The sequence below is a fragment of the Domibacillus iocasae genome, assembly GCF_001750285.1.
GTDB lineage: Bacteria > Bacillota > Bacilli > Bacillales > Domibacillaceae > Domibacillus > Domibacillus iocasae.
Genome location: NZ_MAMP01000006.1, coordinates 115,343 through 171,384, shown reverse-complemented (window position 1 = coordinate 171,384; position 56,042 = coordinate 115,343). Strand labels below are relative to the sequence as shown.

Sequence of the window (56,042 nt, the reverse complement as noted above, 5' to 3'; positions counted from 1 at the left end):
ATTAACAGCTTGCTCAACGCCTTTACCAAGGTAGCGGCCTTTATCGCCATCACGAAGTTCTACTGCTTCGTATTCACCTGTTGAAGCACCTGATGGAACAAGTGCGCGTCCGAATGCGCCGGACTCTGTGTATACTTCTACTTCAATTGTTGGATTTCCACGTGAATCAAGTACTTCGCGTGCATAAATGTCTGTAATTACTGGCATAGTTTTGTCTCTCCCTTAATTTTCGATTAATGTTTTTCCAGTCATTTCAACTGGCTGTTCTACGTTTAATAGATCAAGCATCGTCGGTGCCAAGTCGCCCAAAATACCGCCCTCACGCAGTGTTACGCCCTCTTTTGTGACTATCACTGGTACTGGGTTTGTCGTATGAGCTGTCATTGGATTTCCTTCAATCGTCGTGACTTCATCAGCATTGCCGTGATCGGCTGTAATGATCGCTGTTCCGCCTTTTGACAAAATTAAGTCTACCACCCGTCCGAGGCATTCATCAACTGTTTCAATCGCTTTAATGGTCGGTTCAAGCATTCCAGAATGGCCTACCATGTCCGGATTAGCAAAATTCAGGATGATTGCATCCTGCTTGTCGCCTTCAATTTCCGCAAGTAACGCGTCCGTTACTTCATATGCGCTCATTTCCGGCTGCAAATCATACGTTGCTACTTTCGGCGAGTTAACCAAAATGCGTTTCTCACCTGGGAACTCTCCTTCACGTCCGCCGCTCATAAAGAACGTAACATGTGGATATTTCTCTGTTTCCGCAATACGGAGCTGGCGAAGGTTGTTGTTGGCCAAAACTTCTCCGACAGTATTTGATAAATCTGTTTTGTTATACGCGATAACACCTTTCACTACTTCTGAATATGGTGTCATGCATACGAAGAATAAGTTTTTCGGACGGAATTCTCCGCGGTCAAATCCCATAAAGTCTTCGTTTGTAAAAACATTTGCCAACTGAATGGCCCGATCCGGACGGAAGTTAAAGAAGATAACCGCGTCGTTATCCTTTACTTTTGCAACAGGAAGACCTTGTTTATTCGTAATAACGGTTGGAACAAAAAACTCATCATGTACATCGGCTGCATAGGATGCTTCCAGTGCTTCTAACGGATCATGAAACTTCGGTGCATCGTTTTGCGCAATTGCGCTGTATGCTTTTTCAACACGGTCCCAGCGGTTGTCGCGGTCCATCGCATAGTAGCGTCCGGAAATTGTCGCAAACTGCCCAACACCAAGCTCATCCATTTTTGCCTGTACGTCTTCAATATATCCTTTTGCTGTTTTCGGTCCCACATCGCGGCCGTCTAAAAAGGCATGAACATATACCTTTTCGAGGCCTTGATGCTTCGCAAACTCAAGCAATGCTTTTAAATGCTCAATATGGCTATGTACGCCCCCATCTGACAGCAGGCCGAACAAGTGTAAAGCTGTTCCATTTGCTTTTGCGTGAGCAGCGGCTTTTAAAAACTGCTCATTTTCGAAAAACTCACCTTCACGAATGGCAATGTTAATGCGTGTTAAACTTTGATATACAATGCGGCCAGCGCCAATGTTCATGTGGCCAACTTCCGAGTTGCCCATTTGTCCGTCCGGCAAACCAACGGCTTCCCCGCTTGCTGTCAGCTGTGCATGAGGGAACTGATTCCAGTAACGGTCAAAATTCGGCTTATTTGCCTGTGCAACCGCATTTCCGCTCGTTTCTGCCCGGCAGGCGAACCCGTCGAGAATAATGAGCGCAACCGGTCCTTTAGCCATTGTTGACAGCCTCCAAAAGTGCAAGGTACGATGCCGCATCCAAGCTTGCGCCGCCGACAAGTGCGCCGTCGATATCTGGCTGTGCCATGTATTCTGCAATATTTTCTGGTTTTACACTGCCGCCGTATTGAATACGGATAGAATCAGCTGTTTTGTCTGAGTAAAGACCGCGAACTGTTTCACGAATTTCTGCACATACTTCGTTTGCATCGTTTGATGAAGATGATTTACCTGTGCCGATTGCCCAGATTGGCTCATAAGCGATAACAGCATTGCTTACCTGCTCTTCTGACAAGCCTTCAAGTGCTGCTTTAATTTGGCCGGCAACAAATGCATTTGTCTCACCCGCTTCACGCTGCTCCAATGTTTCACCACAGCAAATGATCGGTGTCATGCCATGATTAAAAATAGCTTTAGCTTTTTTATTAACCGCCTCGTCTGTTTCATTAAATAATTCCCGGCGTTCTGAATGACCGATAATCACATATTGTACACCAAGATCGGACAATGCTTTCGGGCTTGTTTCGCCTGTGAATGCACCGTTGTCTTCAAAGTGAGCGTTTTGAGCGCTGATTTTCAATTCTGTTCCTTTTGCCGCTTCAACAAGCTGACCAAGAAACAAAGCCGGTGCGCCAATTACGCTGTCCACTTTTTCAGAAGATGGTACTTTTCCTTTTACATTGTTTGCAAATTCAAGTGCTTCGCCAAGCGTTTTATTCATTTTCCAGTTACCTGCAATAATTGGTTTACGCATGAATAAATCTCCCTCCAACTTTCAAAATTACTTGTCGTCTAATGCTGTTACGCCTGGAAGTTCTTTTCCTTCCATAAATTCAAGGCTTGCGCCGCCGCCAGTCGAAATGTGGCTCATTTTGTCAGCAAGGTTGAATTTCTCAACTGCTGCCGCTGAATCGCCGCCACCGATTACGGAGTATGCCTCTGAATCAGCCAGTGCCTGTGCGACACCTTTTGTTCCTGTGGCAAACTTATCAAGTTCAAACACACCCATTGGGCCGTTCCAGATGACAAGCTTTGAATTTTTAATTGTTTCTGCGTACAACTCGATTGTTTTTGGTCCAATATCAAGAGCTTCCCAATCAGCCGGAATTTCGTTGATTGGCACAATTTTTGTATTCGCATGCTCACCGAAGTCATCAGCCACTGTGACATCTACAGGCATTAAGAATTTAACGCCTTTGTCTTCGGCTTTTTTCATGAATTGCTTAGCAAGATCAATTTTATCTTCTTCAAGAAGTGATTTACCGACTTCATGGCCTAAAGCTTTTACAAACGTATAAGCAAGTCCGCCGCCAATGATCAAGTTATCTACTTTATCAAGAAGATGGTCGATTACACCGATTTTATCTTTTACTTTCGCACCGCCGATAATGGCTGTGAAAGGACGTTCCGGATCAGAAAGTGCTTTACCGAGTACATCCAATTCTTTTTGCACTAAAAATCCGGATGCCGATGGAAGGAACTTCGCAATCCCTTCTGTTGATGCGTGCGCACGGTGAGCTGCGCCAAATGCATCATTGACATATACATCAGCAAGTGCCGCGAATTCTTTCGCAAGCTCTTCGTCGTTTTTCTCTTCGCCTGGGTAAAAACGAACGTTTTCAAGAAGAAGAACGCCGCCTTCGTTTAATTCAGCAATTGCGCTTTTAACACTTTCGCCATAGGCTTCATCTGTTTTTACAACCGGCTGGCCAAGCAGTTTTTCTAAACGCTTGCCGGCAGCTGTTAGACGCATATCTTCATTTACTTCACCTTTCGGACGGCCAAGGTGACTCGCTAAAATAACTTTCGCGCCTTGCTCAGATAAATATTGAATCGTTGGAAGCGCTGCGCGGATACGTGTGTCATCCGTTACTTCGCCATCTTTCATCGGTACGTTGAAATCAACGCGGCAAAAAACGCGTTTCCCTTTCAGGTCCAGATCTTTAATTGTTTTCTTGTTCATGTAAAAGACCTCCATATCGTTGTGGACAGACAAAAAAAAGGGAGCGGGGATTGAATCCCGCTCCCCGTTTCACCTTTTCATTATAGATGGTGAACTGTTGATTTCCAAGCTATAGCCTGAAAAACAGCGTTTTTTTAATTAAAGACCTTTTGCTGCGATGTATTGAACAAGGTCAACAACGCGGTTTGAGTAGCCGTTCTCATTATCGTACCAAGAAAGAACTTTTACCATGTTGCCTTCCATTACCATTGTCGAAAGAGCATCGATTGTTGAAGATGCTGTTGTGCCGTTGTAGTCAGTTGATACAAGCGGAAGCTCAGTGTAAGCAAGAATGCCTTTCATATTGCCTTCTGATGCTGCTTTGAATGATGCATTTACTTGCTCAGCTGTTACATTTTCTTTAAGTTCAACAACAAGGTCAACAACAGATACGTTTGGTGTTGGAACACGCATTGCCATACCGTTCAATTTGCCTTTTAGTTCAGGAAGCACAAGAGAAACGGCTTTCGCTGCACCAGTTGAAGTTGGGATGATGTTTTCTGCTGCTGCACGTGCACGACGGTAGTCAGAGTGCGGCAAGTCAAGAATTTGCTGGTCATTTGTGTAAGAGTGAACAGTTGTCATCATACCACGTACGATGCCATACTCGTCGTTCAATACTTTTGCAAATGGAGCCAGGCAGTTTGTTGTACAAGATGCATTTGAAATAACCTGGTGGTTAGCTGCATCGTATTTATCTTCGTTAACACCCATAACAATTGTGATATCTTCATCAGATGCCGGTGCAGAGATGATGACTTTTTTCGCGCCGCCTTCAAGGTGTTTCGCAGCATCTGCACGTTTTGTGAAACGGCCAGTAGATTCAACAACTACTTCAGCTCCGTTAGCTCCCCAAGGAATTTGCGCTGGATCGCGTTCAGCTGTTACTTTTACGCGTTCGCCGTTTACAACGATTGTATCGCCGTCAACTGTTACGTCTGCTTCAAGTGTACCGTGAACAGTATCGTATTTCAAAAGGTGTGCAAGCATGTTTGCATCTGTAAGGTCGTTGATAGCTACTACATCAACTTCCGGGTTTTTCATTGCTGCGCGAAATACGTTACGTCCAATACGTCCAAAACCATTAATACCAATTTTTACTGTCATGAGTGTTTCCTCCTTGAAATTGTTTATCAAACCGTCAGTCCATTTTGAACTGTCGGATGTTCGCGTTGTTATTGTGCTTCAAGCAATACCCGTGCGGCTGCCTCATCTGTCACAAGAATATCCAGCTTCGGTGACCCGTTTAAATAAGAACGAATCGCTTCCCCTTTTGATGCGCCGCCTGCTGCCGCAATGACGACTTTTGCATGCTGCAAATCTTCCAGTTTCAAGCCGATTGTTGATAATTTTTGAATCACTTTGCCTTCCTTGTTGAAATAGTAGCCAAATGCTTCTGCTACCGCTTCACTTTGTTCCAGCAATGAAATTTCCGCCTCCGGTGTTTTTCGGCGCTTCGCCATCGAGATCGCATTCCCGACACCATGAAGTACGATGTCTGCTGATTGGATCATATTAACAGCTTCTTTGATAGCCGGCTCTTGAAGAAGGGATTCGCGCACGTCCGGGCTAATTCGCTCCGGTGCGTACAAAACACGGTGTGACCCGTTTGTATTTTGTGCCATTAGTGCGGCGACGGTATTTGCTTCATTGCGGACATCATCGCCAATTCCGCCTCGGGCAGGCACAAATAATACGTGTTTTCCTTCTGCAAAATCTGGTTTCATCGTCTGTGCTGCTTCCGCCATTGTTGAGCCGCCTGTCACAGCGATGATAGTCTTTCCGCTGAGATGACTCTTTATGCGGCTTGCACACGCTTCACCGATTGCTTTTTTCACGAATGCCGATTCATCACAATTGCCAGGAATAATAACGGCTTCCGATAAGTTGTAGCGGGATTTTAGCTCTTCCGCCATTGAATCAATGCCTTTTAGTTCCAGCATTAACTCTTCCAGCTCTCTCACCACATCCATACCCGTTTCCGTTAATTTCATGCCTGACGCGCTAAAATCGAGCAATCCGCGCTCTTTTAAAAACTCTGCTTCGCTTCTGACAACACGCTCTGTCATGCCAAGTGACTGGGCAAGTGTACGTCTCCCAGCTGTCCCGGCAATTCGGACCGCTTGCAAAAGACGATAGCGTTTTTGCATAATGTCAAGCAGGTCCGGTACGAGCTGCTGTTGAATATTTAAAATTGTTTTCATATCCCGCGCTCCTCTTCGGTCTTTTGGGTTATATTTCGTCCCAAGCAAAACTTTAAATGTCCCACTCGGCCAAAAAAAATTTTGCCCTGCTTACAAATTCATTGTAGCAGGGCATTATTTAAAAATCAACGAAAAGAGACCGTTATTTTTTTAAATTATTTGTTAATTTTCTGACGCAGTTTTGTTAAGGCCGATACATAATCGATCTTTCCATATGCGATAATGTCCTTTCCTGCTTTCAGGACTGGTATTATTAATCCGTATTCTTCCGTCCATTCGTCTTTTTCTTCAATATTTCTCTCGTGTACTTTTAAGCCAAGTTCTTCTGCGATCAGTTGTACGATGATTTTTGCTTCTTCACATAAATGGCATCCTGGCCGTGTGTAAAAATCGATTTTCATGTTGACTCCTTTTATTCATACCGCTTTCGCTTTGATGAAGACGGGATATTTAGCTGTTCTCTGTATTTCGCGACCGTTCTTCTTGAAATAGCCATCCCTTCTTCAAGAAGCGCAGAGCAAATTGCCTGATCGGATAGCGGCTTTCTTTTATCTTCCGCTGAAACGAGCGTCTGAATACGAATTTTTGCTTGATTCGAGGAAGTTACTTCGCCTGTTTCCAATGAAGCCGTCATGCCCGATGGGAAAAAGGATTTTAATTCATACGTGCCGAATGGTGTCTGCATATACTTTCCGCGTACGGTCCGGCTTACGGTTGATTCATGGATAGATAATTCATCTGCGATTTCTTTCATCGTCAGCGGCTGCAGCGAGCCTGGTCCATGAAAGAAAAACCTGCGCTGCTTTTCAACGATTTTTAAACCAACACGCTGAATCGTTTGCTGACGCTGTTCAAGACTTCTCATGAGCCATTGATAATCTTTTTCTTTTTCTTTCACGAAACGCTTTACTTCTTTATCTGCATACGAAGCCATCTCATTAAAGTACTCTTTTTCGAATACCACTTTCGGCAGCTCGTCATCAAGCAAGTGTACTTCGATGAAATCCCCTGCCACTGTCACTGACACGTCAGGGCGCACATAGCAGGAGGAACCATCCTGAAAAGAAGCGCCAGGCTTCGGGTTCAACGTTTTTATAAAGTCAGCGGCCTGCTGAATCTCTTTTAGCTCAACGCCCAGCTGTTTTGCGAGCGGCTTCCACGTTTTATTGGCAAATTCGGTGAAGTGGCGACGAAGAATGACTTCTGCTAAAAAAGGGGCATCCAAACGCCGTTCTGCTTGTAAAAGTAAACATTCCTGCAAGTTTCGCGCGCCGATGCCTGCCGGCTCCATCCACTTAATCATGTTCATGACGGATCGGACTTCCGCTTCGCTTTTACGAACCAGTTCAGCCGCTTCCTCGCTATCAATCGTCATATAGCCATTCTCATCCATGTTATTCAATAAAAAGTCAAGGATGCGTTTTTTTGCATCGGGCAGTTTTTTTAATTGAAATTGCGCCTGTACGTAGTCGGTAATTGTATAAGATGAATCGGCAATGTGTTCAACCCAATTTTTATCATCAGACGAGCTTGATGCTGACTGAGCGCGTTCTTTTTTATAAAGCGCTTTCAAATCAGGTGTTTCTAACTGGATAAACGGGTTTTCGACAGCTTTTGTTTCCAAAAACGCGGCCAGCTCCTGCGCGGAATACTGAAGCAGTGTAATCGCCTGGGTCAATTCCTGTGTCATGGCAAGCTTCATCGTTTGCTGCTGCCAGAGCCCCGGATTCATCTGCATGTTCATCGTATCTCCCCCTTGCTGTTATATTATACAGTCTGACACAAGAAAAGCGCAAGACGCCTCGTTATCAGCGACAAGCATAAGAAGAGCACTGACGGAGGCGCTTTTTGTCTCCAGAAGGGCATGACTTTTGGAGCCGCAGCGTCCTGCCGCAACGCCTTCGCGGCTCACATCCTGTGAGCCCTCGTGCTGGAGGGATAGCGTGTGGAGCTGGACAGCACGAAAAAAAGACCCGCCGCAGCAGGTCTTTTCATAGATTACTTTTCTTCTTTTTGAGTCGCTTCGCTCCGCGTTACAATATGATCAACAAGACCATATTCTTTCGCGCGTTCCGCTGTCATAAAGTTATCGCGGTCTGTGTCGCGTGCAATAACTTCAAGAGGCTGTCCAGTACGTTCTGACAAGATGCCGTTTAATTTTTCACGAAGGAACAAAATGCGTTTCGCAGCGATTTCAATTTCCGTCGCCTGTCCTTGCGCCCCGCCAAGCGGCTGGTGAATCATGACTTCACTATTTGGAAGTGCATAGCGTTTACCTTTTGTACCGGCTGCAAGCAGGAATGCCCCCATTGAAGCGGCCATACCGATGCAGATTGTCTGCACATCCGGCTTAATAAATTGCATTGTATCGTAAATCGCCATGCCGGCTGTAATACTGCCGCCCGGGCTATTAATATAAATGGAGATGTCTTTTTCCGGATTTTCCGCTTCAAGAAATAATAATTGGGCAACAATCGAGTTTGCCACATTATCATCAATGCCGCTTCCAAGCATAATGATACGGTCTTTCAACAAACGAGAATAAATGTCATACGCGCGCTCACCGCGGTTTGTTTGTTCAATAACTGTAGGAATTAAATTCATACTGTGGTTCCTCCTTATAATAGCTTTACTGTTTAACCATCATACAATTCATGGTCAATGAAGGTCAAACATTATGCTTTCTTCTTTGTACGTTTTCTTCTTTCCCCTGCAAAAATCCTGCTAAACAGGCTCCTTTTTATTTCTATGAATATTTTTTCAAATGTCTATTGCTTTTCTTTACCGCTTCCTCTATAATTTTAAATTGTACTGTAAAGCGCATGTCCTCGTGGTGCAACGGATAGCACGCAAGCCTCCGAAGCTTGAAATGCAGGTTCGATTCCTGCCGAGGACGTTACCATGATAAGGATAGACGGTCCCTACGTTATTTATACGTAGGGACTTTTTTGCGTGTTTTACGGTATTCCACTAACCCGCTACGCCTCCGCTAAAAACGGCGAGGAGGGCATCCGCAATGAAAAGACGCAGCAATACGGTCAATGAAAAGACCACCGCAGCGCTCCGTAAACCCAGCCGCACGACCACCAAGCAACCGTTAAATTACTGGGACGTTGCCGAATTGTTTTATAAACATTCGTTTTGTAGACGCCAGTGACCCCCCAGTGATCGCTGAAATCGGAAATTATCAGAACGTAAAAAGGACCCCCCGATATTTTCAGGCGGCCGTCCATTCCGAGCATCCAGCCGGTGAAATGTACAATAATGCACAACGAATCACAACGGATTTATTACGTAATGTTCCCGCTGCAATCGACTTTCTGCTATATAGTGCGCCATGGCAGCGCTACGTTACATCGTCATTGTGACGCAGTGTGCATCCGAAAAGTTTCAGAGGGGTGCGCGCCAGGACGTCGGTGCAGGCAAAATGTACAATAATGTGCAACGGTGATTTCCGGTTTCTTCTATAAGGTACAGCGGATTTCAGTCGTTGCAGTCATTACACATTCGAAAAGTTTCGGGCGTGCCTCCGTCTGGACCCGCGTGCCGGCAAAAACTAAAGCAGAGTAAAGCAAAGTAAAGCGGCAAAATTGCGTTTCTTCTATAAGATGCGGACAAAATTGCGCATTTTACTCTGCGGTGCATAGCGCGCTATAATCCCAACTTTTCGCAACTCTCTTGCGCCAGTTTCTTCTATAAGATAAACGGAAAACAGTACAGTTGGGATTGCGGATCTTTTTATGCGCTCGGCCAGTCGTCCTGATCTTTATCCGGATCCCAGCCGTATTCCTCACGCAGTACCTTCTCAAAGGCGTGCTTAACAAACATGGTTTTGAAACCTTGTCCTCTAGCCTTTGACAATTTATTTATGGCGTCATTCATATTGTTTGACGTGTAAATTGCACGAGCTTTAAAATCTCTATTAAAATTTCCTGCTGATGCAGCTCGCTCTCCACTTGCGAATCTTTCTTCGAGTGTCATCGGTTTTTGCTTCTTTTTCTTTTTATCTTTCTTTCCCACGACTGACCGCTCCTTCTCACGTTTAATATTCTTAAAATACCATGGAGAATGGTCTGTATGCAAACAGAAAAAATACGGCTTGAACCCTTGATATGACTGCGTTTGTCTTGTGTTTGGTTTCGTAGAATGTGCGCTTATTTTTGCGTCGAGTTTGCGCCACAACGCCCGTATTTACGGAATCGTGTCGAAATTTTTAGAATAATAGTTTATATTTCCGCAAGGGCGGGTAACGATTAACATGCGACATTGTGGCTCCTTACCACTCGTTACATACGTTAATCACCTATCTTTCTCTCTTTTTTGCTGCGGTATTCCTCCGCGGCCTTTTTTGCGTCTGAAATCCGATGAATATATCGGCCAAGCCGTACATATATTGATTTAACTTCTCCTGACAACTACCAACTTTTAAGCGTCGCTATCACGTAGCTGCGCTCTTTTATGTTTTCAATACGGATATCAAATTCAAGTGGCTGCTGGCAGGCCGCTTTTTTAAAAATATGGTTTATATTCCCATGTGAGCGGGTAACATTTAATATGCGGCAAATTGACCACTCGTACATCTCGGTTATTACTTCGGAACTTTTCAGACGTGGTTTAAGTTTGTCCGCAGGGAGCTCAGTTGGTCAATCGTTTTACACTAGAGCTTTGGCTGCGGATCCCCGCGGCCTTTTTTTAATATGGTTTAAATTTCTTCGTAACGGGCGATAATCTAGGTTAGGGTCTCTGCATTGACCCGGCACCATCATAAGTAGTTTGTACCGCGGTGAGTCCCCGCGGTCTTTTTTATGCGTTTTATCTTTCTCCGTAGCGGGTAATGTTTAATATGTAACGTTGATGCCCCCTAGCATTCGTTACATCCTTTACTCACATGGTTCCTTTATTGCTACGGTGCCCCCGTGGCTTTTTTTATGCGCCTTCCTGGCCCGGATTCTATCCTTATTTCTCACGCAAGTGAAGAATTTAATTTATAAGAAAAAACTACATCCAGTGAAGAATGTAGTTTTAAAAAGGAGACTATTCATTCTTGTTGATAAAAATTAAACTCTTTCTTCGCTAATTCGAACGCTTCTTCTGCATTTTTAACGCGGAGTCTCCTCCAGCGAGCTGCAATTTTATAAACGTTCTGATAATCTTGATTGTCCATTTTGTGTTTAACGCAGTATAAAAGAACGTTTATTGCTTCGCCAGGTAAACGGTATATTTGCAATTTCCCTACAGCCCGTAAGTCAACTCCTAATACTTTCCCACCGCATAAATCCGCTAGTAGTTGAGGTGCGCTTACCTCTTTCAAGTATTCTAAAAGTTTGCGTTCATCATCTGTCATTCGACTACATAACTCCTTTAAAAGTCTTTGGAGTTCTTCGCGGTCAGCGACTGTCACATCGGCAGATTTTTTTCTAGCCGAACAAGCCGGTGCTGTTCCGCAAATGTAAATTGCAGCCTTTGACATTAGCTAATTAAAAAATAATATGCACGTTTTATAGTCTCCTGCTATATTTTTTTGTGCTTCGGTCATTTCATCCGTCAAAGCGGCTTGTAAAATCTACGTACCGGCTTGTTCGACGTCTTTCTGACCAAAAGCTCTCTGCTAAATAAATAACCGTTAACTCCTACTGTTAAACACAATAAAGCAACATAATACCTCTACGCTTCCATGCCACCGTTTGAATCGAATACAAGTCAATCAGTCAAGGACCCCCTCGAGCTTTCCATCGTAGCAAGCAGCAACCAAACTCTCTATAGCTTCTTGGACGCCACTCAGATGCCTATAACGCTTCTATCCAGCCTGTTCAATCAAATACCCCTACTTACTTAGTCAGCGATATAGAACGCGCTTTATAGACGCTAAATAACCGGCTAATGAGCGCTTGCCATAAATTGATATACGTTGATTTCCACTGTGATTACGCTTATGCCGGTGCTTAAAGAACGATATAAAGTAAATTGACAAACACACTCTGCATCGGTTACTATGAAACGGAAAAGAGGCGTTCGGGACGAATACCGCGAAACGCCTTCATATAAAACAACGTGGAGGCCTGCGGAATGTAGGCGAATCCTTATCGTTACGTCTCGGTGGTGCAACGGATAGCACGCAAGCCTCCGAAGCTTGAAATGCAGGTTCGATTCCTGCCGAGGACGTTACCACAAAGAGATATGTTTGTTTTAAAAATCCCTGATCCCTTTATTAATAAGGTTTCGGGGATTTTTCGTTTTACATGAATGCGATTGAAGGACGTTGATAATTCCCCCAACTCCCCCAAAGCTCCCCTACCCGGTAAAAAACCATGTTTCTTCTATATATACAACTGTAAAATAATTTGATTTATCGTTGTTTTACTAAAAAATAAGTTCCACGTTATGGTTTATGTAAAGGAGCTGGTTTTATGATGCGGCAAGCGTGATCCTGTTTTTTTCCCATTCTTCTCTAATTTTTCCCCAATTCTTCATGTCACATCACCGCCACCTCCAAGGTTGTTTTTAAGCACAGAAAAAAGCAACTCGTCAGACGGTTGCTTCTTTCACTTCATATTTTAAAGGTGCAATAACATCTTTAATATTAGGAGGCTCTTCGCCTTGTCTGTAATACTGTGCTAATGGCTGAGATTCTCCAGTAACAAACAACTTCTCTTGTTCTCCAGATAAAGCTGCTGTATCTGGGTTAATTCCTAGCATTTCTAAAAGGTTTTCTGTGCCTTCTTCTTTCAAATAAATCTCTTTAAATAAATGTTTTGGATTGCGTATATCTACAAAGTCTGCGACTTCAAAACCCTTTTCTAATAAATCTTTTACTATATCCTTCTCCACTAATCCATCTCCTTTCCTTTCCAAAGTCTACTGGTTATTCAGAAACAATTTATTTGGTAAACCCAATTAATACGCCGGAGCCACTTAAGGTGATGTCGTTTCCATTTGAGCCGACATTGTAGTCCGAAACAATAGCAGCACCCTTGAATTCTTCGTCTCCCCTGCATTTTAATTCAATGTCTAAATAACTAACACTGCTAAGAATCGATTCTTCTAATGTAGTATCATTTCCAACACCAATTAACTCAACTTCCCAGGACCGTCTTGACCCATCACTCGTAACAATTAATTCCCCTTTTTCGAATTGAATGTTTTCGCCTTTACCTGCAATTAATACTTCTTTTAAATCATAGCGCATTTCTGGTTGTTCCATTATCGCTCACTCCTTTTTTCTTCACTTCGACAAAAAGGATTCATTTTCCTCTACTTTCACATACCCTGTCTTGTGTTATCATATTCAAGTGACTTCAAAGGAAAGAGTGAGCAACATGGAGACAAAACAAGAATTTGATTTAAGCATCGTATACAACATCCGTGATATTCAGACATAAAAAGCGGCCTTTGTGATAACTGCGACAACGCTCAATTTAAAAGCTCTATAAAGAATATGATATTCCTTCGTAAGTGCCGTAACTATGGCATGGAGAAAATAATTTAATCCCGCCGGCTGGCAGGGTTTTTGTTTTGAGCAAAGAAAAAAGCACCGCTGTGGGTGCTTATAGAGAACGAAATTAAATTCATGTCATACTTATAACTTCTAATTTGTCTTTACTTACATTCAATTGCTTGCTTAACGCTTCTTCAACCAGGGTTCCTACACCATCATCTACATCTGGATTTATTTCTACCTGTTCATATTTATGACGGCCTTCTGGCATCCCATTAGAGTCCAAAAGGTAATAACCCACTTTAATTTTTATAATAACCCCTCCTTTTCCCTTATATTTAGACAAAAGAAGATAATTTCCTGCTTATTGCACCATATTGTCGATGTCAGCAAGATGGTTTTCATGCTATCCTATTCAAGTGACTTCAAAGGAGTGTGCGGCATGGAGAAAATTGATTTAAGCGTGACATACAACATTTTAGAATACCCGGACATCAAAAGCGGCCGTTGCGATAATTGCGATAACGCTCAATTTAAGAGCTCCATCAAAAATGCTATTTTCTTACGCGAATGCCGACATTGCGGCATGAAGAAGATTGTTTAATCCTGCCACAACACGGCAGGGGTTATTTTTTTACTTTCTCATATACACGGCATCTGTACGACAAAAAACAGTTGAAAAAACAAGTAAGTAATTTTATCAAAGAATCATCTTGAGATCAGTTCCTCTATTTGATCAAAAGGAGCTGCTTGCTGTAAAAATCGATGAATTGCCTGGTTGAACTCCTTAAAATGACGCGGCGGAACTTCATGAGAAGCACCCTTTATGTAATTCACTTTGACATGAGCTGCTGCCCTCTGAAAAGGTTCGCGGTAATGGTGCATCGTTTTTTCATTTGAACCATACACGAGGAGAATAGGCATTTTTAATTGGTGTAGCCGTTCTGTGGATGAATAGGAAAGTCCTGCCTCACAAAATTCATAGACGCGCTGCCGATTGGCTTTGCAGGCGTATTGGTAAAATTCTTTCTCATCCTCTTTCGTGACTTTGTGCGTTTTTGCCTGCACTTTTGCGATAAGCGGAATTTGATTGAGTTTAGAGAACGTCATCCCGAGTTTAATAGTGCTTTTCAAGAAAAAGCTATTCACTTCAGGGTACCCTCCCGATAAAATTAAAGCTTCTGTCCTCTCTGGGTACTGTAAAGCAAATTCCTGTGCAATCGTGCCTCCATTTGAGAAAGCGCAAATCACAGCTTTTTGGATCCCCATTCCGTCAAGCAGCTTTTTTAAATCGTCTGCTAACAGAGGAATTGATACAGGCACATCTCCGTGGGTGCTCTGTCCATGACCCCGAAGATCGTAAAATATGGTTTGATAATTATCTGCCAGTGTTTCCTGATGTTTAAAAACCTTATGTCCCATAACCGGTGGGTGGATAAAGACAACGGGCCTTCCTTCCCCCTTGACTTTATAATAAAGCGAAACAGAATCATCTATTTTCATATGCGGCACGTCAACAGCTCCATTCATTTCTAGGTAAGGTAAAAATTCTTAGTGAACCCTTTATTTAGATACCCCCGTTTCATATTTTAAAGCACTCTCCATATGAAAATATTTTTTTCTATGTTTATTGGGCCGTCTTGTTACTTATAGGCATAAATAAAATTTTGTGAAAGAATAAACTAAAGCCTTTCTCAAGAAACAAGAAAAAGGCTGCCATTTTTCCGATCTTTAATTTTTCGTTCCGCTCTTTCCAAATACGTCTGAACAGATGAATTGGTAATACCGAGTAATTCCGCCGTATACTCGAATGTGACTCCTTCCGCTTTAATCAACGTAAATACATCTTTTTCCCTCGTTGTTAAATCCCCAAGCACATCATCCAGCAGCCACTTTTCATCAGCTGTGATTTTCCGTTCTTCTTCCATCACTTTATTTGGCACAACAGTTTCAATCAATTTCGGATCTAATGTATAAGCCCCTGTCCGATCTGCCCCACGCCTTGCATCAGGATTCCGACCGGACACCATCCACTAAATGGCAAACTCCACTTCGCTGATCATGCTGTTTATGAGCGTCTTATCCTGGAGATCCCGCTCCAACAATTCTGGTTTGGCTTCAATGGCTGCCTTCATTTCCTTCAGCGCTCGTAATGATTGTTTGTATTCGTAAATGAGTGTCCGCATGCCCAGTCCTCCTTTATTTGTAGGCGCTGCCACGACCGCGGCGTAATGTTTTCATGTCTGAGTTCATCAAATAGCGCATATCCCGCTCAGTGAACGATTCTGACTGTTTGACCGGCTGTTTCTTCTTCGTCTTTTGCTTCCTCTTCGGTTTAGCAGGTAACGGGTTCGCTTTCTTCCACTGTTGCAGTTGCTCTTCCATCGTTTTCATCCTCATCGCTCCTCGGTTGCAAAAATAGGGGTCAAATTGTAGATTGGTTGCAACGACAGGCGCTGCTGAAACAACAAAAAAGGACACCAAACAGCACACGAATTATCGTGTCTGTTCAGTGTCCTTCAGATGGCTGAGAGAACTAATTATTTATTGCCTTTTCATTAAGGACTTCTTTTACTTCGAAATAACCAATAAACTCTCTCGAATCAATAACACCAATATTTTGAATAATTGGTTTTAAAACAAACGTTTGGTGATAACAAGTTGAATATGGATCAAAATATTTAAATTTTATCCTTAGTTTAGGTGTCAAATGATTCGCGACGATTTGATCTCTTAATAAGTTTATTAATATTATAAAAAGCTTAGGCACATATATTTGAGTACCTGGTTCATCAGAAGAATGAAAACTTTTTAAATAACCCAATTCCTCAACATAAAATGTAGCTTTAAATGTTGGAGATTTAAACACTCCTTTTATTTCTTTATTGAAAGTGACCTTATATACATGATAGGGAGAATCCGATTTAGCAAACCCTACCTTTCCAGATACACGTTGTTCTAAGCTATCTTTGTTTTTTTCAATAAAGTCCTTTATTTCCTCTATATTTTCAATACCGATTGAAAATTCAATATTCCTTGCTGGAATGTTACCTAGATTCTCTACTTTCATTGCATAATTAGATGCGTAGCTAGGTTTATACCCCTCATCAGCCTCTTTGGTCCAGTCACTTAAAAAACCATCTTCTAGATTAACATTAAAAGAAGTCTTTTTTATATCTAAAGACGGTCTTAATGACTTTTCCTGATATTCTCGACTTAATTCTGCTTGTTCTGCCGCTAATTTATTAGTATCCATTGCAGCTTTCACAGTAAAGTAAGTAAATATCGCAGCTGTTGTAGCAGAAATTGCCGCAAGACTATCTGCTATTACTCCTATGGTATCTTTATTCCATTTATATTCTTCTCTGTACATATAAAAAATTAAAAGAAATATGCAAGCCAAAAAAAACCATGACATCCAAAGATAAGTATTATTTCTCTTTCTCAAAATTCCTCCCCCCTCTTCCCGTCTCATTCGCTTCACTTTGCCTTGATGCGTGACGATTTTATATTCCCCATGCGGCGGCAGCTCCCGTAACTTTGCTTTTCCATCACAGATAACCACCACACAAGCATTCGGTAAGTCTATTATATCTAATTCCAATTTCATAGTGATAGGATTTATTTCCATTTCTCTCATAGTCGAGAAGCCCCCAGTCTGTTAAAATAGTAGTGTCGATACTTTTTAAAGGGCCGGGGAGCTTCCTCGGTTTTTTATTTTGTCACAGAAAATTTACAAATTCCGAAAAAATTACAAATTCCGAGGTAAAATCCTTAATTTTTACATATTTATGTTTTATACTCTTTTGAAACCCTTTACAGACTAAGGAGGATCACATGGAGCAAAGCCAATTAATTTCTACTAATCTAGATTCACAAATTAACGATCTTCGATTTCTAATGATTTCTGCTGGGCAGCAACATGGCCTTAGCAGCCCTGAAACCTTACGATACAGCGAAGAATTGGATGAGCTTATTTTCCAATTTCAAGCCCAAAATAGATAATTGAAATTTTAGCTGGTGAATTCTTCGATTTTTTTGTATAAATTTTTATCAAGCCGTACATACTAGTGCTGTCAGTTTAAAAACCCATCTTCTTCGACTCAAAACCCTTTCTTCAGTCAGGTCCCCGCCTGGCTGTTTTTTTAATTATTACCATAAAATACCGGTTAGTATATTTTACATCTTTAGGTATAATTAATGTTATCAACTGTAATTACACCCCTGTTTTTGCAGGTTGACCACTCGGGAGCATTTGCTTCCGAGCTTTTAATTAGACCCCATCGCTTCTTCGCCGCTTCCAGCCTTTCCGGTGTTAAATCCTGATACTTCGCTAAAATGTGTTCATCCGACAATCCTTTTTCCATGAACCGCATATACTGCGCCTTGCTCAAATTTCCGTTCGAATTGACGGTACGCACCGGCCGATCTTTCTTCTTTTGATTTCTCAAATAAGGAAGTATCTTAGATTCGAATTTTTCCTTGCAATAGGTTTTGACTTCATCCGGCGTCCACAGCTGCTCAATTACTGCTCCACGGTATGCCATTTTTGCTTTCCTCCTATCAATTCTTCAAACCACTTTTCATCCTTTGTCAGTAGAGCCAAATCAATAAGAGATGATTTATCCTGAAGCTTGTCCCAAAAATCGCCGATCGGTTCCAGCTGCTCTTCCGTGAATACCCCGGGTGAAGGCTTTTTTAACAAGTATTTACCGTGCGCAATCCAAATCACTTTTGTTAATTCAACCCTATATCCGTAGAACCCGCTTTGTACCATATTGCTCACATAACCGATGGCTGTCATGCTGCCAATCTGAACTTTTCTCCACTCTCCTATTCTTAACAAAGCTTTCACCCCCCAGTTTTATATTTTCACTATTTCCGTTTTTTCTAGATTTATACATTATTCTCTTTTAAAATAGTTTCATTTGTTCGAAAAACACCGGTTCTTCTGGTTCATCGAAAATCTCTTGTTCAACTGCTGGTCTCTCGCATTAGTTCATTACCTGTAGTTTGCATACACTATATAACCTTTAATTATTCCTTTTTAGGAGGTGTATCATGAACCGACTTCCATTAAACGGCATGCAAAAAGATAATTCCTTATCCTCTACTGAATCTGCTGATGTAAATGCCGCTAAACTGGCTGTTCTTGCCGGAGCTCTAACTACTTTTGCCGATGCTATCAGTACTCTCGCCGCTTTGATATCATTGGATTCTTTAAACAACAGTAATTCACAAGATCAGCCTGATATAGGAACACTTCAAAAACAAATGGCCGCCATGCAGAAAGAGATCGCTTATCTAAAAAACGAAGCACGACTAAACAATAGTAAATATTAAGCAGCAGTCACCTTTCACCTGCTACCTCATTTTACAACCAGGTTTGTGCCTGGCTATTTTTTATGAAATATACAAGTTTTTTACTCAACAGTTTCGGTCAACTGCAGATCACCATTGCTCTAATTCTTCAATGACCACTTCTACTCGAGGCGATTCGCTGTAAAACTTGGAAACATTCAGATCCACTACCTGGCTATCATCCTTCCAGATCACCTTGTTCAGTGCATCTTTGATTCCCTTCACATAATTGTCTACGTCCGGTTTCGTGACCGGCCGCAGTGTTCCTGCTTCTACCTCAGCCAGTTTCTTTTTGCTGAATCTTTTCAGTATTGGCTTGTACACAATTACAGTCACTTGAAATGGTCCTTCTAAAAGTTTTTCTGGGCGGTGCTGTGCAGCTGCCATCTTGACGTATTGTTTAAATTTTTTCGATTTCACCGGATCGTTTTGGCGGCTCTGGCTGCCATTCTGGCGTTTCGTTTACTTCAGCTAACCCGAAAATGCTTCTTTTTATAACAGCCTTTGTGTGCACTTTTTCGTGTGAATCTGGATATATACACATAATCGGTACCAGCTGGAAAAGAAAGAATGTCGCTCCCACTGGTAGAATCTCTGAATCAAGGCATACTCCTTGCAGCATGTTACGCCCTCCTTATGACGCATATTGAATGAGATGTTAATATTTTACATGTTTAATAAACTTTTGACTGAGGTATATATACTTATATAATTAATCATTTGATTCTTTAGGTTCTTTGCACTTGGGACATGGAAAAGTTAATATTGGCAAATTCTTTCCTCCTTCACAATTTCGTTCTAATGTTGAGTATTAATTTTTTTTATTGTGGTAAAATAATTCGAAACGGTTAGGAGGCAGCTCTATTTGAGTCTATATTTAAACGATCATTATGTTGGTGACATCTCGGACAAAATATTGAGTCTGCGGGACCAGTTGATTAATGAAAAAGCTAATCTGGACAGTAATCAAGTCCATGCAAACATTGAAAAACATTTAAAAAGCTGGCGTAAAAATCTTGTTGAAATTTACGCTTATTCTATTTCAAGAGATATGGACGCCACATTCAGTATTTTGAGGGAATGGGGAAACGAAGCTGTCGATACTCTGGTGAATCTGAATCTGCCCTTGGATATTGCCCTTGACGAAGTACGGGATTATCGGAACCTAATCGGTCTTATCATTAAAGGTGAAGCCGTTAAATACGATTTATCCTTTGATCAATTTTATGAGATCCTTTCACGGTTTGATGCCGTTGTGGACCGGGCTGTTCACTGGCTTAGCATGTCTTACACAAGAAAATTCCTTACCCGTATCAATGCTGCAGAAGCAGTCGCGCTGGAATTATCAATACCTGTCATTAAAGTAGATGAGACTGTCGGCGTTCTTCCTTTAATCGGAGACATTGACACGAAAAGAGCACAGGAACTAATGGATAAAGCCATGACAAAAAGCAGTGAATTGTCTTTAGAATATATCGTTATAGATTTATCAGGCGTTCCAATCATCGATACCATGGTAGCAGATCGAATATTCAAAGTTATAAACGCTCTTTCTCTTTTAGGGATTAAAGCATTACTGACCGGGATCAGACCCGAGATTGCCCAAACCATGATTAACTTAGGCGTCAATGTCAACACTTCAGATATCCCTGTCTATTCCTCTTTGCAAAAAGCTTTGAAAAGTTTACGAGTGGAAAGCCTTTGATTTTCTGAATCAAAAGGTAATTTACAAGCACGAGTGAAGAATGGTCTTTCACTCGTATTTTTGTTTTAGGACGTACTGTTTATTAATTAACCCTTTTCTAGTAAACAATCTCTATTAATTCGCAGTACACTTTCATTTGACTTTAGATTCTGTATAATTGGTTTTATCTTAGAAAAAGGGATTTGGATAATGATGCAAATTTTTTGGACAATCTACTTAGGGATTTTAGGTGTTTCTTCCATTGGATTTCTTGTTGGGCGCAAGTATAAAACTATACCTGCTAAGCTTGATTTCGTAATTTCCATCATTACGTGGATTGGCTTATTTGGATATGTCACCGACAATCAAATTCTCACTCCACTTGTATGGAAATTTATATTTGTAGGTGCTTTGCTTTGGGATGTCATTTTCAGTTTTAACAGTAAATATTACAACGGTGATAAAATGCTTGATGATATGCCTCAACCTCTCAAAAGCATTTTTATTGTTGGTACCCTTATTGTTACAGTTGGTCCTTTGTATTATGGATTGTTCCACTATGCATTTAAATAAACTAAAGATTTCATTCAAAAGGAGACATTAACAGCGTCTCCTTTTTTTATCTGATTTATCAGTTAATTAAACAAATGCAACGACCTCTTCCTCTTCTTCATCAAAGGCCGCTATCCAAGGAACTGTTTTAAGTTTTTTTTCCGCAATTCTCACATTCCAATTCTTCATAGAAATAACTAGATTTTTTGTTATCTACAGCATCTCTTAAATCATAATCAGCGTAATCAAATTCCATAGGCTCTTTACACTTCGGACATGGAAAAGTTAATATTGGCAAATTCTTTCCTCCTCGCATTTTAGATGTACTGTTTAGTAGTTTCAAGATTGTGGTATATTCACTACAAAATACATTCATTGGATCCATTCAGACTTTTTTTAGTCACTTTCCTCTGGTGAGAAAGGAGGTCATGAAATGTCCTTTGAGAGTATAAAGATGATGTTAGAGTTTTTGCGGCACCATAGAAATACTGAAATCATTTATACTTTCAAAAATAACAACCATCCTGTAGCTCTAGTTAGTTTGAAAAACATTGGTATAATACAAATTGTATTTTCTCAGCTGCCACATGAAATCAGCTACTACCATGATGAAGCTGCAGCTGCAGCTGTTATCGATAAATTAATAAATTAAAAGCTTTTTATATTAACTCCTTTGAAATTTCAGAGGAGTTTTTTTAATTGCACAGTTTCGGTCAACTGCCGATCACCGTTTGCACTGATCCGCAAGACCAAGATGCATTTCCGCCCGGACCAGGTTGCCGTCTTTTTCGTGTTTTGCAGCCTGTGCCATGTGATATTCGTATTAAGACATCATCGTTTTCTCCTCCATATCCTTAAATCTCTTTTAAAACTTCATTTAATGTTCGTACAATACCCTATATTAATTTCCCCACCATACTTATTCCTTTTTAAACCGGACTTTTTTCTTTATTATTTACATACTTTCTTCTTTTCTTTTTGGTATGTTTTGTTATATACTCAAAAGAACATACATTCCCATAACTGTAAATTGGAAAAGAGGCAGTCATATGACCTATACGAAAACACACCTTGAAGATTTTGTTGAAGCGCTTTATAGAAATATGGAGATTGAACACCCCGAACAAATCGATATGGAGTTAATCGCGTATAGACTCGGCATTGTCATTGATTACGTGAATGCACCCAGTAAAAACGTGTACGCTGTCGGATTCGTTGTGATTTTGGTCAACAAACAACTTCCTCCCCCGCTCCAATGGCAAGACTTCGCACATGAGCTAGCCCATGTGCTGCGCCATGCAGGCAACCAGCACCTTCTGCCTTCTGGCCTGCGTATGATGCAGGAATGGCAGGCAGACCATTTTGCTGCCTACTTCTGTGTACCTGGCTTCATGCTCGAAAAAATTGTATTCCCCTCTTCCTTACAAGAAACTATTTTAATAGTTTCTGAAAAATTTAATGTCATGCCCTGGTTTGCAGCAGCAAGATTCAATCAGTGGTTTAACCGCTTCTTTTTTCAACTAAAAAAGAACATACAATCGGTATATTTTATTCGAATTTGTTGGTATTTGTCGAATGAAAAATATGGAATTTCAACTTTTTCTGTAGGAAGATAGAGATAATGTCTAATTCCCCTGATTTGATCTTATTGAAATTGAATTTTTACAAACGTAAATTTGTTGATTAATCGTTTCTTATCTCTAAACATTATCAGGAGCTGGCGAAGTTGTTGCAATTATAAAATGGAGTAACATAAGGAGTAATAGGTATGAACACCACATTCGAAACGTTTCAAGTCCTTTTATTACACATTCTTTTAGTTCTTACTTTTTTCTTTATATTTGTATATTTTATTCAATCCAAATGGAACCAGTTAATGAATGGATTTTTAAGTGTTCTTGTCTCTGGGTGTTCAATTATACTTTTTATGACTTTTCCAATTATCACACCAGGCCATGCAGTGGACTTTCGTCAGATTCCGTTTATTATTGGCGCTTTATATGGAGGTCGAAGAGATGCTTTTGTTCTGTTCAGCATTATTGTCACCTATCGACTATATTTAGGATACCCTGACTTTCAAGGTTTTTTTCTAGCATACTCTTCACTCTTAATTTTGCTGTGGTTTATGATCCCTTTCTTCCAAAAAGCAGTTACCATAAAGAAAAAAGTGTACTTTGTCCTGCTAATTTCATTCTTAGCGGTACTAATGATTGTATTTACCTTTTCTTTATCTTTCCCTGAACTAACTAATATTCGCTATCTTGCATCTGCGTTCATTTTTTTTCTTGTTCAATTTATTGTGCTCTCTTTTATTGTCATATTTATTGAAAATTCAAAGGTTGAAAAGGATTTGACTAAAGAAATCAAGAAACTTGAAAAGCTCAGAACCGTCAGTGATATTGCGGCCAGTATTTCTCATGAAGTAAGAAATCCACTTACTGTTATGAGAGGATTTATTCAATTATTGGATGATGATCATCTTACAAATGAGCAAAAAAAATTTTATATCTCTATCTCTCTCGAAGAATTGGACAGGGCTGAATCTATTATTACCGATTACCTCACCTTTGCAAAACCTTCATTAGAAAATATTAAGATATTAGATTTAAAAAAGGAACTAAAGTATGCTCTAAAAGTGGTTAAACCTTTTGCCGTTATGAGTGGTGTGGATATTGAGGTGCAGTACGATGCAGACGTCTACATCGCAGGTGAAGATCAGAAATTTCATCAATGCATTATAAACCTTATTAAAAACGCCATTGAAGCGATGCCTGAAGGAGGAAAATTAATCATTACGTTACAGAAGCTGGATAGCAAAGCGGTCATAAACGTGGTAGATACAGGTATCGGCATGACTAACGAACAAGTCGAGCGTTTAGGAACCCCTTACTATACAACAAAAGAAAAGGGCACCGGGCTCGGAACAATGGTGATCTTTAGCCTTGTGAAAGCTATGAGGGGTGAAATTAAAGTGGACAGCGAAGTGGGGAAAGGAACCCGTTTTACTATTCTCTTTCCAACAGTTGAACATTCCGACCCATTCTTCGAAGAAATTGTGAAATAATACTGCTTTTCCACGCTTTCTCTATGAATTATTAGTGACTGATATAGAGGTTGTAACACTTATTAAAATAATTTTTTCTCATTTAATCCCTCTCTTTTATGAGATGGGATTTTATTATATACAAAAAAGAACAAATGTTTCTATCGAGATAATAAAAGTTTTTTGAACAGGATTAGAGACAATTTCCAGAAAGAATTAAGTACAATTCATGCTATAGTTCCTGCGTTGAATATAAGCCGGATATTTATTATGTATCTGTCACTGCCTTGAAGATGTACATTCTTATCTTTAGGCTGAACTTACGGGAAGAAAGGAGAGCACTATGGCCAGTTTTGAAAAGCGTGGAAAGTACTGGCGCTATCAGATCCACCATCAACGGAACAGACAAAAACAGCGCTTGTCGAAAAGTGGGTTTAAGACAAAAAAAGAAGCCCAGATAGCCGCAATGGAAGTAGAGCAAAAGCTAAATAGAGGAATGATTGTATCTACAGAAGATCCACTGCTTATTGATTATTTGAGAAGTTGGATTGGCATTTATAAGGCTGGCAGCGTGCAGAAGGTAACAGAGGACCGGTACCGTAATTTTCTGGCTTCCGTGGAGAAGCTGCTTCCTTATATGACTGTACGTCGCCTGACCAGGCAGGAATATCAGGAGTTTTTAAATGAGTACGGAAAAAATCATGCGAAGGACACGGTGCGGAAATTCAACCGGTTTATACGGAGTGCATTGCAGGAAGCAATTTCGGAAGGTATTATTCATGTGGACCCGACAAAAGACGCCGTAATTAAAGCTGGTAATCCAAATAAGTCTAAGGATGAAAAGTTTTTAGATATGGATGGATTTAAGCTGCTGATCCGGACCATCAAGAAAAAAGAAAAGCTAGCAGTGTCGGATGTTTTTATATTGGTTATGGCGGCTACCGGTACCCGTTATGCCGAATGCACCGGGCTGACATGGGACTGTATTAAAACCTTTGAATCCTTTTTGTTATAAGATTCGAGGTTTTTTGCGTATAATGAATGCGATTAAAATTTCACTCATTTCCCTAATTCCCCGCCAGCTTTATTTTGATATGTCTTCATCCAATCTTTAATTAGACAAAATTACTCTCTTTGACTTTTTTACTTCTAAAAATGTCATTGTTCGGAAAAAATTGTTTGCATTTATACATGAATGCCATATAATTTACCTAAGATGTTCATAAAAAAAACAGGAGGATTGTCATGAACAACGCCCAAGGTGCTTTTGGCGATTTACTTTCGCGCATTAACAACCTTCGACATCTCATGATTACTGCCGCACAGCACCATGGTCTTTGCAGCCCGGAAACGTTACGGTACAGCGAAGAATTAGATAAGCTTATTTTCCAATTTCAACTTCAAGATAGATAAATTGTTTTTTCCGCTCGGCCTTACAATAAAACTGCTGAAGCTGCATCTTCTCCTCCTCTCAACAAGGCTGGCATGCGTTTTGTTCAACTTTTTAAGCGTACTGATCCCTCATTTTTTCTAGTATTCCTAACACACTCTATTGTTCTATTCATCATTATGTTTTGCAGATGCCAAACATGGAATAATCAACATTTCCCTACTATTAATCATATCTCCGGTTTCTATACTTTTTTCTTTTCCCTGTTTCGGTCAATTTGCAGGAAAGACTGCTTGCCATGACATTCTTTTTGTTTAAAAAAGCCAGATAAATAGCTGATCGCCAAACTTGCTGCTTTTCTGAAAAACAAGGGCGGAGGGCAGCGGAGACTCCCGCGGGACGAGCGGACAGGCTGAAACAAGCAAAGAGCGTAGCGATGCTTGGTTCAGCGTTCGCCCCTGTTGTTAGCGCAGCCGCCAGCACACCACCCATAACGTCGCTCTAAAAAAAGCTGTACCACAGGATCCCCTTTTTATTTTGTAATCGTTCAGCCAAGCAATAGCCTTCTATGTATAAAGAGATGAAAATGAAAAAATTAAGTTCAACTTATATATTCATCTTCAGTTTTAACGATGAAGATCCTTCTTAACAAAATGGAAATCAATTTTAAAGAACGTTAAAAAATAATAATGAAGCGCCCTGCCGAAGATGACAGGACGCTTCATTATTATAACCACTCTTCCCGTTCAACAAGCGCAGCCATAGTGTCAACCGCTTCTTCGCTGTCGCGGCCTTCTGCGCTGATCGTTACTTCTTCTCCATTGCTGAGCGCGATGCTCATGATGCCCATAATGCTTTTTGCGTTAATTTTTTTGCCATCTTTTTCAAGGAAAATTTCTGAGTTAAATCGAGTTGCTTCTTGTACAAATAGTGCGGCTGGTCTTGCCTGTAAGCCGGATTTTAATTGTACCTGTACTGTTTTTTCCGCCATTTCTGCCACGTCCTTTTCTCATTTTTCCGCCGCCGCCATTTCTCCAGCTCGAATTTTATCTGCAATTTCATCTATTTTACGCAGGCGATGATTGATGCCTGATTTACTGATCGCCGTGCCTGATACCATTTCCCCCAGCTCTTTTAACGTGACATCTTGATGCAGAACACGCAGCTCTGCAATTTCACGCAGCCGGTCCGGTAAAATTCCCAGGCCAACCGTCTGGTCAATAAACTTTATATTTTCGACCTGACGCAAAGCCGCCCCGATCGTTTTATTCAAATTTGCTGTTTCACAGTTCACAAGCCGGTTGACCGAGTTTCTCATGTCCCGGACAATGCGGACATCTTCAAACCGCATAAGTGCGCTATGTGCCCCTGCAATACTAAAGAAATCAGAAATTTTTTCCGCTTCTTTTAAATAGGTGATAAATCCTTTTTTCCGTTCAAGAGTTTTTGCATTTAATCCAAATGTATTCATTAATGCGCATAACGCTTCATTATGCTCCTGGTATAAGGAGAATATTTCTAAATGATACGAAGAGGTTTCCGGGTTATTGACGGAGCCGCCAGCCAAAAATGCCCCACGCAAGTATGCACGCCGGCAGCAGTCTTTTGCTGTAATCCTGTCGGAAATATGATGGATAAAGGAAAATCCATCTTCAATTATGCCAAGGTCATCAAGAATTTTCTGGGCATCCTCTTTTAATCTGACAATATATACATTGTTTTTTTTCAAACGCATTTTTTTACGCACAAGCAGTTCAACGGCCGCTTCATAATTGCGTTTAATTAATACGTAAATACGCCGGGCAATCGCCGCATTTTCCGTTTGAATATTCACGACAAGCTGCCGGTTTGAAAACGACAGTGAGCCGTTCATCCGAATGAGCGCAGACAATTCCGCTTTCGCACAGCATCCGCTCGTTTCAATCGTGGTCAGTTCTTTTTTTGTTTCTGATGCAAAAGACACCATTACCCACTCCTCTCATGATGTCCGCTTACCGTTTCGGGATGAGACGCACTAGTATTTCAGCTACTTTAGCGGTATCATGGCGGATCGTTGAATTTTCGAATGTGAGAATGTCATCGAAAATGGCATCTACCCCGAGCTCTTTCAGCTTATCCACATCATAAATAACCGGTTTCGCCATTTCTTCTTTGTACAATTCCTGTATATCAGCTGGAACAGGTTCCTTGTTTACTAATATTGTATCCATAAATGAGCACTTCATATGGTCATATATCGCCCGTACATGATCCGCTGCTGTAAAATCAAGCGTTTCCCCTGCCTGAGTCATTAAATTGCAAATATAGACCTTCTTTGCATTAGCTATCGTGACTTCTTTTCCAATTCCAGGGACGAGCAAATTCGGCAAAATACTCGTATACAAGCTGCCGGGACCGAGAATAATCATATCTGCTTCCCGAATCGAGCGAATCGTCTCTGGAAGCGGTTCAATTTCCTCTGGTGTTAAAAACACACGGCGAATCTTTTTTCCTGAATAAGGAATTTTCGACTCTCCAGAAACAACAGATCCATCCTCCATTTCAGCATGAAGGACAACGCTCTGATTTGCAGCTGGCAGCACTTTTCCCCGGACATTCAGTACCCGGCTCATTTCTTGAATCGCATGCCCAAAATCGCCGGTAATGGAGGATAGCGCTGCAATCATTAAATTGCCGAGCGCATGACCGGATAATTCATTATTCGTTGAAAAGCGATGCTGAAACAAGGACTCAACAAGCGGTTCTACGTCTGAAAGCGCAGCGAGTACATTGCGAATATCACCGGGCGGCGGGATATTCAATTCAGTACGAAGCCTTCCGGAACTGCCTCCATCATCCGCGACCGTGACAATGGCGGTGAGGTCAATTGGATGGCGTTTCAATCCGCGAAGCAGCACCGAAAGCCCGGTTCCGCCGCCAATAATGACAACTTTTGGCTGCTGTGATTGTAGCGGTGTCATGCCTTGGCTGCCTTTCGTTTATCAATATCACGGTGCGTCACGCGTGTCTTGTAATCATCTTTAAAGTAGTTCGCCAAATACTCGGATAAGGCGACAGAACGATGCTGGCCGCCCGTACAGCCAATCGCAATGACGAGCTGTGATTTACCTTCCATTTTGTAATGAGGCATCATAAATGTCAGTAAATCTGTTACTTTTTCTAAAAACTTTTGCGTATCGTTCCATTTCATTACATACTCGGAAACATCTGAATCAAGTCCCGTCCGTGGACGCATATGCTCGATATAATGAGGATTTGGCAAAAACCGGACATCAAACACAAGGTCTGCATCAATAGGCAGCCCATGCTTAAAACCAAATGACATCACGTTCACTGTAAACGAAGCCTGCTTATTTGGTGAAAATTCGCGCATAATATTTTCACGCAAATCTTTTGGCTTCATTTTTGACGTATTTAAAATCATATTGGCGCGTCCACGTAAATCATTTAAAAGTTCACGCTCCTGATGAATGCCGTCAAGCGGACGGTCATCGCGCGACAACGGATGCGTGCGCCGTGTTTCTTTATACCGGCGTACAAGAACTTCATCCTCCGCATCTAAAAAAAGGACACGGGGAGCCGTGTTAAGCGTTTCGGCCGCTTCATCCAGCGCTGTTTGCAAATGATCAAAAAATTCACGGCCGCGCATATCCATCACTATCGCTACTTTTTTCAATTTTTGACCAGAATCTTTCATGAGTGCCAAAAACGGCTGTAGCAGTGTCGGCGGCAAATTATCCATACAATAAAAGCCAAGATCTTCTAAGCTCTGAACAGCTACCGTTTTACCAGCTCCGGACATACCTGTGATAATCACAAGCTGCACATCATTCGCCATGATCATTCCCCCTTATCTCCATTCAGCTTGGGTCGAGTCGATATGAAATTAATTCAAATTCAGGTGTGTAGGTAAACGCCCCGTAGAGCAACCCTGTTCCATGCACCATATATTCAAGCAGATGACGGTCGCCTTCCGCCATCGGAAGTTCTTTTAATTCTTCAATCGGCTTCCAGTACAAATCGCCTTCCCGCGTTTCAGACAACGGACTGCCGTCTGCCTGATCAGCAAAAAAGGTAAACATCATCCATTCATCCATTACTTTTTCGCCGTCTTTAATAATAAATGTAAAAATGCCTTTTACGTTCGGATTTCGCAAGTACAGGCCTGTTTCTTCCCGATATTCCCGAATCACCGCATCCCGCACTGATTCACCCGGCTCCATTTTCCCGCCCGGTGCTACCCACCAGTTGCGGCGTGGCTTTTGCATTAAAAGCACCTGTCCATCCTTCATTAACACACAATTTGTGACACGCTGCACAATAACACCCCCGTCAAGCTGCCAACAGATATTTCCTTTATTATAAAGGTACAATGAAATATTCGCAACGCTGCCGGGTGTTTTTTTAGGAACAAAGGCTAAAACCGCGACGTCCTGTCGCAGCACCTTCATGACTTACACCGAAGAAGGATCAAAGACTAAGAACGCCACATCGTGTGGCAATGTCTTTGTATCCCACATCCTGTGGGCCTCAAAAAAAGCGCCCGGTGGTTAACACCGGACGCTTGTAAAAAAGCTGCAGGGGGCAGTTTGATTACACTCATACTATACCACCTGCATATTTCAAAATGATGACGAGAACGTAAAAAGTTGATTACGCTTTAACACCAAGTTCTTCTTTTAATTCCTCAATAAAATGCTGTGCCGCTTGAGCCGCAATGCTTCCATCGCCCGTTGCTGTGACGATTTGGCGAAGCATTTTTTCACGAACGTCACCGGCCGCATAAATACCCGGTATTTTCGTTTCCATTTTTTCATTCGTGACGATGTAGCCTTCGTCGTTTGTGATGCCAAGCTCTAAGAACGGTTTTGTTAACGGCACCATGCCAATATAAATAAATACACCATCAGCTGGGAATTCGCGCTCTTCGCCGTTTTCCGTTGAAATAAGAGTTACACTGCCAACTTTCCCGTCTTTATCTTTAATTTCTTTTACTGTATGACTCCAAATAAAGTCGACTTTTTCGTTTGCAAATGCACGGTCCTGCAAAATCTTTTGTGCACGAAGCTCATCACGGCGATGAACGATCGTTACTTTTTTCGCAAAACGAGTTAAATAAACGCCTTCTTCAACAGCAGAATCTCCACCGCCAACGACAACAAGATCTTTTTCCTTAAAGAATGCGCCATCACAAACTGCACAATACGATACACCGCGTCCGCCAAGTTCGTTTTCACCCGGTACGCCGATTTTTTTATACTGCGCACCTGTTGTGATAATAATCGCACGTGCTTTGTATTGCTTAGAGCCAGCGTTAATCGTTTTGTATTCCTTGCCGTCTGTAATCGATTTAATATCTCCATATGCATATTCTGCACCGAATTTTTTTGAATGGTCGAACATTTTTGTTGAAAGCTCAGGGCCTAAAATATGGTCATAGCCCGGATAATTTTCTACTTCTTCTGTGTTCGCCATCTGTCCACCTGGCACACCACGTTCAATCATTAAAGTTGAAAGGTTCGCCCGTGATGTATACACAGCCGCCGTCATGCCTGCGGGTCCGGCGCCGATAATGATCACATCATAAATTTTTTCTTCAGCCATCATAGTTAATTCTCCTTTACCGTCAAAATCAATACCCTTAATCGTATTTTAAAGTTAATACTTTTATCGTACTGAATTTCATTCATTCCGTCTATTATTCTGCTCAAAGAAGGTGCTCGCGAATAAATTTTGCATATTTTTGCACCGTCGAAACAGATACGTTATATTTTTCCCCGGCTTCTGTTTGACTAAACGGTTCATTGCGAAGTTTTCGCCATACATATTCTACCGCTGCCGCAAGACCCGCCGGCTTTGATAAATTGACTTTCTGGTATTGGAGCTCAAGGAAAATAGAGAACCACATAAGAAACAGTCCCGCTTCCTGCTGGCCAAGCGGACGAAAATGATGATACAAAACGAGCGCCGTTTCATGTGCAAGTCTTGTGTTCATTTCCACCAAAAGCGAGTTGTCCACCGGCATGCCAAGAATATCTGCCATATAAATTTTTTCATGCGGCTGCAATTGGTCAATGTCGCAAAAACCGGGATGGGTCATTACTTCTTTATGGTCACTGGCAAGTGATAGCAAAAAAATCCCAAATAACCGTTCTTCATCGCGCTCTCCATTTAAATAGCCGACGATGGCTTCTGAATTTCGCTCAATTTCGCTTTCGTCTTTTCCGGAACTCCACGGCTCGAGCCCTTCTTTTTCAGGGTTGTCACGGAGCACTTTTTTCCATGCGGATCGTGCTGTTTGCGGCCGCCCTGTGTAATGTGCCGCGTACGACAGCCAGTAATAAAAGCCTGCTTCTCCCTCAAACCCGCTTTTCTGCAGCTTTTTCAGCCAGTGGTACGCCTCTTCGTAACGTCCGATTAACGCAAAAGTCGCGCCAACTTTAAATTGCTGATCTGGAATAAGCGGCTGGATTTTTGCTAATTGATCCGCTAAATAAGCAAGCGGCTCCTGCTTTTTTTCATAAAAATAAAAGACAATTTTGTTGCAGATCGCATGCAGATTGCCAGGATTGCGTTCCAGCACATCTTCAAGTACGCCATGTGCTTTTTCCGACTGTCCGAGATAAAAATACGCCAGTGCCAAATTATTGTAAGCAGCCCAAAAATCAGGGTATTTTTTCACCGTTTCTTCCAAATGTATGACTGCTTTTGCAAAATTACCGCTTTCGAGCAAATAACGCGACTCTTCCTGCATTTCCATCATGTCGTCCTGTTCCGATAAATCCTCAAATGCTTCTTCACTGTCAAGTGTAATTAAATCAAGCAAGTCTTCCGCATCTTCCTTATATTCGCCCTGCTCGTCCAAATCCAAATACATTTGTGCATGGCGGAATGCTTCTTTAAACGACCCGATATGCGCATAATTATTTGCAAGAAAATAATGACACTCCGTCATATGCGGATCGAGCTCATCAAGCACAAAATGAAGCAATCCGTTCGACTGTTCATAATGCCCAAGCTCTGTTTCCACGATCGCCAGTTGACAGGCGATAATCGGTTCCAGCGGCTCTAAGTCCATTGCACGCGAAAAATACTTTTTCGCTTTTAAAAGCTCTCTTTTTTCGAGTGCCTTCATTCCTTTTATATAATAAAACTCTCCTGTCGGAAAAAACGAGACAACATTCTCTTTTTGTTTCCGGCGCATTGAGTCATTCCTCATGAAAATCCTCCGTACGTTCTATATGATTAACTTATGTAGTATAGCATACGTATTCAGAGAAAAATAGTTAGAAAAGCGCAAGGCGCAAGTCTTTCAGCGCTAAACAGAGGACAATTACTGGCGGAGGCGCTTTTTGCCTCGAGAAGAGCTTGGCTGGATAAATGGAACAAAAGCTAAGAACGTGGCATCGTGCCACAACGCTTTTGTGACCTACATCCTGCAGGCCCAAGAACGGGGCATCGTGCCACAACGCTTTTGTGACCTACATCCTGTAGGCCCAAGAACGCGGCATCGTGCCGCAACGCTTTTGTGACTCACATCCTGTGAGCCCTCAAGCTGATGGCGTCTGAAGCTAGACATAGCAAAAAGCCGGTCCACCGCTGGACCGGCTTTTCCTTTATTCTTTTCCTTTGCCTTCGTGGCGGCGTGCAAGAACAGACAGCACATCATCAAGCGCCAATTCTTGTTCACGCAATAATACAAGCAGATGATACAATAGATCGGCTGCTTCCCACTGCAATTCTTCTTTGTCGCGGTTTTTCGCGGCAATAATCACTTCTGCCGCTTCTTCACCGACTTTTTTCAAAATCTTATCGACGCCTTTTTCAAATAAGTACGTCGTATAAGCGCCTTCCGGACGGTTTTGCTCGCGATCGGCAATGACTTGCTCAAGCTGCTGCAAAATTGAGTACGGAAGTGACGCATTGTCTTCTCCGTAAAACGGTTCATCAAAGCAGCTTTTCGTACCACGGTGGCAGGCCGGGCCCGCTGGCTCTACTTTAACGACAATCGCATCTTTATCGCAGTCAAACTGCATCGAGGTCACTTTTTGTGTGTTTCCGCTTGTTGCGCCTTTATGCCAAAGCTCTTGACGGGACCGGCTGTAAAACCACGTTTCGCCTGTTTCCATCGTTTTTTGGAGAGAGTCCTTGTTCATATAAGCAAGCGTCAATACTTCATACGTTGTTGCATCCTGTACAATCGCAGGGACAAGCCCTTTTTCATCAAACTTCACTTCGTCAATCATCTGACGTTCACCTCTGCATTTCGCAAAAATTGTTTTACCTCTCCAACGCCGGTTTCTTTATAGTGAAAAATAGAAGCTGCCAGCGCCGCATCGGCTTTCGCTTCTGTAAACACATCCAAAAAATGTTCGGCACCCCCGGCTCCGCCTGAAGCAATGATCGGGACCGAAACCGCTTCGCCGACCGCCTTCGTCAGCGCGATATCAAACCCTTGTTTACTGCCGTCTTCATCCATGCTCGTCAGCAAAATTTCACCGGCACCACGTTCGACCGCTTCTTTCGCCCAATCAATGACTGTGCGGTCTGTTGGCGTGCGTCCACCATGTGTATAAACGCGCCACGTGCCGATCGAATCATCATATTTCGCATCAATCGCAATGACGATACACTGCGAGCCGAAAAATGCGGCTCCTTCATTAATCAAATCCGGATTGTTTACAGCCGCTGTATTCAATGATACTTTATCTGCGCCCGCACGTAAAATGCGTTTCATATCATCGAGCGCATTAATGCCTCCGCCGACCGTAAAAGGAATCGCAAGCTCTGATGCAACAGCCTGCACCACATCAACCATCGTTTTCCGTCCTTCCACCGAAGCGGAAATGTCAAGGAACACGAGCTCGTCCGCACCTTGCTCGTCATAAACACGCGCAAGCTCCACTGGATCTCCTGCGTCACGAAGCTCAACAAATTGAATTCCTTTAACGACACGTCCTTCTTTTACATCGAGACACGGGATAATGCGTTTCGTCATCATTCGGCCGCCACCTCCAGCGCTTCTTTTACAGTGAAACGGCCAGTGTAAATGGATTTCCCGCAGATGGCACCTGATAACCCATCATTTTTCCATTTTGCAAGATCACGCAAATCTTCTAACGAGCTAACGCCTCCTGATGCAATCACATTCTTGCCAGTTGCACGTGCCAGTTGGGCTGTTGCTTCTGTATTTGGACCCGACAGCATGCCATCATTTGCGATATCCGTAAAAATAAACGTCTCTGCTCCCGCTTCCGCAAATTCTTTTGCAAGATCCACTGCTTTCACAGATGACGTCTCGAGCCAGCCATGTGTCGCCACATACCCATCTTTGGCATCAAGTCCGATGGCGATTTTATCTCCATATGTACGAAGCCAATCTTTCACAAGTTCTGGTTCTTTCACAGCAAGGCTGCCGATAATGACACGATCCACACCATTGTCCAAATAATGCTTGACGTCTTCTTCTGACCGGATACCGCCGCCGATTTGTACTTTTGCATTCAGCTTTTGAGCTGCTTCAATGACAAATGTGTCATTTACGCGCTGGCCATCTTTGGCGCCATCAAGATCCACCATATGAATCCATTCTGCACCTTGTTCGACAAATGATTTCGCCATATCAAACGGCGAGTCGCCGTATACTGTTTCCTGATCATAATCGCCCTGCACAAGGCGGACACATTTGCCGCCACGCATATCGATTGCCGGATAAATGGTAAAGCTCATAACATGTCCTCCGATCGTTCCATTGCTTTTGCAAAATTTGTTAACAGCTGCATGCCGGTTGCACTGCTTTTCTCCGGGTGAAACTGCATGCCCGATACATTGCCCTGTCCAACAACTGCCGGCACATGTACGCCATATTCCGCACTGGCCAGAAGAGCCTGCTCCCCTACTCCGTCTGCATAATAGGAATGGACAAAATAAACATAGCCATCTTCAATGCCTTCCAGCACAGGTGCCTCTTGATGGAAATGAAGCTTGTTCCAGCCCATATGCGGTACTTTCAGCCGTCCACCGTCTGCATCGCGGTCCGGAATGCGGATGATCCGTCCCTTTAATAAACCGAGGCCTTGAAACTGGCCGTTTTCTTCGCTTTCTTCAAATAAAAGCTGCATGCCAAGGCAAATGCCTAGGAGCGGGCGGCCGCTGTCAACATATTGATGTATAAACTGGTCGAGTTCTTTTTCACGAAGACGCGCCATTGCATCTTTAAACGCACCGACACCCGGTAAAATAACACCTTTTGTGTTGTTTAATTCCTCTGGTGATTCACTGATGATATATGGGATGCCAATCCGTTCGAGCGCTTTAGATACGCTGAACAAATTGCCCATGCCGTAATCGATAATGCCGATCATTTATAACATCCCTTTCGTTGACGGTACACCTTTCACGCGCGGGTCAATCGTGACCGCTTCATCAATCGCGCGGGCCATTGCTTTAAATACCGCTTCAATCATATGATGTGTATTTGTTCCGTAATGAATAATAACATGCAAGTTCATGCGGGCTTCAAGTGCGAATTTCCATAAGAATTCATGCACAAGTTCCGTATCAAATGTGCCGACTTTTTGAGAGGGGAATTCCGCTCCGCGAATTTCAAAATGAGGGCGGTTGCTTAAGTCCACTACAACCTGAGCCAGTGTATCATCCATCGGGACAAAAAAATTGCCATAACGCTTAATGCCTTTTTTATCGCCGAGTGCTTCTTTCAATGCCATGCCAAGCACGATACCAATGTCTTCTGTTGTATGGTGGTCATCTACCTCGACATCACCGTCTGCTTTTACTGTTAAGTCAAAGTGGCCGTGGCGCGTAAACAAATCCAGCATATGGTCCATAAATGGCACACCTGTCTGGATATTAGATTTCCCTTCACCATCTACTTCAAATGCGAGATCAATTTTTGTTTCGCCTGTGTAGCGCTGCAGTTCTGCATTCCGATTTCCCATTGTTCAGCCTTCTTTCTTTTATTCGTTGCGCGCTTCGATTGCGCGGGCATGTGCTTCTAATCCTTCAAGTCTTGCAAACGCAGCAATTTTCGCTCCGTGCTTATCGAAGGCTTCTTTGCTGTACATGATAATACTTGATTTTTTCATGAAGTCGTCCACATTGAGCGGGCTTGAAAAACGAGCCGTCCCATTTGTCGGCAGTACGTGATTCGGTCCGGCAAAATAATCACCCACCGGCTCTGATGAATACCGTCCAACAAAAATGGCGCCCGCATGTTTAATATCCTTTACATATTCAAGCGCATTTTCTGTTAGTATTTCCAAGTGTTCAGGCGCGATGTCATTAATCGTCCGCACTGCTTCTTTCATCGTTGCTGCGATATAAATCGCTCCGTGCTGTGCGATCGATGGACGCGCAATATCCGCGCGTGGCAATGTAGACAGCTGCTGTTCGATTTCAAGTGCCACTTCTTTTGCGAGCGGCTCTGACGTTGTGACAAGAACTGCGGATGCGCGCGTATCATGTTCTGCCTGCGACAGCATATCGGCCGCGACCTCTTTTGCAGAGGCAGTTTCATCCGCCAGCACTGCGATTTCACTTGGTCCGGCAATCATATCAATGTCGACATCACCAAACACTTCCCGTTTAGCAAGCGCGACAAAAATATTGCCCGGCCCGGTAATTTTGTCGACCGCTTTAATCGATTCAGTTCCGTACGCAAGAGCCGCAACCGCCTGCGCCCCGCCGACTTTAAAAATGTCTTTCACACCGGCAATATCAGCGGCAACAAGAACACCTGCCGGAAGACGGCCATCTTTCCCTGGCGGCGACACCATGACGATCCGTCCCACACCGGCTGTTTTTGCCGGCATGACATTCATTAACACAGAGGAAGGATAAGCAGCTGTCCCACCAGGCACATAGACTCCAGCCGAATCAAGAGGCGTCAGTTTTTGTCCGAAAATTGAACCGTCCGCGTTTGTATATAGCCACGTTTCCCGTTTTTGCTTTGCGTGGAAGTCAGCAATGTTGTCTGCAGCTTCACGAATAATTTTAATCATTTGGTCATCAAGCGCTGCGTAAGCTTCGTTTATCTCATCCTGTGTGACTTTTAAGCTATACAATTTCGCTCCGTCAAACTTTTCCGTATACGCGAAAAGTGCCTGGTCACCGTTATTGCGAACATCTTGAATAATGTCACGTACGATGCTCTGCTGCTCTTCCGTACCCGCATCAACAGAACGTTTGATTGAAAGTCCCGCTGTCACTTTTTCGATTTTGATCATCGATTATTGCACCGCCTTTTCTTCAATCGTATCCGTTAAACGGCTGACGAGTGTCGAAATCTCCTTGTTTTTCATCCGGTAGCTGACTGGATTCACAATTAAACGGGAAGTAATGCCAACGATTGTTTCGTATTCAACGAGCCCATTTTCCCGAAGCGTCTGGCCGGTTGAGACAATATCAACAATCCGGTCTGATAAGCCGATTAATGGCGCTAGTTCAATCGATCCGTTTAATTTGATAATTTCCACCTGCTCGCCTTTTTCCCGGAAATAAGCGGATGCGACTGTTGGATACTTTGTGGCGATTTTCGGCGCCACTTCATTTAATGACGTATCCGGGATTCCTGCAACAGCGAGGTAGCATGGGCTGATTTTTAAATCAAGCAGTTCATAAACATCACGCTCTTCTTCAAGAAGCACGTCTTTGCCCGCAATGCCGATATCTGCCACACCATGCTCTACATATGTGGCGACATCCATCGGTTTTGCCAGGAAAAAGCGCATATTTTCTTCCGGCACTTCAATAATCAGTTTGCGGGATTCATCTAATTCCGGCGGCAATTGATATCCTGCTTCCTGCATTAAAGCAGCCGCTTCTTCAAAAATTCGTCCTTTTGGCATTGCAATGGTTAACATCGACATTTATGCGTTCCCTCCTGTTGATTTCCCGACAAAAAACGTTACGCTTTTGCACGTTTCGGTGAATTTATCGACATCTTTTACGCCCGCCACGTCTTGAAGCAAAACATATTCTCCTGCTGCACGGCGTTTTTGCGCTTCCTGTATGGCTTCAATGCGCCGCTCATTGCTGAACAATACACAATGAACACCCGCTTCTTCTTCTAATTGTTCCAGTGCTTCCAGTAAAAAGTCCACACGCAGACCAAATCCAGTTGCGCCAGCCGGGTAGCCGAACTTTTGGAGTAAGTCGTCATAACGCCCTCCGTTTCCGACAGGTGCCCCGACACCATCTGCATACACTTCAAAGACAAGTCCCGTATAGTAGCTCATATGGCTGACAAGCGGCAGATCAAATGTGACGTATTGATCCACACCGTATTCCTGTAAGCGGCTGAACACTGATTTTAATTCATCAAGCGCTTCAATACCGGCACTTCCTTCGACCAACTTTACTGCTTCATCGAGGCACTCTATGCCGCCTGACAAGCTTAAAAATTGAAGAAGGCGCTGTTTGTCGATTGACGACAGCGGCAAGCTTTTTACATGCTCACGGTAGCCGACATAATTCTTTTCATATAAAAACCGGCGCAGCTGCTCGGACCGTTCTTCCGTTCCAAGAATTTGACGAAACAGCTCATCGGTAAATCGAATATGGCCAAGAGAGAGCTGGAAGTTTTCAAGCCCCGCCTGCTTCATGACGGATACAAGCAACGCAATCACTTCCGCATCCGCGCTCATCGTATTATCGCCAATCATTTCAACACCAATTTGTTCAAATTCAGCGGCCCGTCCGCCTTCACGCTGCTGAGCGCGATACACGCTTGCTGAATACGCAAGGCGCAACGGGACACGCTCCTTCAATAATTTCGCTGCGGCTACACGGGCAATTGGCGCTGTCATGTCCGGGCGCAGCACGAGTGTATTTCCCTGCTGATCCAGAAGCTTAAACAGCTGGCGGTCTAAAATCGCCGAGGCATCTCCAACTGTTTCATAATATTCAAGCGCCGGTGTTTCAATAAAACGGTATCCCCAGCTTCTCATGGCACTTTCCGCCGCTTCTTTTAACTTTCGTTTCGTTTCATAAATGTGCGGCAATGTATCCCGCATTCCAACTGGCTTTTCAAACATTAACAGCTTTGACATCTTTTCATCACCCGATCACATGTATTTTACTTTAGTTCGCTAATGTACTAAAGGTATATTAGTTGTAGTTTAACGGTTCTGACAATTCACGTCAAGTACTAAAGGATCAAAGACTAAGAACGCGGCGTCGTGCCGCCACGCCTTTATGACGCGCATCCTGCGGACCCAAGCGGAAGGCGGTCGCCCAGGCCCGGCAGGCGTAAGACGGACCAGTGAAGTGGCGCTCTTTGCCACACAGCTGTGACCGCTTATGACCGAGGGCCTGACCGCCTGGAGCTGGACATTAAAAAACCGGACAAGCCCAGTTCAGCCACTTGATGATGACGAGGCCACCATAAAACGAGCCGTTTATCGACCCACTTTCCAGATGTTCGGCGCAGTACCTCTGTATTTTGCTCCAGCATGGTCATATTCATTGTGGTTTCTCCCATTTTTCATTTCTTTCTTATACGAATGGACATGAAAATAGTTCCACAAAAAGACCGTCTCCTTTTAAATGAAGACGGTCTTTGTAAAGCTTATTTAAAGTCAGCCGGGAACATGGAAATATCAACACCAAAGATAAGCGGCATAATTAAGTACATGGCACCGACAATCATTACAATCGCAAACATATTAATCCAAAAGCCCGCTTTCACCATTTCCGGAATGGTAATTTTGCCAGTGGCGAAAATAATTGCGTTTGGCGGCGTGCCGACCGGAAGCATAAAGGCGCAATTAGCTGCCATTGCAGCCGGCATCATAAGAATAAACGGATGCACATTTAATGCAAGTGCAAGTGCAGCCAGCACAGGCATAATCATCGTTGCCGTCGCTGTATTTGACGTAATTTCTGTTAAGAACAAAATGAACGCCGTCACACAAACAACCACAAGGAATATAGACAAGCCATCAAGAACCGTTAATTGATTCCCGATCCATTCGGCAAGACCCGTTTCGCCAAAACCAGCGGCAATCGCAAGGCCGCCTCCGAATAAAAGGAGGACACCCCAAGGCAGATCACGTGATACTGACCAATCCAGTAATGCCCCGCCTTTATTTTTGGACGGAAGAATAAATAATAATACGGCTGCTATAATCGCAATCATCGCATCGCTGATACCTGGAATAATGTCAACCCAAAGGAATGTGCGGGTAATCCACATAAAGGCAGCGAAGAGAAAAACGCCAAGTACTAACGCTTCTTCTGAACTCATTTTGCCAAGTTTTTTCTTCTCAGAGCGAATCAATTCCATGCCGCCTGGAAGTTCTTTGAATTTAATCGGAAACGCAATATTCACAAGGTACAGCCACGAAACGATCAATAAAATCAACACGACAGGAGCCGCTAAGAACATCCAATCCGCAAAAGAAACCGTGACTCCGTACAGGCTGTTGATAGCCGCAGCCATAATAATATTAGGCGGTGTGCCGATTAACGTGCCAAGCCCGCCGATTGTTCCAGCAAATCCGATACCGAAAATAATCGTCTTTTCAAAGCTACTAATATCAATCGATTTATCCCCTGATTTTTTCACAATTTGTGCCGCCTGATATGTGATAGCGGTTCCAATTGGAATCATCATCATAACGGCTGCCGTATTGGATACCCACATGGATAGAAAGCCTGTTGCAATCATAAAACCGAGAACAATTTTCTTTGAGCCTGTCCCCATTAACGCAACGATGTTCATTGCGATTCGTTTGTGAAGATCCCACTTTTCCATTGCTATCGCGATCATAAAACCGCCAAGGAACAAAAAGATAATTGGGTCGCCATAAGCGGCAGTAACAGTATCACCGTCAAGCGCACCGGTAATCGGCAACAAAATAATCGGCAACAGCGATGTTACTGGAATTGGAATCGCTTCTGTAATCCACCAGACAGCAACCCAAACCGTTACAGCCAGTACAGCTTTTGCTTCGGGATTTAACCCCTCCGCCGAAAAAAAGAATAAAATAGCGAAAAATAAAAGCGGACCAAGCAAAAAACCGACCCATTGTGACGGCTTCATATAGCGGTTTCCTGGATCATTTGGCCCTTTTGTGTCTGGCGTGGCACTTTCATTCATTCGGACCGTTTTTGAATCCGCTTTCTTTGGTAAAGCAAAAAACAAAAGCTGTTTTATTTTATCATGTGCGTTCCAGCACTCATTCCATACATTTGCGGCAAGTTGCTGCATTCAAATTCCTCCCCTTTTATTGTCACAATTTGTTCGTAACTGAATTCTAATCGATCAGCGACCAAAAAAGAGATTAAAAAAGAAAAGAAAGAGTTTTGTAAATAAAAAAAGCAAACGCTTTCATTATATATACAGAAAGATGCGGTCTTTTTCCGATTTATGAACCCGATAACGAGACTGAGGACGTCCAACCGCTCCATATAATACATCGGACATCAATAATCCTGCTTCCTGCAAGAAAGATAAATACTTCCGGACGGATACACGTGATACCCCTGATGCAAATGCAATGTCTTCTGCTGAAAAATCTGACTGACCCGTTTCGTTAATCGCATTCCAGACGATGGACAACGTCTCTTTCGTCAGTCCTTTCGGTAATTCGCAAGGCGGAGCGGTTTGTTCTGTTTGAAACAGCAATGCGTCAATATCACTTTGTTTTATATCGGTTGACTCACTGAAAAAATGCCGCCGCTGCGCATAAGCCAGCAGCGCCTGTTGAAAGCGTTCAAATTGAAACGGCTTAATTAAATAATCCACCGCCCCAAGCTGCATCGCTTTTTGGACGCTGCCCATATCATTGGCGGCACTGATCATAATGATGTCCGCCGGAGATCCGGCAGCCCGCAGCTTTTCAAGCACTTTCAGCCCGGTCATTCCCGGCATATAAATATCAAGCAAAATTAAATCCGGTTTTTCAGCCAGCGCTCTATTCAGCACTTCTTCTGGCAGGCTTGCTATGCCAATCGCTTCAAAACCGGCTACTGAATCAACATAACAGCGATTTAATTCCGCTACCATTGGATCATCTTCTGCAATTAAAATACGAAGCATTCTTTTCATTCCTTTCTATCAAACGGTATATTCACTTCGACAATCGTTCCTTTTTGTTTTTTAGAAAGCACATAAATGGTCCCATTCAGCAAATCAACACTTTCCTTGACGAGAAACAATCCATATCCTCGGCTGTCACCTTTTTCTGATCGTCCTTTTTCAAAAATACCGTCTGTCGATTCCATCCCTTTGCCATGGTCTTTTACTTCGATCGTCATAAGATCTGAACCGGATTCAATCAAAACTGTTACCGGCCGGCCTTTTTGCTCTGTCGCATCCAATGCATTATCAATAAGGTTTCCTAGTATTGTGATTAACTCATGAGCAATACGGCTGCTTCGTTGTTCCGGCAAAAACGATTCTTCTGCTAAGATGACTTCTTTTCCCTGTTCGGCCGCAAAACTCATTTTCGCCAGCAAAAAACCTGCCACAACAGGATCAGCAATCCGCTTCGATAAATAACCGATGTTATCTTGGTAGCGAATATTAATTTCTTGTATATAAATGGGCAGTGCATCGTATTGGTTCATATGCAACATGCCTAAAATAACGTGCAGCCGGTTCATAAATTCATGCGTCTGCGCCCGCAGCGCTTCCGCATACATTTCCGTCCCACTCAGCCGCTCCGCTAATTTTTTCATTTCTGTGCGGTCCCGAATCGTTGTTACGGCTCCAATAATTTTATCCTCTACGATTAATGGCGAGCTGTTTATAAAAAAATATGTACCATTAATCTCCAGCTCTTCATCGATTAGCCGTTCAGCTCGTTCCAGCACTTTGTCAAGCGGAATATGCGGCATGAGATCCCCTGCTTCTTTCCCCTCGAACGGACCCGTTAAGCCTGTTTTTCGCAAAAGCGCTGCCGCAGCTTCGTTAAGCAGCTTGATGGATCCAGCCCGGTCTACCGCGAGAATTCCTTCATGCGTTGATGCAAGCATGACGCTTCGTTCTTCAAGAAGGCGGGCAATTTCGACTGGTTCAAGACCAAACATCACCTTACGGACGCGCTGTCCTAAAAATAATGCTCCCATAAGTCCGATTGTTAGGCCCGCAGCTAAACCGGCATAAATGATGCGCCGGCTATCCACAACGGCTTCTTGAATTTTTTCAAGCGTAATCCCAACCGCAACAGCGCCGATCTGCTCTCCCTGTTCAGAAAAAACAGGCGTAAAATATCGAACAGACAGCCCGAGTGAGCCTTCGGCAGTAGACAAATGTTCTTCACCGTCAAGAACAGGTCCTTCATCCCCGCCTTGAAAAGGCTGACCGATTAAATCTAGGTTCGGATGTGATTTTCGAATGCCGTTTTCATCGAATACGGTAATGTAATCGGCCCCAATCTGCTTTCTCGTTTTTTCCGCAAATGACTGGACCGCCGCTTCGTCACCACCGCTCAAACCGTTTCGCACGATTACGGAAGCCGCCATCAGCCTGGAAGTCATACGGACTGTTTCGGTTATTTCTGCCCGTTTAGATTCCGCTACATTATTGGCAATGAGCCAATTTGTAATCCCAAGCGCGGACGTAACCACTGCAATGACAAGCAAAACAATCAGCGCCTGCAGCGTTATTTTTCGAATCATGCTTTCGTCTCCCCTCGCTTCTTTAAGCGTGGCAGATTTTTTGTCTGCCGGCAAGAAAAATAATGAAAAGCAGTTGACTATTTTTAATGGCAGCACCATTGTGCTGGTACATGAAAAAAGTGAACAAAGGCGCCCCGCAGTTGCGGAGCGCCTTTGTTTTTACGAAGCTGAAGCAGATACATCCGATTCCATTCGTTTAAAACGGAAAATTTGTCTTACGTATAAAGCAATCACAATCGCAGCAAGTGTGAGGCCAATCGCCATCGATGTGCCATACGCCATGCCAAATCCTTCAGGAGCGTAAAAAATGTACGTACACACAACACCTGTCATAAACATCGCAGGGACACCGGCAATCCAGTGATTTTTTCCTTCTTTTAACAAGTACGAAACCGCTGTCCAAAGCATAACCGTCGCAACGACTTGATTTGACCAGCCGACGTACCGCCATAAAAACGAATAATCAATAGTCGATAAGTAAAATGTCGGAATGCTGACAACAATCGTCATAATCAGCACCATCCCTTTCCGGTCCATATTGACGAGACCAGAAAGCCAGTCTGACAAAATCATCCGCGATGAGCGAAGCGCCGTGTCGCCTGTCGTAATTGGCAAGATGATGACACCGAGAATCGCCAGGATGCCGCCAAACGTACCTAGAAGCGAAACGGAAATTTCATTGACGACACCGGCCGGACCGCCTGCCGCCAATGCTTCTTGAAGACCGGCTGTTCCGCCGAAGAAAGTCATCCCGGCGGCTGCCCATATCAATGCAATGACGCCTTCTCCAATCATTGCTCCATAAAACACTTTTCGGCCCTCAGATTCTTTTTTTAGTGTCCGAGAAACAATCGGGCTTTGTGTGCTATGAAATCCAGAAATGGCCCCGCATGAGATGGTTACCATAATGAGCGGCCAAACTGGCAGCTCACCTGGATGAAGATTTGCAAGCGTCAGTTCCGGAATTGGCTTGCCGCCAAATAAAAGAGCCACACCAATCGATACTGCCATGACGACCAAAATAACACCGAAAATCGGATAAATTTTTCCGATAATTTGATTAACCGGCAGCACAGCGGCCAATAAAAAGTAGGTAAAAACAAGAATAAGAGCAGCCGTAAAGCTAAGCGGTGTTAATTGTGTTAAAAGCTGCGCGGGTCCTGCTGTAAAAGCAGCCGCTACTAAAATCATTAAAATAAGTGAGATGACATTCACTGCTGATTTTACTGTATTGCCTAAGTATTTTGCGACAAGTGCCGGAAACTGAGCACCTCCATGCCGCAATGACAGCATTCCTGAAAAATAATCATGTACTGCACCCGCAAAAATGCAGCCGGCCACGATCCAAATAAACGCCACCGGTCCGTAAAGCGCACCCGCTACAGCGCCAAAAATTGGGCCAAGCCCCGCAATATTTAAAAGCTGAATAAACCAGCCTTTCCACCATGGCATTGGTACATAATCCAATCCGTCTGTTTTCTCATAAGCCGGCGTCACCTGTGCATCATTGATGACAAATACGCGCTCGACAAATTTTGCATAAAAGAGATAACCGCAAACGAGCAAAATGATAGCTGATAAAAATGTAATCACGTTTAAAACCCCCTGATGTAAACGTTAAGTGTTTTATCATTTTATATTCCGAAAAATTAAAATACAACCTTTTTTTAAAAAAATCTGTCTATTTGTCACATTTTCTTTATTAACAGCGTTATTTTTACATTATTCTGCAATAACAACAAAAAAACCTGCTTCAGCTTCTTGCTGAAACAGGTTTAATAATCATCGGATTTCCACCGGCAAACGTTCCAGGCGGCACATCTTTATTTACAAGCGTCATCGCGGAAACAACGGCTCCGTCGCCAATTTCAATACCAGGCAAAATTGTGCAATTGGCGCCGATCATGACGTTATCGCCAATGACAACCGGTCCAATCCGGTATTCACTTGTTAAATATTCATGCGCCAAAATGGTTGTATTGTAACCGATAATGGTGTTCCGTCCGACCGATATTTGCTCCGGAAACATAATGTCCGGCACCACTTTGTAAGCAAAAGCGGTCCCTTCCCCAATTTTCATATGAAGCAGGCTCCGGTACAATAGATTTTTCAAACGAGCAAATGGCACAAACCGGCCGAGTTCAATGACTGCCGTGTTTTTGAACGTTTTCCAGAACGAAACGGTTTTGTATATATGAAAAAGCGGATTGGCTCCGTCTTTTAATGTATACCGTTCCGTCCGTCTCATTTCTGGGTTGCCCCGACTTGTAAAATATCGAGTAAATCCGCCATTGATTGGAGTATGTAATCTGGATTATACGTGTTTAAAAAGTCGCTTCCTTTTAAAGACCAGGCGACACCGGCTGTTTTCACGCCGGCATTTTGTCCGCCCTCAATATCATGGTAGTTGTCACCAATCATGATGGCTTCATCAGCTGAAGAACCAAGAGCAGCAAGCGCTTTTTCTACCGGTTCGGGATGCGGTTTTGCATGTTCCACATCATCGAGTCCGACAATCACATCAAAAAACGGATCAAGATGTGTCAGCTTTAATCCTTTCATGATCGTTTCACGTATTTTCGTCGATACGATCGCCATTTTAAACCCATTTTCGTGAAGTGTACGAATTGTTTCATACACTCCTTGAAATTCAGTGACGAGCGAATCATGCTTCTCATGATTAAAGGCGCGGTAATGAGCAACCATTTCCATCGTGCGCTCTTTATCAATCGCTTCAAACGTATCAATGAGCGGCGGTCCCATAAACGGATACACATCTTCACGCTCATACTGCCCTGGGAAATAATGATTCAATGTATGGAGAAATGATTCCACAATCAATTCGTTTGTGTTAATTAACGTACCATCTAAATCAAATAATAAGGTCGTAATGTTTTTCATATATGTGCAGCTTCCTTTCTTCTTGTCCGTTCAGACCGGTCCCATAGACGCGCTACCGCGATCGTTAAAATGACGGCGGTCGCGATTCGAATGAGAAAAAGCGGCCAAACAGGAATTCCAAGTGGAATAAAAATAAGCGTATCTTCAATAACAGCATGACAGGCGACAAGAAAAATAAACGCGAGCGTCACGTCACGCTGACTGACACCATCTTCTTCCACTGCCTGAATCATCACAGCAGATCCCATCGCCAGACCGATAAGCAGCCCGGATGCCAACGTCATCGATGTATTTTCTTTCATGCCAAGAAAACGTGTGACTGGTGCCACTGCTCTTGAAAACGCATCAAGCCATTTCAAATCTTTCGCAATTTGAATCATCACCATTAGCGGAATAACAATCAACGCCAGCTGCAAAACGCCAAAAATCGCTTTTTGCAAACCAAGCAGCACAATTGCTTCCCATGTTTCCGGCTGTGCAGCCACTTCAGGAACCATGCCATATTGAGCGATGTCGCCGCCTCCCTGCCAGACTAGGTTAATAACGATCCCAGCTGTCAGCGCTAGACCAATCCGCACAGCTAAAATAATCCACATTTTCACGCCGACTTTCATCGCGACCGTTGATTCAACAAATAGGTTATGCGAAAATGACAGCATCATTGCTAGAATAAACACTTCTTTCACCGTCAATTCCAGCGACAAAATCGCGCCGATCGCTGCATATAAATTCAGGGCATTTCCAATGACCAATGGAATGGCCGCGTCACCTGATAAGCCGAAAAGACCCATGACCGGACTGATCAAACTGATCACCCAAGGCAGTACAGGTGTAAATTGCAAAATGGTCACAATCAGTGTGATCGGAAAAATAACCTTTCCGAGCTTCCATGTTGTATCCAAACCTGTCTGCAGCCCTTTTAAAACTGTCTGCTTCATTACGCGGCCTTCCCTTCATTGGTCTGATCCGCATAACGTGGCAGCGTATATTTCACGCGGCGGTATATAAGAATAGCAGCCGCTATGACGATAAGCGACAGTGACAACACTTGCGCAACCCGTAAAAAGTCACCCGGCAGCATTAGGCTGTCTGTACGCATGCCTTCGATAAAAAAGCGACCGATTGAATACCAGATCACATACGACAAAAATAGTTCGCCGCGTTTCGGATTCACTTTGCGAAGCACGAGCAGCAGCACAAACCCAATAATATTCCAGACGGATTCATATAAAAATGTCGGATGATAATACGCGCCGTCAATATACATTTGATTGACAATAAAGTCCGGGAGATGCAAGTTTTGAAGGAAAGAAAGGGGCACTTCTCCACCGTGCGCTTCCTGGTTTATAAAGTTTCCCCAGCGGCCGATAGCCTGGCCTAAAATAATGGATGGCGCCGCAATGTCTGCCAGCTTCCAAAATGAAATATTCCGTTTCCTTGAAAAAACAATCGCGGTGATAACGGAACCGATCAATGCACCATGGATGGCAATGCCGCCGTTCCAAATTTGAATAATTGCGCCTGGATGTTGAGAATAGTAATCCCACTCAAACAGTACGTAATACGTTCGTGCTGAAATTAACGCAATCGGAATCGCCCATATAAGCAAATCAGAAAATGTTTCCTGCGGCAGACCAAGTCTGTCTCCTTCTTTTGAGGCCAAATAAAAACCGAGCGCGATCCCAATCCCGATAATAATGCCATACCAGTGAACTTGAAAATTGCCAAGTTCAAAGGCGATCGGATTTAACGGATAATCCAACTTCTTCACTCCTTATTGCTTGTCATCAATGCCGGCATCATTAATAGCACCAGCCAGTTTATCAGTAAATTCCTGTGCCGCGTTGACACCCATCCTCTTCAATCGGAAATTCATTGCTGCCACTTCAATAATGACGGCTAAGTTTCGGCCTGGACGGACCGGCAGCGTAATTTTTGTAATTTCAGAATCTAAAATCGGCAGCTTATCTTCTTCAATGCCAAGACGGTCATATTGCTTATCCGGATCCCATAGCTCCAGATTGACATTTAACGTAATAATTTTATGTGAACGGACTGCACCCGCTCCAAACAATGTCATAACATTAATAATGCCCAGTCCACGAATTTCAAGCAAATGTTCAATGAGCTCTGGTGAATTTCCGACGAGACGCCCGATATCTTCCTGACGAATCTCAACACAGTCATCCGCGACAAGCCGATGGCCTCTTTTGACAAGTTCTAGTGCAGTTTCGCTTTTACCAACACCGCTTTGACCAGTTATGAGCACACCAATGCCATAAATATCGACCAATACACCATGAATGGCCGTTGTTGGCGCAAGCATCGACTCTAAATAGTTTGTAAGCTGGCTCGAAAATTTTGTCGTCGTCATTTTTGACCGCATGACCGGCACCGAGTAAGCTTCTGACGCTTCAATTAATTCAACCGGTACACTTAAATTACGAGAAACAATAATAGCCGGTGTTTCATAATCACATAACTTATCCATGCGTTCTTTTTTTTCATCCGGGCTGAGCCGCTGAAAAAATGAAAGCTCGGTCATCCCGATTAATTGCACACGCTCTGACGGATAATAATCAAAAAATCCGGCAATTTCAAGGCCCGGACGTGACAAGTCACTTAATTTTATCGGACGGTGAAGCCCATCTTCCCCACTGACAAGCTCTAAATCAAATTTCTCCAAAAGATCCACTGCACGCACTTTTGGCATTGTTATTCCCTCCCCTTCAAACAAAACGAATTGCCTTTATTGTACCATGTTTCCAATAAAAACAGCTGTTTCAGTATCGATTTTCGCCATTCTCCTGTATATAAAAAGAGAAAGGAGTGAAAAAAATGAAAATAGCGATTGATGCAGGGCATGGGTGGACAACACCCGGAAAGCGAACACCGGATGGGATGAAAGAATTTGAATTTAACCGGCAAACAGCTTTAATTCTTCAGGAATTGCTGCCCGCTGACGTATTGTTTGTTCATGATGAGAACCGAGATGTGTCGTTGTCGGAACGGGTTCAAAAAGCCAATGCAGCAGGTGCTGATTTATACATATCAATTCACGCAAATGCTTTTGGGACAGGCTGGACCAGCCCCCACGGCATCGAAACATATATCCATTCTTCACGGCCGGCAAAAGCGCTTGCCATTGCAAAGATGGTGCAGCATGAACTTGTTCTAGCCACCGGACGGCGCGACCGTGGTGTGAAAACGGCTGACTTTTATGTACTGCGCAAAACAAAAATGCCGGCCATTTTAATCGAAGCCGGTTTTATGACGAACCAGGCCGAAGCCAATTTGCTTAAAACAAACGCATATCGGCAAACATGCGCAAAAGCAATTGCAGCGGCTATCCAAAAAACATGTTTGTAAAAAAACAAAAAACAGGAAGCAGCCGCTTCCTGTTTTTACTTTTTTCGTAAAATTGTTATTTGCAGTATGATGTTGACCAATGCCATAATGACCGCAATGACAAGAGCCAAACCAAAGCTTTCAATATCGAAAGCATAGCCCATAATGTTATCAGTCATCAGCAATGTGATCGCATTGATCACAAACAGAAACAATCCGAGTGAGATCATCGTGATCGGCAGTGTTAAAATGACGAGCACCGGCCGAACAATCAAGTTTAAAACTGATAACACAAGGCTGGCAATGACGGCATAGAAGAAACTGTCTACATGCAAACCTGGAAAATAACCAGCCAGTGCAACAAATAACACTGCATTAATGAGCACGCCCAAAACCCAGCCCATTCTAAAACGCTCCCTTACTTCGTGAATTAAATACCTGCGTCGAATGAATCATCCGGGCCTGCCGGCGGTGTCTGGCGCAATGAAGACATCCGCAGTGTGACAGAGCCTGTTTTTGTTTCAGCATCTATGACAAGCTGGCGCCCATCAAGCAGGTTATCACTTTCAAATTTCAGCGATTTTTGAATGCGCTCGTCTTTTTCAATTACGCTGGCCATACCAGTTTCCGGAAGCGTTAAACGACCTGCCGTCGTCCGAATTTCACCTTTTACAGCGAGTTCCTGTGGTGAGTATAGTTCAATATTGCCTGTCATTGATTCTGCGCGAACCGCTTCCGCCTGATCTTTTTTCGCATCGTATAATATGTTTCCGTTAAACGTCTGCAAATCTGCAAAGCGGTACGTACCGACCATATGAATCGCGCCGTTAAATGTATTCAGTTCAGCCCGCTCGCCTTCACAGTCAATGATACGGATCGGGCCGTTGCCTGTTTCCACTTCAATAACCGCAATGTTACTGTTTTTCAATTCCATTTTTCCGTTTCCGGAACGAACTTCAAGTTTTTCCGCTTTTATATCTCTCATATCAAATGCACCGTTGAATAGCTTAACCGATATGTCTTCTAATTCACTAGAAGGTATATAAAGCGTAACATCCGTTTTCATCAGCTTTAAGCCGACCGAGAAAGACAACTTGTCTTCACGCGCATAAAAAATACTGTTTTTCAAGAATGACTCTTTTGCTTCTTCTTCCGTGGCAGCCCCATACACTTTTACATGGCACTCCGCTTTGACACCGTCACCATCCCATGGCCGGATTGTCACCGCACCATTTGCCGTTTCAAGCTTTAAATGCCGCGGCAGCGTCCCCTGTTCATAAAAAACATGAGTAAATTCAGTTCCTTTTCCAACAAACGGTACTTCCACATCCTTTAAACGCTGCATAGCGGACTGCATAAATTCAAATAATTTTTCCTTTGACTGTGAGACGGTTTCGGTTTTTGGACGCTGGCCGGCCATTTTTTGGCCAAACTTCTCAAGTTCTTCAAAAATACCGCCAAATCCTTTTGAGCCTTCCGTTGACTTTGTGGAGGAGGAAGAACGTGTACCCGCATTTGAATCAGTGCCGTTTTTCTCCAATGCTTCAATCAATTTTACTGCTTCATCCGCTGAAATAATACCTGTCTCCACCATTTTTAAAATTCGCAGTTTTTCTTCGCTCATAAATATGAACCTCCCGTTTTTACTTCCTGTTCGTTTATACGAATCCATCGGCAAAAGGTTTCATTTTATTTTAACTGCACAGTCATTCGTTCCCGGTCACGCTCCAAAATTTTCTTCAAATAATAACCGGTGTATGATTCTTTTGTGTCGGCAATCTCCTCAGGTGTACCCGATGCAACGATGGTGCCGCCTTTATCTCCGCCTTCAGGACCAAGGTCCACAAGATAATCCGCCGCTTTAATGACATCAAGATTATGCTCAATAACAAGCACAGTGTCACCATTTTCCACGAGACGCTGCAACACTTCCAGCAGCCGGGCAATATCATCGGTGTGCAGACCCGTCGTCGGCTCATCCAAAATATAAAACGAGCGGCCATTGGAACGGCGATGCAGCTCGGATGCGAGTTTGACACGCTGTGCTTCTCCTCCTGATAACGTCGTAGCCGGCTGTCCGAGTGTAATATACCCAAGTCCAACGTCTGCAATAGTTTGAAGCTTCCGGCTGATTTTCGGAATATTTTCAAAGAACACAAGGGCATCGTCCACTGTCATTTCAAGCACATCTGAAATGTTTTGGCCTTTATATTTTACTTCAAGTGTTTCACGGTTATACCGTTTGCCATGACATACTTCACATGGTACATACACATCAGGAAGAAAGTGCATTTCAATTTTTATGATTCCGTCACCACGGCACGCTTCACAGCGGCCGCCTTTTACATTAAAGCTAAAGCGCCCTTTTTTATATCCCCGCACTTTCGCTTCATTTGTCTGTGCAAATACGTCACGAATGTCGTCAAACACACCTGTATATGTGGCTGGATTGGAACGGGGCGTCCGCCCAATTGGTGATTGATCAATATCGATGACTTTTTCCAGCTGGTCAATCCCTTTTACTTCTTTATGGGCACCTGGACGCGCTTTTGCTTTATTCAGCTTTTGCGCTAAAGATTTGTACAAAATTTCGTTAATTAACGTACTTTTTCCGGATCCTGATACACCCGTTACAGCGGTAAACAAGCCAAGCGGAAATTTCGCCTTCACATTTTTCAAGTTATTTTCTTTCGCACCTGTCACTTCAATCCAGCGTCCATCCGGTTTGCGTCTTTCTTCCGGCAATGGAATATATTTTTCACCGGACAAATACTGGCCGGTAAGCGATTTTTTATTCTCCATTACTTCTTTTGGTGTACCAGCCGCGATCACTTCTCCGCCGTGGACACCGGCACCCGGTCCGATATCAATTAAGTAATCCGCTGCGATCATCGTATCTTCATCATGCTCTACGACAATGAGCGTATTCCCGATGTCACGCATATTTTGCATCGTGCTGATCAACCGGTCATTATCACGCTGGTGGAGACCGATCGATGGTTCATCTAAAATATACAGCACGCCGGTTAAACGCGAGCCGATTTGCGTAGCAAGCCGAATCCGCTGTGCTTCCCCTCCCGAAAGTGTTCCTGCTGCACGGCTTAATGTTAAATAATCAAGACCGACATCGATTAAAAAGCCGAGCCGTTCACAAATTTCCCGCAAGACAAGACGGGCAATCTGCATTTCTTTTTCTGTCAGGACGATGTCTTTAAAGAAATCCGACGCTTCCTGAATCGAAAAAGCGGCCACTTCCGATATATTCAAGCTGTCAATTTTCACAGCAAGGCTTTCTTTTTTCAACCGCTGCCCTTTACATGTCGGACAATTTGATTCACCCATATATTTTTCCATCTGGTCACGAATGTAGTCAGAGCTTGTTTCTTTATAGCGGCGCTCAATGTTGCTGAGCACGCCTTCAAATTGAATAGAGTTATCCCGAATTTGGCCAAAATCATTTTCATAGCGGAAACGGATTTTGTCCCTTCCAGAGCCGTTCAATAATTTATCCGTCTGCTCAGCCGGCAGGTCTTTCCACGGGGTATCCATATCAATCTTGTAATGGGTACAGACCGCTTTTAACAGCTGCGGATAATATTGAGAACTAATCGGCTCCCAGGGCGCAATCGCATTTTCGTTTAAAGAAAGATCTTTAATTGGAATAACGAGATCGACATCCACTTTTTTCTTCATACCGAGACCGTCACATGACGGACAGGCGCCGAACGGACTGTTAAATGAAAACATGCGCGGCTCCAGTTCGCCGACAGAAAAGCCGCAGTGCGGGCAGGCGTGGTGTTCACTAAACAACAGCTCTTCTTCGCCGATCACATCGATAATCACGTTGCCTTCACCGAGACGAAGCGCTGTTTCAATCGAGTCTGCCAAGCGCGCTTCCACGCCTTCTTTTACAACAATCCGGTCGATAATGACTTCAATAGAATGTTTTTTATTTTTCTCAAGTTCAATGTCTTCTTCTAAATCACGCATCTCACCGTTGACACGGACCCTCACATAGCCTTGGCGCTTTACATCTTCAAACACTTTCACATGTGTGCCTTTGCGTCCGGAAATGACTGGGGCGAGCACTTGGATTTTCGTTCGTTCTTCAAGCTCCATAATACGGTCCACCATTTGGCCGATCGTTTGGGATGTAATTTCAATGCCGTGAATTGGGCAGACAGGCCGCCCAACACGTGCATATAGCAGGCGCAAATAGTCATAAATTTCCGTTACCGTTCCAACAGTCGACCGCGGATTACGGCTTGTCGTTTTTTGGTCAATCGAAATGGCCGGCGACAGCCCTTCGATCGAATCGACATCCGGTTTGTCCATTTGACCCAGAAACTGCCGGGCATAAGCGGAAAGTGACTCTACATAGCGCCGCTGCCCTTCCGCATAAATAGTATCAAACGCAAGTGATGATTTCCCTGAACCGGACAATCCCGTTAACACGACAAGCTGATCGCGGGGAATGGTAATATCTATGTTTTTTAAATTGTGGGCACGCGCCCCTTTTACCGATATATGATCAATGGCCATATGAGCACCTCTATTCTGATTTAAGTTCAAACAATGCGTCACGAAGCTCGGCAGCGCGTTCGAAATCAAGTGCTTTGGCCGCTTCTTTCATTTCCGCTTCGAGATTCATAATAAGTTTTTGTCTTTCCTGCTTCGACATTTTTTTGCCGGTTGTTTTAGATGTATATGTTTCCGTGTCTTCCGCCGCTTGTGTCGCGCGGATAACATCACGAATATCTTTTTGAATTGTCATTGGCGTCACGCCATGTTTTTCGTTGTAGGCTTCCTGAATTTCACGGCGCCGTTTCGTCTCGCTAATGGCTTTTGTCATGGAATCGGTCATTTTGTCCGCGTACATAATAACTTTTCCTTCTGAATTACGCGCAGCGCGCCCGATCGTCTGAATTAAAGACCGCTCCGAACGCAGGAAACCTTCTTTGTCCGCATCTAAAATCGTCACTAATGATACTTCTGGAATATCCAGCCCCTCACGCAGCAGGTTAATGCCGATCAGCACATCGTATTTGCCGAGGCGCAAGTCACGAATAATTTCAATCCGTTCAAGCGTTTTAATTTCAGAATGCAAATACTGGACTTTAATGCCGATTTCTTTCAAATAATCGGTCAAGTCTTCCGACATTTTTTTCGTTAGTGTGGTAACAAGCACACGTTCGTTCTTCTCGATCCGTTCATTGATTTCTCCAATTAAGTCATCAATCTGGCCTTCAATCGGCCGTACCTCAATCGTTGGATCGAGCAGGCCGGTTGGACGAATAATCTGCTGGGTCATCTCAGGCGTATGCTCCAGCTCATAAGGACCCGGTGTCGCTGAAACATAGACAATTTGATTAATGTGGTCTTCAAATTCAGCAAACGTCAGCGGGCGGTTATCTTTCGCAGATGGCAGGCGGAATCCATGATCAACAAGCACCTGCTTGCGCGCCTGGTCCCCATTGTACATACCGCGCACTTGCGGCAGTGTCACGTGCGATTCATCAATAACCATCAAAAAGTCTTCTGGAAAATAATCAATCAATGTATATGGTGTTGACCCGGGCGGACGAAGTGTTAAATGACGCGAGTAGTTTTCAATTCCCGAACAAAACCCCATTTCCCGCATCATTTCCAAATCGTAGCGCGTGCGCTGTTCCAGCCGCTGCGCTTCTAAAAGCTTTTCTTCCGCCCGCAGTTCCGCAAG

The 56,042-nt window shown here is 43.3% G+C and carries 65 protein-coding genes, 2 tRNA genes and 2 pseudogenes (2 of these 69 running past the window's edge); 15 read left to right on the top strand and 54 right to left on the bottom strand.

The window, feature by feature from the left end:
* From eno to clpP, 9 genes are all read right to left on the bottom strand, one after another.
* On the bottom strand, window positions 1-207 hold the 5' end (the start) of the coding sequence (gene eno / locus BA724_RS03695; RefSeq protein WP_069937325.1) for a phosphopyruvate hydratase. 1,089 nt of this gene lie to the left of the window's left edge; the window shows 207 of its 1,296 coding nt (coding positions 1-207); the start codon lies at window positions 205-207; the stop codon falls past the left edge of the window.
* 15 nt (window positions 208-222) lie between these two features.
* Window positions 223-1,758 (bottom strand): 2,3-bisphosphoglycerate-independent phosphoglycerate mutase, encoded by a 1,536-nt coding sequence (gene gpmI, locus BA724_RS03690; protein WP_069937324.1) that lies wholly within the window; start codon window positions 1,756-1,758, stop codon window positions 223-225.
* Window positions 1,751-2,512 carry a triose-phosphate isomerase gene (gene tpiA, locus BA724_RS03685; RefSeq protein ID WP_069937323.1) on the bottom strand — a complete coding sequence of 254 codons (762 nt, stop codon included), beginning with the start codon at window positions 2,510-2,512 and terminating at the stop codon, window positions 1,751-1,753. Before tpiA ends, gpmI begins: the two co-directional genes overlap by 8 nt.
* Before the next feature lie 27 nt (window positions 2,513-2,539).
* Window positions 2,540-3,721 (bottom strand): phosphoglycerate kinase, encoded by a 1,182-nt coding sequence (locus BA724_RS03680; RefSeq protein ID WP_069937322.1) that lies wholly within the window; start codon window positions 3,719-3,721, stop codon window positions 2,540-2,542.
* 138 nt (window positions 3,722-3,859) lie between these two features.
* Window positions 3,860-4,867: a type I glyceraldehyde-3-phosphate dehydrogenase gene (gene gap / locus BA724_RS03675; RefSeq protein WP_069937321.1), complete on the bottom strand. Its 1,008-nt coding sequence runs from the start codon at window positions 4,865-4,867 to the stop codon at window positions 3,860-3,862.
* Window positions 4,868-4,935: 68 nt separating this feature from the next.
* Window positions 4,936-5,964 (bottom strand): sugar-binding transcriptional regulator, encoded by a 1,029-nt coding sequence (locus BA724_RS03670; RefSeq protein ID WP_069937320.1) that lies wholly within the window; start codon window positions 5,962-5,964, stop codon window positions 4,936-4,938.
* Window positions 5,965-6,119: 155 nt separating this feature from the next.
* Window positions 6,120-6,365, bottom strand: coding sequence for a glutaredoxin family protein (locus tag BA724_RS03665; protein ID WP_069937319.1), 246 nt, complete (start codon window positions 6,363-6,365; stop codon window positions 6,120-6,122).
* A gap of 11 nt (window positions 6,366-6,376) precedes the next feature.
* Complete coding sequence (gene rpoN / locus BA724_RS03660) at window positions 6,377-7,708, bottom strand: RNA polymerase factor sigma-54 (protein WP_245676136.1); 1,332 nt, start codon at window positions 7,706-7,708, stop codon at window positions 6,377-6,379.
* Window positions 7,709-7,962: 254 nt separating this feature from the next.
* On the bottom strand, window positions 7,963-8,568 hold the full coding sequence (gene clpP / locus BA724_RS03655; RefSeq protein WP_069937318.1) for an ATP-dependent Clp endopeptidase proteolytic subunit ClpP: 606 nt from the start codon (window positions 8,566-8,568) through the stop codon (window positions 7,963-7,965).
* A gap of 220 nt (window positions 8,569-8,788) precedes the next feature.
* Between clpP and BA724_RS03650 the strand changes: the two genes are divergently transcribed.
* Together BA724_RS03650 and BA724_RS18445 are read left to right on the top strand one after the other, a co-directional pair.
* Window positions 8,789-8,860: transfer RNA gene (locus tag BA724_RS03650), tRNA-Arg, on the top strand.
* A 120-nt stretch (window positions 8,861-8,980) separates the two neighbouring features.
* Window positions 8,981-9,121 carry a hypothetical protein gene (locus tag BA724_RS18445; protein WP_169818486.1) on the top strand — a complete coding sequence of 47 codons (141 nt, stop codon included), beginning with the start codon at window positions 8,981-8,983 and terminating at the stop codon, window positions 9,119-9,121.
* A 581-nt stretch (window positions 9,122-9,702) separates the two neighbouring features.
* On the opposite strand, the gene BA724_RS03645 is transcribed toward BA724_RS18445, so the two are convergent.
* Window positions 9,703-9,984 (bottom strand): hypothetical protein, encoded by a 282-nt coding sequence (locus tag BA724_RS03645; RefSeq protein WP_069937317.1) that lies wholly within the window; start codon window positions 9,982-9,984, stop codon window positions 9,703-9,705.
* A 1,018-nt stretch (window positions 9,985-11,002) separates the two neighbouring features.
* Window positions 11,003-11,308 carry a replication initiation and membrane attachment family protein gene (locus BA724_RS03640; protein ID WP_141719863.1) on the bottom strand — a complete coding sequence of 102 codons (306 nt, stop codon included), beginning with the start codon at window positions 11,306-11,308 and terminating at the stop codon, window positions 11,003-11,005.
* 744 nt (window positions 11,309-12,052) lie between these two features.
* On the opposite strand from BA724_RS03640, the gene BA724_RS03635 reads away from it, so the two are divergent.
* Window positions 12,053-12,128, top strand: a tRNA-Arg gene (locus tag BA724_RS03635).
* A 361-nt stretch (window positions 12,129-12,489) separates the two neighbouring features.
* On the opposite strand, the gene BA724_RS03630 is transcribed toward BA724_RS03635, so the two are convergent.
* On the bottom strand, window positions 12,490-12,792 hold the full coding sequence (locus tag BA724_RS03630; RefSeq protein WP_069937315.1) for a hypothetical protein: 303 nt from the start codon (window positions 12,790-12,792) through the stop codon (window positions 12,490-12,492).
* A gap of 49 nt (window positions 12,793-12,841) precedes the next feature.
* Entirely contained in the window at window positions 12,842-13,165 is a 324-nt protein-coding gene (locus tag BA724_RS03625) for a hypothetical protein (RefSeq protein ID WP_069937314.1), read from the bottom strand.
* 174 nt (window positions 13,166-13,339) lie between these two features.
* Between BA724_RS03625 and BA724_RS19280 the strand changes: the two genes are divergently transcribed.
* Window positions 13,340-13,450, top strand: coding sequence for a DUF8096 family protein (locus BA724_RS19280; RefSeq protein WP_483782937.1), 111 nt, complete (start codon window positions 13,340-13,342; stop codon window positions 13,448-13,450).
* A gap of 79 nt (window positions 13,451-13,529) precedes the next feature.
* Here BA724_RS19280 and BA724_RS03620 read toward each other — a convergent pair whose 3' ends face one another.
* The gene (locus BA724_RS03620; RefSeq protein WP_069937313.1) at window positions 13,530-13,745 is read right to left on the bottom strand and encodes a hypothetical protein; all 216 of its coding nucleotides are present in this window, start codon (window positions 13,743-13,745) and stop codon (window positions 13,530-13,532) included.
* 96 nt (window positions 13,746-13,841) lie between these two features.
* Between BA724_RS03620 and BA724_RS18440 the strand changes: the two genes are divergently transcribed.
* Window positions 13,842-14,003 carry a DUF8096 family protein gene (locus tag BA724_RS18440; RefSeq protein ID WP_169818485.1) on the top strand — a complete coding sequence of 54 codons (162 nt, stop codon included), beginning with the start codon at window positions 13,842-13,844 and terminating at the stop codon, window positions 14,001-14,003.
* Window positions 14,004-14,107: 104 nt separating this feature from the next.
* Here the strand turns inward: BA724_RS18440 and BA724_RS03615 are convergent, their stop codons facing one another.
* The 5 genes and pseudogenes from BA724_RS03615 to BA724_RS03600 all read right to left on the bottom strand — a co-directional run.
* A complete protein-coding gene (locus BA724_RS03615; protein WP_069937355.1) occupies window positions 14,108-14,902 on the bottom strand; it encodes an alpha/beta fold hydrolase in 795 nt (264 codons plus the stop codon).
* A gap of 191 nt (window positions 14,903-15,093) precedes the next feature.
* Window positions 15,094-15,429, bottom strand: a complete 336-nt coding sequence (locus tag BA724_RS03610) for a sigma factor-like helix-turn-helix DNA-binding protein (protein ID WP_069937312.1) — start codon at window positions 15,427-15,429, stop codon at window positions 15,094-15,096.
* Between the two features lie 3 nt (window positions 15,430-15,432).
* A complete protein-coding gene (locus BA724_RS18435; protein ID WP_169818483.1) occupies window positions 15,433-15,585 on the bottom strand; it encodes a hypothetical protein in 153 nt (50 codons plus the stop codon).
* Between the two features lie 13 nt (window positions 15,586-15,598).
* A complete protein-coding gene (locus BA724_RS03605; protein ID WP_069937311.1) occupies window positions 15,599-15,793 on the bottom strand; it encodes a hypothetical protein in 195 nt (64 codons plus the stop codon).
* A 1,063-nt stretch (window positions 15,794-16,856) separates the two neighbouring features.
* A pseudogene (locus BA724_RS03600) lies at window positions 16,857-17,039 on the bottom strand (XtrA/YqaO family protein); the annotation flags it as partial.
* A gap of 197 nt (window positions 17,040-17,236) precedes the next feature.
* Between BA724_RS03600 and BA724_RS17795 the strand changes: the two are divergent.
* Window positions 17,237-17,404, top strand: a complete 168-nt coding sequence (locus BA724_RS17795; protein ID WP_083256040.1) for an aspartyl-phosphate phosphatase Spo0E family protein — start codon at window positions 17,237-17,239, stop codon at window positions 17,402-17,404.
* A gap of 182 nt (window positions 17,405-17,586) precedes the next feature.
* Here BA724_RS17795 and BA724_RS03595 read toward each other — a convergent pair whose 3' ends face one another.
* Window positions 17,587-17,946 carry a hypothetical protein gene (locus BA724_RS03595; RefSeq protein ID WP_069937310.1) on the bottom strand — a complete coding sequence of 120 codons (360 nt, stop codon included), beginning with the start codon at window positions 17,944-17,946 and terminating at the stop codon, window positions 17,587-17,589.
* Window positions 17,925-18,245: a hypothetical protein gene (locus tag BA724_RS03590; protein ID WP_069937309.1), complete on the bottom strand. Its 321-nt coding sequence runs from the start codon at window positions 18,243-18,245 to the stop codon at window positions 17,925-17,927. Before BA724_RS03590 ends, BA724_RS03595 begins: the two co-directional genes overlap by 22 nt.
* A 215-nt stretch (window positions 18,246-18,460) precedes the next feature.
* Between BA724_RS03590 and BA724_RS03585 the strand changes: the two genes are divergently transcribed.
* Window positions 18,461-18,742: a hypothetical protein gene (locus BA724_RS03585; RefSeq protein ID WP_069937308.1), complete on the top strand. Its 282-nt coding sequence runs from the start codon at window positions 18,461-18,463 to the stop codon at window positions 18,740-18,742.
* Window positions 18,743-18,850: 108 nt separating this feature from the next.
* Here BA724_RS03585 and BA724_RS03580 read toward each other — a convergent pair.
* A pseudogene (locus BA724_RS03580) lies at window positions 18,851-19,186 on the bottom strand (RusA family crossover junction endodeoxyribonuclease); the annotation flags it as partial.
* Window positions 19,161-19,382, bottom strand: a complete 222-nt coding sequence (locus BA724_RS03575) for a hypothetical protein (protein WP_069937307.1) — start codon at window positions 19,380-19,382, stop codon at window positions 19,161-19,163. The pseudogene BA724_RS03580 and the gene BA724_RS03575, both read right to left, overlap by 26 nt.
* A 243-nt stretch (window positions 19,383-19,625) precedes the next feature.
* On the opposite strand from BA724_RS03575, the gene BA724_RS03570 reads away from it, so the two are divergent.
* Both BA724_RS03570 and BA724_RS03565 read left to right on the top strand, forming a co-directional pair.
* Window positions 19,626-20,465: an STAS domain-containing protein gene (locus BA724_RS03570; protein ID WP_083256038.1), complete on the top strand. Its 840-nt coding sequence runs from the start codon at window positions 19,626-19,628 to the stop codon at window positions 20,463-20,465.
* Between the two features lie 189 nt (window positions 20,466-20,654).
* The gene (locus tag BA724_RS03565; protein WP_083256037.1) at window positions 20,655-21,017 is read left to right on the top strand and encodes a hypothetical protein; all 363 of its coding nucleotides are present in this window, start codon (window positions 20,655-20,657) and stop codon (window positions 21,015-21,017) included.
* A 127-nt stretch (window positions 21,018-21,144) separates the two neighbouring features.
* On the opposite strand, the gene BA724_RS03560 is transcribed toward BA724_RS03565, so the two are convergent.
* Window positions 21,145-21,294 carry a hypothetical protein gene (locus BA724_RS03560; RefSeq protein WP_245676134.1) on the bottom strand — a complete coding sequence of 50 codons (150 nt, stop codon included), beginning with the start codon at window positions 21,292-21,294 and terminating at the stop codon, window positions 21,145-21,147.
* Window positions 21,295-21,429: 135 nt separating this feature from the next.
* On the opposite strand from BA724_RS03560, the gene BA724_RS03555 reads away from it, so the two are divergent.
* From BA724_RS03555 to BA724_RS17790, 5 genes are all read left to right on the top strand, one after another.
* A complete protein-coding gene (locus BA724_RS03555; protein WP_069937306.1) occupies window positions 21,430-21,648 on the top strand; it encodes a hypothetical protein in 219 nt (72 codons plus the stop codon).
* A gap of 397 nt (window positions 21,649-22,045) precedes the next feature.
* Complete coding sequence (locus tag BA724_RS03550; protein WP_069937305.1) at window positions 22,046-22,612, top strand: ImmA/IrrE family metallo-endopeptidase; 567 nt, start codon at window positions 22,046-22,048, stop codon at window positions 22,610-22,612.
* A gap of 152 nt (window positions 22,613-22,764) precedes the next feature.
* On the top strand, window positions 22,765-24,060 hold the full coding sequence (locus BA724_RS03545) for a sensor histidine kinase (RefSeq protein WP_069937304.1): 1,296 nt from the start codon (window positions 22,765-22,767) through the stop codon (window positions 24,058-24,060).
* Window positions 24,061-24,382: 322 nt separating this feature from the next.
* Entirely contained in the window at window positions 24,383-25,054 is a 672-nt protein-coding gene (locus tag BA724_RS03540) for an Arm DNA-binding domain-containing protein (protein WP_069937303.1), read from the top strand.
* A gap of 230 nt (window positions 25,055-25,284) precedes the next feature.
* A complete protein-coding gene (locus BA724_RS17790) occupies window positions 25,285-25,452 on the top strand; it encodes an aspartyl-phosphate phosphatase Spo0E family protein (RefSeq protein ID WP_083256036.1) in 168 nt (55 codons plus the stop codon).
* 202 nt (window positions 25,453-25,654) lie between these two features.
* On the opposite strand, the gene BA724_RS03535 is transcribed toward BA724_RS17790, so the two are convergent.
* From BA724_RS03535 to hprK, 26 genes are all read right to left on the bottom strand, one after another.
* Window positions 25,655-25,921 (bottom strand): hypothetical protein, encoded by a 267-nt coding sequence (locus tag BA724_RS03535; RefSeq protein ID WP_069937302.1) that lies wholly within the window; start codon window positions 25,919-25,921, stop codon window positions 25,655-25,657.
* A gap of 235 nt (window positions 25,922-26,156) precedes the next feature.
* Window positions 26,157-26,420: an HPr family phosphocarrier protein gene (locus BA724_RS03530; protein WP_069937301.1), complete on the bottom strand. Its 264-nt coding sequence runs from the start codon at window positions 26,418-26,420 to the stop codon at window positions 26,157-26,159.
* Window positions 26,421-26,438: 18 nt separating this feature from the next.
* Window positions 26,439-27,392, bottom strand: coding sequence for a DNA-binding protein WhiA (whiA, locus tag BA724_RS03525; protein WP_069937351.1), 954 nt, complete (start codon window positions 27,390-27,392; stop codon window positions 26,439-26,441).
* 28 nt (window positions 27,393-27,420) lie between these two features.
* Window positions 27,421-28,389, bottom strand: a complete 969-nt coding sequence (locus BA724_RS03520) for a gluconeogenesis factor YvcK family protein (RefSeq protein WP_069937300.1) — start codon at window positions 28,387-28,389, stop codon at window positions 27,421-27,423.
* Entirely contained in the window at window positions 28,386-29,267 is an 882-nt protein-coding gene (gene rapZ, locus BA724_RS03515) for an RNase adapter RapZ (RefSeq protein WP_069937299.1), read from the bottom strand. Before rapZ ends, BA724_RS03520 begins: the two co-directional genes overlap by 4 nt.
* A gap of 22 nt (window positions 29,268-29,289) precedes the next feature.
* Entirely contained in the window at window positions 29,290-29,748 is a 459-nt protein-coding gene (locus tag BA724_RS03510; protein WP_069937350.1) for an NUDIX hydrolase, read from the bottom strand.
* Between the two features lie 334 nt (window positions 29,749-30,082).
* The gene (gene trxB / locus BA724_RS03505) at window positions 30,083-31,033 is read right to left on the bottom strand and encodes a thioredoxin-disulfide reductase (protein WP_069937349.1); all 951 of its coding nucleotides are present in this window, start codon (window positions 31,031-31,033) and stop codon (window positions 30,083-30,085) included.
* A 103-nt stretch (window positions 31,034-31,136) separates the two neighbouring features.
* Window positions 31,137-32,648, bottom strand: a complete 1,512-nt coding sequence (locus tag BA724_RS03500; protein ID WP_069937298.1) for a tetratricopeptide repeat protein — start codon at window positions 32,646-32,648, stop codon at window positions 31,137-31,139.
* A gap of 397 nt (window positions 32,649-33,045) precedes the next feature.
* Complete coding sequence (hisIE, locus tag BA724_RS03495) at window positions 33,046-33,675, bottom strand: bifunctional phosphoribosyl-AMP cyclohydrolase/phosphoribosyl-ATP diphosphatase HisIE (RefSeq protein ID WP_069937297.1); 630 nt, start codon at window positions 33,673-33,675, stop codon at window positions 33,046-33,048.
* Window positions 33,672-34,430 carry an imidazole glycerol phosphate synthase subunit HisF gene (gene hisF, locus BA724_RS03490; protein ID WP_069937296.1) on the bottom strand — a complete coding sequence of 253 codons (759 nt, stop codon included), beginning with the start codon at window positions 34,428-34,430 and terminating at the stop codon, window positions 33,672-33,674. The genes hisIE and hisF overlap by 4 nt, the downstream gene beginning before the upstream one ends.
* Window positions 34,427-35,158 carry a 1-(5-phosphoribosyl)-5-[(5-phosphoribosylamino)methylideneamino]imidazole-4-carboxamide isomerase gene (gene hisA, locus BA724_RS03485; RefSeq protein ID WP_069937295.1) on the bottom strand — a complete coding sequence of 244 codons (732 nt, stop codon included), beginning with the start codon at window positions 35,156-35,158 and terminating at the stop codon, window positions 34,427-34,429. The genes hisF and hisA overlap by 4 nt, the downstream gene beginning before the upstream one ends.
* Window positions 35,155-35,793: an imidazole glycerol phosphate synthase subunit HisH gene (gene hisH / locus BA724_RS03480; RefSeq protein ID WP_069937294.1), complete on the bottom strand. Its 639-nt coding sequence runs from the start codon at window positions 35,791-35,793 to the stop codon at window positions 35,155-35,157. Before hisH ends, hisA begins: the two co-directional genes overlap by 4 nt.
* On the bottom strand, window positions 35,794-36,387 hold the full coding sequence (hisB, locus tag BA724_RS03475; protein WP_069937293.1) for an imidazoleglycerol-phosphate dehydratase HisB: 594 nt from the start codon (window positions 36,385-36,387) through the stop codon (window positions 35,794-35,796).
* An 18-nt stretch (window positions 36,388-36,405) separates the two neighbouring features.
* Entirely contained in the window at window positions 36,406-37,671 is a 1,266-nt protein-coding gene (hisD, locus tag BA724_RS03470) for a histidinol dehydrogenase (RefSeq protein WP_069937348.1), read from the bottom strand.
* 6 nt (window positions 37,672-37,677) lie between these two features.
* Window positions 37,678-38,316: an ATP phosphoribosyltransferase gene (gene hisG, locus BA724_RS03465; RefSeq protein WP_069937292.1), complete on the bottom strand. Its 639-nt coding sequence runs from the start codon at window positions 38,314-38,316 to the stop codon at window positions 37,678-37,680.
* Window positions 38,317-39,498 carry an ATP phosphoribosyltransferase regulatory subunit gene (locus BA724_RS03460; protein WP_069937291.1) on the bottom strand — a complete coding sequence of 394 codons (1,182 nt, stop codon included), beginning with the start codon at window positions 39,496-39,498 and terminating at the stop codon, window positions 38,317-38,319. It abuts the gene before it with no gap.
* A gap of 248 nt (window positions 39,499-39,746) precedes the next feature.
* The gene (locus BA724_RS18430) at window positions 39,747-39,914 is read right to left on the bottom strand and encodes a hypothetical protein (RefSeq protein ID WP_169818482.1); all 168 of its coding nucleotides are present in this window, start codon (window positions 39,912-39,914) and stop codon (window positions 39,747-39,749) included.
* A gap of 102 nt (window positions 39,915-40,016) precedes the next feature.
* A complete protein-coding gene (locus tag BA724_RS03455; protein WP_069937290.1) occupies window positions 40,017-41,660 on the bottom strand; it encodes an SLC13 family permease in 1,644 nt (547 codons plus the stop codon).
* 123 nt (window positions 41,661-41,783) lie between these two features.
* Window positions 41,784-42,491 (bottom strand): response regulator, encoded by a 708-nt coding sequence (locus BA724_RS03450; protein WP_069937289.1) that lies wholly within the window; start codon window positions 42,489-42,491, stop codon window positions 41,784-41,786.
* A gap of 5 nt (window positions 42,492-42,496) precedes the next feature.
* Window positions 42,497-44,074, bottom strand: a complete 1,578-nt coding sequence (dcuS, locus tag BA724_RS03445) for a DcuS/MalK family sensor histidine kinase (protein WP_069937347.1) — start codon at window positions 44,072-44,074, stop codon at window positions 42,497-42,499.
* A 159-nt stretch (window positions 44,075-44,233) separates the two neighbouring features.
* Window positions 44,234-45,667, bottom strand: a complete 1,434-nt coding sequence (locus BA724_RS03440) for a carbon starvation CstA family protein (protein WP_069937288.1) — start codon at window positions 45,665-45,667, stop codon at window positions 44,234-44,236.
* Between the two features lie 160 nt (window positions 45,668-45,827).
* Entirely contained in the window at window positions 45,828-46,322 is a 495-nt protein-coding gene (locus BA724_RS03435; RefSeq protein WP_069937287.1) for an acyltransferase, read from the bottom strand.
* On the bottom strand, window positions 46,319-46,975 hold the full coding sequence (gene ppaX / locus BA724_RS03430; RefSeq protein WP_069937286.1) for a pyrophosphatase PpaX: 657 nt from the start codon (window positions 46,973-46,975) through the stop codon (window positions 46,319-46,321). Before ppaX ends, BA724_RS03435 begins: the two co-directional genes overlap by 4 nt.
* Window positions 46,972-47,913 (bottom strand): nucleoside recognition domain-containing protein, encoded by a 942-nt coding sequence (locus BA724_RS03425; protein WP_069937285.1) that lies wholly within the window; start codon window positions 47,911-47,913, stop codon window positions 46,972-46,974. The genes ppaX and BA724_RS03425 overlap by 4 nt, the downstream gene beginning before the upstream one ends.
* Entirely contained in the window at window positions 47,913-48,746 is an 834-nt protein-coding gene (gene lgt, locus BA724_RS03420) for a prolipoprotein diacylglyceryl transferase (RefSeq protein WP_069937284.1), read from the bottom strand. Before lgt ends, BA724_RS03425 begins: the two co-directional genes overlap by 1 nt.
* Before the next feature lie 3 nt (window positions 48,747-48,749).
* Window positions 48,750-49,688 carry an HPr(Ser) kinase/phosphatase gene (gene hprK, locus BA724_RS03415; RefSeq protein WP_069937283.1) on the bottom strand — a complete coding sequence of 313 codons (939 nt, stop codon included), beginning with the start codon at window positions 49,686-49,688 and terminating at the stop codon, window positions 48,750-48,752.
* A gap of 125 nt (window positions 49,689-49,813) precedes the next feature.
* On the opposite strand from hprK, the gene BA724_RS03410 reads away from it, so the two are divergent.
* Window positions 49,814-50,344 (top strand): N-acetylmuramoyl-L-alanine amidase, encoded by a 531-nt coding sequence (locus tag BA724_RS03410; protein ID WP_069937282.1) that lies wholly within the window; start codon window positions 49,814-49,816, stop codon window positions 50,342-50,344.
* A 35-nt stretch (window positions 50,345-50,379) separates the two neighbouring features.
* Here the strand turns inward: BA724_RS03410 and BA724_RS03405 are convergent, their stop codons facing one another.
* The 4 genes from BA724_RS03405 to uvrB all read right to left on the bottom strand — a co-directional run.
* A complete protein-coding gene (locus tag BA724_RS03405) occupies window positions 50,380-50,727 on the bottom strand; it encodes a phage holin family protein (protein WP_069937281.1) in 348 nt (115 codons plus the stop codon).
* Between the two features lie 26 nt (window positions 50,728-50,753).
* Window positions 50,754-51,947, bottom strand: coding sequence for a DUF4097 family beta strand repeat-containing protein (locus BA724_RS03400; RefSeq protein ID WP_069937280.1), 1,194 nt, complete (start codon window positions 51,945-51,947; stop codon window positions 50,754-50,756).
* Window positions 51,948-52,012: 65 nt separating this feature from the next.
* Window positions 52,013-54,865: an excinuclease ABC subunit UvrA gene (gene uvrA / locus BA724_RS03395; RefSeq protein ID WP_069937279.1), complete on the bottom strand. Its 2,853-nt coding sequence runs from the start codon at window positions 54,863-54,865 to the stop codon at window positions 52,013-52,015.
* A gap of 10 nt (window positions 54,866-54,875) precedes the next feature.
* Window positions 54,876-56,042 carry the 3' portion of an excinuclease ABC subunit UvrB gene (uvrB, locus tag BA724_RS03390; protein ID WP_069937278.1) on the bottom strand. It continues 810 nt past the right edge of the window, so the window shows 1,167 of its 1,977 coding nt (coding positions 811-1,977); its start codon lies beyond the right edge, outside the window; the stop codon is at window positions 54,876-54,878.

Bases quoted from the DNA above. Each gene is read 5' to 3' on its own strand.
- BA724_RS03640 (WP_141719863.1), bottom strand. From the start codon at position 11,308: ATGACAGATGATGAACGCAAACTTTTAGAATACTTGAAAGAGGTAAGC.
- gpmI (WP_069937324.1), bottom strand. From the start codon at position 1,758: ATGGCTAAAGGACCGGTTGCGCTCATTATTCTCGACGGGTTCGCCTGC.
- BA724_RS18435 (WP_169818483.1), bottom strand. From the start codon at position 15,585: ATGCGGACACTCATTTACGAATACAAACAATCATTACGAGCGCTGAAG.
- BA724_RS03500 (WP_069937298.1), bottom strand. From the start codon at position 32,648: ATGAGGAATGACTCAATGCGCCGGAAACAAAAAGAGAATGTTGTCTCG.
- BA724_RS03450 (WP_069937289.1), bottom strand. From the start codon at position 42,491: ATGCTTCGTATTTTAATTGCAGAAGATGATCCAATGGTAGCGGAATTA.
- BA724_RS18445 (WP_169818486.1), top strand. From the start codon at position 8,981: ATGAAAAGACGCAGCAATACGGTCAATGAAAAGACCACCGCAGCGCTC.
- BA724_RS03400 (WP_069937280.1), bottom strand. From the start codon at position 51,947: ATGAGCGAAGAAAAACTGCGAATTTTAAAAATGGTGGAGACAGGTATT.
- hisB (WP_069937293.1), bottom strand. From the start codon at position 36,387: ATGGGAAATCGGAATGCAGAACTGCAGCGCTACACAGGCGAAACAAAA.
- hisA (WP_069937295.1), bottom strand. From the start codon at position 35,158: ATGAGCTTTACCATTTATCCGGCAATCGATATGCGTGGCGGCAAATGT.
- hisH (WP_069937294.1), bottom strand. From the start codon at position 35,793: ATGATCGGCATTATCGATTACGGCATGGGCAATTTGTTCAGCGTATCT.
- BA724_RS03460 (WP_069937291.1), bottom strand. From the start codon at position 39,498: ATGTCAAAGCTGTTAATGTTTGAAAAGCCAGTTGGAATGCGGGATACA.
- BA724_RS03405 (WP_069937281.1), bottom strand. From the start codon at position 50,727: ATGGGCTGGGTTTTGGGCGTGCTCATTAATGCAGTGTTATTTGTTGCA.
- rpoN (WP_245676136.1), bottom strand. From the start codon at position 7,708: ATGAACATGCAGATGAATCCGGGGCTCTGGCAGCAGCAAACGATGAAG.
- BA724_RS03585 (WP_069937308.1), top strand. From the start codon at position 18,461: ATGAACCGACTTCCATTAAACGGCATGCAAAAAGATAATTCCTTATCC.
- BA724_RS03665 (WP_069937319.1), bottom strand. From the start codon at position 6,365: ATGAAAATCGATTTTTACACACGGCCAGGATGCCATTTATGTGAAGAA.
- BA724_RS03530 (WP_069937301.1), bottom strand. From the start codon at position 26,420: ATGGCGGAAAAAACAGTACAGGTACAATTAAAATCCGGCTTACAGGCA.
- BA724_RS18440 (WP_169818485.1), top strand. From the start codon at position 13,842: ATGGAGAAAATTGATTTAAGCGTGACATACAACATTTTAGAATACCCG.
- BA724_RS03625 (WP_069937314.1), bottom strand. From the start codon at position 13,165: ATGGAACAACCAGAAATGCGCTATGATTTAAAAGAAGTATTAATTGCA.
- BA724_RS17790 (WP_083256036.1), top strand. From the start codon at position 25,285: ATGAACAACGCCCAAGGTGCTTTTGGCGATTTACTTTCGCGCATTAAC.
- BA724_RS03455 (WP_069937290.1), bottom strand. From the start codon at position 41,660: ATGCAGCAACTTGCCGCAAATGTATGGAATGAGTGCTGGAACGCACAT.
- BA724_RS03435 (WP_069937287.1), bottom strand. From the start codon at position 46,322: ATGAGACGGACGGAACGGTATACATTAAAAGACGGAGCCAATCCGCTT.
- hisF (WP_069937296.1), bottom strand. From the start codon at position 34,430: ATGATGACGAAACGCATTATCCCGTGTCTCGATGTAAAAGAAGGACGT.
- BA724_RS03550 (WP_069937305.1), top strand. From the start codon at position 22,046: ATGACCTATACGAAAACACACCTTGAAGATTTTGTTGAAGCGCTTTAT.
- BA724_RS03670 (WP_069937320.1), bottom strand. From the start codon at position 5,964: ATGAAAACAATTTTAAATATTCAACAGCAGCTCGTACCGGACCTGCTT.
- hprK (WP_069937283.1), bottom strand. From the start codon at position 49,688: ATGCCAAAAGTGCGTGCAGTGGATCTTTTGGAGAAATTTGATTTAGAG.
- BA724_RS18430 (WP_169818482.1), bottom strand. From the start codon at position 39,914: ATGAATATGACCATGCTGGAGCAAAATACAGAGGTACTGCGCCGAACA.
- BA724_RS03520 (WP_069937300.1), bottom strand. From the start codon at position 28,389: ATGACACCGCTACAATCACAGCAGCCAAAAGTTGTCATTATTGGCGGC.
- BA724_RS03410 (WP_069937282.1), top strand. From the start codon at position 49,814: ATGAAAATAGCGATTGATGCAGGGCATGGGTGGACAACACCCGGAAAG.
- hisIE (WP_069937297.1), bottom strand. From the start codon at position 33,675: ATGATTGACGAAGTGAAGTTTGATGAAAAAGGGCTTGTCCCTGCGATT.
- gap (WP_069937321.1), bottom strand. From the start codon at position 4,867: ATGACAGTAAAAATTGGTATTAATGGTTTTGGACGTATTGGACGTAAC.
- BA724_RS03540 (WP_069937303.1), top strand. From the start codon at position 24,383: ATGGCCAGTTTTGAAAAGCGTGGAAAGTACTGGCGCTATCAGATCCAC.
- hisG (WP_069937292.1), bottom strand. From the start codon at position 38,316: ATGTCGATGTTAACCATTGCAATGCCAAAAGGACGAATTTTTGAAGAA.
- tpiA (WP_069937323.1), bottom strand. From the start codon at position 2,512: ATGCGTAAACCAATTATTGCAGGTAACTGGAAAATGAATAAAACGCTT.
- BA724_RS03575 (WP_069937307.1), bottom strand. From the start codon at position 19,382: ATGCTGCAAGGAGTATGCCTTGATTCAGAGATTCTACCAGTGGGAGCG.
- trxB (WP_069937349.1), bottom strand. From the start codon at position 31,033: ATGGCTGAAGAAAAAATTTATGATGTGATCATTATCGGCGCCGGACCC.
- BA724_RS03615 (WP_069937355.1), bottom strand. From the start codon at position 14,902: ATGAAAATAGATGATTCTGTTTCGCTTTATTATAAAGTCAAGGGGGAA.
- dcuS (WP_069937347.1), bottom strand. From the start codon at position 44,074: ATGATTCGAAAAATAACGCTGCAGGCGCTGATTGTTTTGCTTGTCATT.
- BA724_RS17795 (WP_083256040.1), top strand. From the start codon at position 17,237: ATGGAGCAAAGCCAATTAATTTCTACTAATCTAGATTCACAAATTAAC.
- BA724_RS03545 (WP_069937304.1), top strand. From the start codon at position 22,765: ATGAACACCACATTCGAAACGTTTCAAGTCCTTTTATTACACATTCTT.
- BA724_RS03535 (WP_069937302.1), bottom strand. From the start codon at position 25,921: ATGGGTGGTGTGCTGGCGGCTGCGCTAACAACAGGGGCGAACGCTGAA.
- rapZ (WP_069937299.1), bottom strand. From the start codon at position 29,267: ATGGCGAATGATGTGCAGCTTGTGATTATCACAGGTATGTCCGGAGCT.
- uvrA (WP_069937279.1), bottom strand. From the start codon at position 54,865: ATGGCCATTGATCATATATCGGTAAAAGGGGCGCGTGCCCACAATTTA.
- BA724_RS03605 (WP_069937311.1), bottom strand. From the start codon at position 15,793: ATGAAAACGATGGAAGAGCAACTGCAACAGTGGAAGAAAGCGAACCCG.
- BA724_RS03610 (WP_069937312.1), bottom strand. From the start codon at position 15,429: ATGGTGTCCGGTCGGAATCCTGATGCAAGGCGTGGGGCAGATCGGACA.
- clpP (WP_069937318.1), bottom strand. From the start codon at position 8,568: ATGAATTTAATTCCTACAGTTATTGAACAAACAAACCGCGGTGAGCGC.
- BA724_RS03680 (WP_069937322.1), bottom strand. From the start codon at position 3,721: ATGAACAAGAAAACAATTAAAGATCTGGACCTGAAAGGGAAACGCGTT.
- BA724_RS03555 (WP_069937306.1), top strand. From the start codon at position 21,430: ATGTCCTTTGAGAGTATAAAGATGATGTTAGAGTTTTTGCGGCACCAT.
- BA724_RS03565 (WP_083256037.1), top strand. From the start codon at position 20,655: ATGATGCAAATTTTTTGGACAATCTACTTAGGGATTTTAGGTGTTTCT.
- BA724_RS03595 (WP_069937310.1), bottom strand. From the start codon at position 17,946: ATGGCATACCGTGGAGCAGTAATTGAGCAGCTGTGGACGCCGGATGAA.
- ppaX (WP_069937286.1), bottom strand. From the start codon at position 46,975: ATGAAAAACATTACGACCTTATTATTTGATTTAGATGGTACGTTAATT.
- BA724_RS03425 (WP_069937285.1), bottom strand. From the start codon at position 47,913: ATGAAGCAGACAGTTTTAAAAGGGCTGCAGACAGGTTTGGATACAACA.